At 59.7% G+C, this 56,247-nt stretch carries 56 protein-coding genes (2 of these 56 running past the window's edge); 22 read left to right on the forward strand and 34 right to left on the reverse strand.

Features of this window, described 5'->3' with window-relative positions; all coding sequences use genetic code 11:
* The 3 genes from AACY18_RS06995 to AACY18_RS07005 all read left to right on the forward strand — a co-directional run.
* Positions 1–618, forward strand: the 3' portion of a protein-coding gene (locus AACY18_RS06995; protein ID WP_339464590.1) for a transglutaminase family protein. The gene continues 2,658 nt to the left of window position 1, outside the view; only the last 618 of its 3,276 coding nucleotides appear in the window; the start codon falls outside the window, past its left edge; it ends in the stop codon at positions 616–618.
* A gap of 88 nt (positions 619–706) precedes the next feature.
* Positions 707–3,193: a circularly permuted type 2 ATP-grasp protein gene (locus AACY18_RS07000; RefSeq protein WP_339464591.1), complete on the forward strand. Its 2,487-nt coding sequence runs from the start codon at positions 707–709 to the stop codon at positions 3,191–3,193.
* Positions 3,193–4,086 (forward strand): transglutaminase family protein, encoded by an 894-nt coding sequence (locus tag AACY18_RS07005; RefSeq protein ID WP_339431779.1) that lies wholly within the window; start codon positions 3,193–3,195, stop codon positions 4,084–4,086. The genes AACY18_RS07000 and AACY18_RS07005 overlap by 1 nt, the downstream gene beginning before the upstream one ends.
* Before the next feature lie 128 nt (positions 4,087–4,214).
* On the opposite strand, the gene AACY18_RS07010 is transcribed toward AACY18_RS07005, so the two are convergent.
* Together AACY18_RS07010 and AACY18_RS07015 are read right to left on the reverse strand one after the other, a co-directional pair.
* Positions 4,215–4,394 carry a hypothetical protein gene (locus tag AACY18_RS07010; RefSeq protein WP_339431780.1) on the reverse strand — a complete coding sequence of 60 codons (180 nt, stop codon included), beginning with the start codon at positions 4,392–4,394 and terminating at the stop codon, positions 4,215–4,217.
* Between the two features lie 68 nt (positions 4,395–4,462).
* Complete coding sequence (locus AACY18_RS07015) at positions 4,463–5,050, reverse strand: LOG family protein (protein WP_339431781.1); 588 nt, start codon at positions 5,048–5,050, stop codon at positions 4,463–4,465.
* A 343-nt stretch (positions 5,051–5,393) separates the two neighbouring features.
* On the opposite strand from AACY18_RS07015, the gene azu reads away from it, so the two are divergent.
* A complete protein-coding gene (gene azu, locus AACY18_RS07020) occupies positions 5,394–5,840 on the forward strand; it encodes an azurin (protein ID WP_339431782.1) in 447 nt (148 codons plus the stop codon).
* A 183-nt stretch (positions 5,841–6,023) separates the two neighbouring features.
* Positions 6,024–6,317, forward strand: a complete 294-nt coding sequence (locus AACY18_RS07025) for a hypothetical protein (RefSeq protein ID WP_339431783.1) — start codon at positions 6,024–6,026, stop codon at positions 6,315–6,317.
* 110 nt (positions 6,318–6,427) lie between these two features.
* On the opposite strand, the gene nadE is transcribed toward AACY18_RS07025, so the two are convergent.
* From nadE to AACY18_RS07050, 5 genes are all read right to left on the reverse strand, one after another.
* On the reverse strand, positions 6,428–7,255 hold the full coding sequence (nadE, locus tag AACY18_RS07030) for an ammonia-dependent NAD(+) synthetase (protein ID WP_339464592.1): 828 nt from the start codon (positions 7,253–7,255) through the stop codon (positions 6,428–6,430).
* Between the two features lie 4 nt (positions 7,256–7,259).
* Positions 7,260–8,483, reverse strand: a complete 1,224-nt coding sequence (gene pncB / locus AACY18_RS07035) for a nicotinate phosphoribosyltransferase (RefSeq protein WP_221733073.1) — start codon at positions 8,481–8,483, stop codon at positions 7,260–7,262.
* A gap of 49 nt (positions 8,484–8,532) precedes the next feature.
* On the reverse strand, positions 8,533–8,787 hold the full coding sequence (locus AACY18_RS07040) for a hypothetical protein (protein WP_339464593.1): 255 nt from the start codon (positions 8,785–8,787) through the stop codon (positions 8,533–8,535).
* Complete coding sequence (locus AACY18_RS07045) at positions 8,780–9,049, reverse strand: hypothetical protein (protein ID WP_339431786.1); 270 nt, start codon at positions 9,047–9,049, stop codon at positions 8,780–8,782. Before AACY18_RS07045 ends, AACY18_RS07040 begins: the two co-directional genes overlap by 8 nt.
* Before the next feature lie 135 nt (positions 9,050–9,184).
* Positions 9,185–10,651 carry an alanine/glycine:cation symporter family protein gene (locus AACY18_RS07050; protein ID WP_339464594.1) on the reverse strand — a complete coding sequence of 489 codons (1,467 nt, stop codon included), beginning with the start codon at positions 10,649–10,651 and terminating at the stop codon, positions 9,185–9,187.
* A 174-nt stretch (positions 10,652–10,825) separates the two neighbouring features.
* On the opposite strand from AACY18_RS07050, the gene AACY18_RS07055 reads away from it, so the two are divergent.
* A complete protein-coding gene (locus tag AACY18_RS07055; protein ID WP_339431788.1) occupies positions 10,826–11,635 on the forward strand; it encodes a helix-turn-helix domain-containing protein in 810 nt (269 codons plus the stop codon).
* A 35-nt stretch (positions 11,636–11,670) separates the two neighbouring features.
* Here the strand turns inward: AACY18_RS07055 and AACY18_RS07060 are convergent, their stop codons facing one another.
* The gene (locus tag AACY18_RS07060; protein WP_339431789.1) at positions 11,671–12,567 is read right to left on the reverse strand and encodes a LysR family transcriptional regulator; all 897 of its coding nucleotides are present in this window, start codon (positions 12,565–12,567) and stop codon (positions 11,671–11,673) included.
* Positions 12,568–12,730: 163 nt separating this feature from the next.
* Here AACY18_RS07060 and amaB point away from each other — a divergent pair, with 163 nt between their 5' ends.
* The 8 genes from amaB to AACY18_RS07100 all read left to right on the forward strand — a co-directional run bounded on the left by amaB (position 12,731) and on the right by AACY18_RS07100 (position 22,683).
* Complete coding sequence (gene amaB / locus AACY18_RS07065; RefSeq protein WP_339431790.1) at positions 12,731–14,221, forward strand: L-piperidine-6-carboxylate dehydrogenase; 1,491 nt, start codon at positions 12,731–12,733, stop codon at positions 14,219–14,221.
* 159 nt (positions 14,222–14,380) lie between these two features.
* Complete coding sequence (gene amaA / locus AACY18_RS07070) at positions 14,381–15,664, forward strand: L-pipecolate oxidase (RefSeq protein WP_339431791.1); 1,284 nt, start codon at positions 14,381–14,383, stop codon at positions 15,662–15,664.
* Positions 15,665–16,032: 368 nt separating this feature from the next.
* Positions 16,033–17,166, forward strand: coding sequence for an ABC transporter substrate-binding protein (locus tag AACY18_RS07075; protein WP_221733066.1), 1,134 nt, complete (start codon positions 16,033–16,035; stop codon positions 17,164–17,166).
* Between the two features lie 178 nt (positions 17,167–17,344).
* Complete coding sequence (locus AACY18_RS07080; RefSeq protein ID WP_221733065.1) at positions 17,345–18,259, forward strand: ABC transporter permease subunit; 915 nt, start codon at positions 17,345–17,347, stop codon at positions 18,257–18,259.
* A 3-nt stretch (positions 18,260–18,262) separates the two neighbouring features.
* Complete coding sequence (gene livM, locus AACY18_RS07085; protein WP_339431792.1) at positions 18,263–19,564, forward strand: high-affinity branched-chain amino acid ABC transporter permease LivM; 1,302 nt, start codon at positions 18,263–18,265, stop codon at positions 19,562–19,564.
* The gene (locus tag AACY18_RS07090; protein WP_339431793.1) at positions 19,561–20,433 is read left to right on the forward strand and encodes an ABC transporter ATP-binding protein; all 873 of its coding nucleotides are present in this window, start codon (positions 19,561–19,563) and stop codon (positions 20,431–20,433) included. The genes livM and AACY18_RS07090 overlap by 4 nt, the downstream gene beginning before the upstream one ends.
* Entirely contained in the window at positions 20,430–21,146 is a 717-nt protein-coding gene (locus AACY18_RS07095) for an ABC transporter ATP-binding protein (RefSeq protein ID WP_339431794.1), read from the forward strand. Before AACY18_RS07090 ends, AACY18_RS07095 begins: the two co-directional genes overlap by 4 nt.
* Positions 21,147–21,918: 772 nt before the next feature.
* Entirely contained in the window at positions 21,919–22,683 is a 765-nt protein-coding gene (locus tag AACY18_RS07100) for an SDR family oxidoreductase (protein WP_339431795.1), read from the forward strand.
* A gap of 53 nt (positions 22,684–22,736) precedes the next feature.
* Here the strand turns inward: AACY18_RS07100 and AACY18_RS07105 are convergent, their stop codons facing one another.
* The 7 genes from AACY18_RS07105 to AACY18_RS07135 form a co-directional block, all read right to left on the reverse strand.
* Positions 22,737–23,870, reverse strand: coding sequence for an AGE family epimerase/isomerase (locus tag AACY18_RS07105; protein WP_339464595.1), 1,134 nt, complete (start codon positions 23,868–23,870; stop codon positions 22,737–22,739).
* A 175-nt stretch (positions 23,871–24,045) separates the two neighbouring features.
* Complete coding sequence (locus AACY18_RS07110; protein ID WP_339431797.1) at positions 24,046–24,618, reverse strand: HupE/UreJ family protein; 573 nt, start codon at positions 24,616–24,618, stop codon at positions 24,046–24,048.
* A 27-nt stretch (positions 24,619–24,645) separates the two neighbouring features.
* Positions 24,646–25,260: an urease accessory protein UreG gene (gene ureG, locus AACY18_RS07115; protein WP_339431798.1), complete on the reverse strand. Its 615-nt coding sequence runs from the start codon at positions 25,258–25,260 to the stop codon at positions 24,646–24,648.
* Positions 25,261–25,283: 23 nt separating this feature from the next.
* Positions 25,284–25,958 (reverse strand): urease accessory protein UreF, encoded by a 675-nt coding sequence (locus tag AACY18_RS07120; protein WP_339431799.1) that lies wholly within the window; start codon positions 25,956–25,958, stop codon positions 25,284–25,286.
* Positions 25,955–26,455, reverse strand: coding sequence for an urease accessory protein UreE (ureE, locus tag AACY18_RS07125; protein ID WP_339464596.1), 501 nt, complete (start codon positions 26,453–26,455; stop codon positions 25,955–25,957). The genes AACY18_RS07120 and ureE overlap by 4 nt, the downstream gene beginning before the upstream one ends.
* A 300-nt stretch (positions 26,456–26,755) precedes the next feature.
* The gene (locus AACY18_RS07130; protein WP_339431801.1) at positions 26,756–27,388 is read right to left on the reverse strand and encodes a TetR family transcriptional regulator; all 633 of its coding nucleotides are present in this window, start codon (positions 27,386–27,388) and stop codon (positions 26,756–26,758) included.
* Positions 27,389–27,560: 172 nt separating this feature from the next.
* Complete coding sequence (locus AACY18_RS07135) at positions 27,561–27,902, reverse strand: hypothetical protein (RefSeq protein ID WP_339431802.1); 342 nt, start codon at positions 27,900–27,902, stop codon at positions 27,561–27,563.
* A 383-nt stretch (positions 27,903–28,285) separates the two neighbouring features.
* Between AACY18_RS07135 and AACY18_RS07140 the strand changes: the two genes are divergently transcribed.
* Complete coding sequence (locus AACY18_RS07140; protein WP_339464597.1) at positions 28,286–30,361, forward strand: AsmA family protein; 2,076 nt, start codon at positions 28,286–28,288, stop codon at positions 30,359–30,361.
* Between the two features lie 59 nt (positions 30,362–30,420).
* On the opposite strand, the gene AACY18_RS07145 is transcribed toward AACY18_RS07140, so the two are convergent.
* Entirely contained in the window at positions 30,421–30,951 is a 531-nt protein-coding gene (locus tag AACY18_RS07145) for a ferritin-like domain-containing protein (RefSeq protein ID WP_221732851.1), read from the reverse strand.
* 258 nt (positions 30,952–31,209) lie between these two features.
* Between AACY18_RS07145 and AACY18_RS07150 the strand changes: the two genes are divergently transcribed.
* Entirely contained in the window at positions 31,210–32,088 is an 879-nt protein-coding gene (locus tag AACY18_RS07150; RefSeq protein WP_339431804.1) for a triacylglycerol lipase, read from the forward strand.
* A 96-nt stretch (positions 32,089–32,184) separates the two neighbouring features.
* Here the strand turns inward: AACY18_RS07150 and AACY18_RS07155 are convergent, their stop codons facing one another.
* Positions 32,185–33,072, reverse strand: a complete 888-nt coding sequence (locus AACY18_RS07155) for a DMT family transporter (protein ID WP_339431805.1) — start codon at positions 33,070–33,072, stop codon at positions 32,185–32,187.
* 96 nt (positions 33,073–33,168) lie between these two features.
* Between AACY18_RS07155 and AACY18_RS07160 the strand changes: the two genes are divergently transcribed.
* From AACY18_RS07160 to AACY18_RS07170, 3 genes are all read left to right on the forward strand, one after another.
* A complete protein-coding gene (locus AACY18_RS07160; RefSeq protein WP_339431806.1) occupies positions 33,169–33,963 on the forward strand; it encodes an AraC family transcriptional regulator in 795 nt (264 codons plus the stop codon).
* 63 nt (positions 33,964–34,026) lie between these two features.
* Positions 34,027–34,332, forward strand: a complete 306-nt coding sequence (locus tag AACY18_RS07165) for a PsiF family protein (RefSeq protein ID WP_339464598.1) — start codon at positions 34,027–34,029, stop codon at positions 34,330–34,332.
* A gap of 203 nt (positions 34,333–34,535) precedes the next feature.
* Positions 34,536–35,549: an AI-2E family transporter gene (locus AACY18_RS07170; protein ID WP_221732846.1), complete on the forward strand. Its 1,014-nt coding sequence runs from the start codon at positions 34,536–34,538 to the stop codon at positions 35,547–35,549.
* Positions 35,550–35,683: 134 nt separating this feature from the next.
* On the opposite strand, the gene AACY18_RS07175 is transcribed toward AACY18_RS07170, so the two are convergent.
* The gene (locus tag AACY18_RS07175; RefSeq protein ID WP_339431809.1) at positions 35,684–36,958 is read right to left on the reverse strand and encodes an Hsp70 family protein; all 1,275 of its coding nucleotides are present in this window, start codon (positions 36,956–36,958) and stop codon (positions 35,684–35,686) included.
* Positions 36,959–37,250: 292 nt separating this feature from the next.
* Between AACY18_RS07175 and AACY18_RS07180 the strand changes: the two genes are divergently transcribed.
* Together AACY18_RS07180 and AACY18_RS07185 are read left to right on the forward strand one after the other, a co-directional pair.
* Positions 37,251–38,198, forward strand: coding sequence for a DnaJ C-terminal domain-containing protein (locus AACY18_RS07180; protein WP_339431810.1), 948 nt, complete (start codon positions 37,251–37,253; stop codon positions 38,196–38,198).
* A 23-nt stretch (positions 38,199–38,221) separates the two neighbouring features.
* Positions 38,222–38,527: a chaperone modulator CbpM gene (locus AACY18_RS07185; protein ID WP_339431811.1), complete on the forward strand. Its 306-nt coding sequence runs from the start codon at positions 38,222–38,224 to the stop codon at positions 38,525–38,527.
* A gap of 148 nt (positions 38,528–38,675) precedes the next feature.
* Here the strand turns inward: AACY18_RS07185 and AACY18_RS07190 are convergent, their stop codons facing one another.
* A complete protein-coding gene (locus tag AACY18_RS07190; protein ID WP_339431812.1) occupies positions 38,676–39,803 on the reverse strand; it encodes a sensor histidine kinase in 1,128 nt (375 codons plus the stop codon).
* A gap of 430 nt (positions 39,804–40,233) precedes the next feature.
* On the opposite strand from AACY18_RS07190, the gene AACY18_RS07195 reads away from it, so the two are divergent.
* Complete coding sequence (locus tag AACY18_RS07195; RefSeq protein WP_339464599.1) at positions 40,234–41,862, forward strand: hypothetical protein; 1,629 nt, start codon at positions 40,234–40,236, stop codon at positions 41,860–41,862.
* A gap of 163 nt (positions 41,863–42,025) precedes the next feature.
* Here AACY18_RS07195 and ureC read toward each other — a convergent pair whose 3' ends face one another.
* The 15 genes from ureC to AACY18_RS07270 form a co-directional block, all read right to left on the reverse strand.
* On the reverse strand, positions 42,026–43,726 hold the full coding sequence (gene ureC, locus AACY18_RS07200; protein WP_339431814.1) for an urease subunit alpha: 1,701 nt from the start codon (positions 43,724–43,726) through the stop codon (positions 42,026–42,028).
* 142 nt (positions 43,727–43,868) lie between these two features.
* Positions 43,869–44,174 carry an urease subunit beta gene (locus AACY18_RS07205; RefSeq protein ID WP_007915947.1) on the reverse strand — a complete coding sequence of 102 codons (306 nt, stop codon included), beginning with the start codon at positions 44,172–44,174 and terminating at the stop codon, positions 43,869–43,871.
* Positions 44,174–44,707: a GNAT family N-acetyltransferase gene (locus AACY18_RS07210; protein WP_339431815.1), complete on the reverse strand. Its 534-nt coding sequence runs from the start codon at positions 44,705–44,707 to the stop codon at positions 44,174–44,176. Before AACY18_RS07210 ends, AACY18_RS07205 begins: the two co-directional genes overlap by 1 nt.
* Positions 44,708–44,712: 5 nt before the next feature.
* Positions 44,713–45,246, reverse strand: coding sequence for a GNAT family N-acetyltransferase (locus AACY18_RS07215; protein ID WP_339431816.1), 534 nt, complete (start codon positions 45,244–45,246; stop codon positions 44,713–44,715).
* A 9-nt stretch (positions 45,247–45,255) separates the two neighbouring features.
* Positions 45,256–45,558, reverse strand: coding sequence for an urease subunit gamma (ureA, locus tag AACY18_RS07220; protein ID WP_339431817.1), 303 nt, complete (start codon positions 45,556–45,558; stop codon positions 45,256–45,258).
* Positions 45,559–45,600: 42 nt separating this feature from the next.
* Positions 45,601–46,440, reverse strand: a complete 840-nt coding sequence (locus tag AACY18_RS07225) for an urease accessory protein UreD (protein ID WP_339431818.1) — start codon at positions 46,438–46,440, stop codon at positions 45,601–45,603.
* A gap of 30 nt (positions 46,441–46,470) precedes the next feature.
* The gene (gene urtE / locus AACY18_RS07230; protein WP_103306101.1) at positions 46,471–47,169 is read right to left on the reverse strand and encodes an urea ABC transporter ATP-binding subunit UrtE; all 699 of its coding nucleotides are present in this window, start codon (positions 47,167–47,169) and stop codon (positions 46,471–46,473) included.
* A gap of 46 nt (positions 47,170–47,215) precedes the next feature.
* Positions 47,216–48,085, reverse strand: coding sequence for an urea ABC transporter ATP-binding protein UrtD (urtD, locus tag AACY18_RS07235; RefSeq protein WP_401159194.1), 870 nt, complete (start codon positions 48,083–48,085; stop codon positions 47,216–47,218).
* Positions 48,082–49,161 (reverse strand): urea ABC transporter permease subunit UrtC, encoded by a 1,080-nt coding sequence (gene urtC, locus AACY18_RS07240; protein ID WP_339431819.1) that lies wholly within the window; start codon positions 49,159–49,161, stop codon positions 48,082–48,084. Before urtC ends, urtD begins: the two co-directional genes overlap by 4 nt.
* A complete protein-coding gene (urtB, locus tag AACY18_RS07245; RefSeq protein WP_339431820.1) occupies positions 49,161–50,663 on the reverse strand; it encodes an urea ABC transporter permease subunit UrtB in 1,503 nt (500 codons plus the stop codon). Before urtB ends, urtC begins: the two co-directional genes overlap by 1 nt.
* 162 nt (positions 50,664–50,825) lie before the next feature.
* Positions 50,826–52,091 (reverse strand): urea ABC transporter substrate-binding protein, encoded by a 1,266-nt coding sequence (urtA, locus tag AACY18_RS07250; RefSeq protein WP_339431821.1) that lies wholly within the window; start codon positions 52,089–52,091, stop codon positions 50,826–50,828.
* A 326-nt stretch (positions 52,092–52,417) separates the two neighbouring features.
* Positions 52,418–53,428, reverse strand: a complete 1,011-nt coding sequence (locus tag AACY18_RS07255; RefSeq protein ID WP_339431822.1) for a FecCD family ABC transporter permease — start codon at positions 53,426–53,428, stop codon at positions 52,418–52,420.
* Positions 53,425–54,372 (reverse strand): ABC transporter substrate-binding protein, encoded by a 948-nt coding sequence (locus AACY18_RS07260; RefSeq protein ID WP_339464600.1) that lies wholly within the window; start codon positions 54,370–54,372, stop codon positions 53,425–53,427. Before AACY18_RS07260 ends, AACY18_RS07255 begins: the two co-directional genes overlap by 4 nt.
* Positions 54,369–55,157, reverse strand: a complete 789-nt coding sequence (locus AACY18_RS07265) for an ABC transporter ATP-binding protein (protein WP_339431824.1) — start codon at positions 55,155–55,157, stop codon at positions 54,369–54,371. Before AACY18_RS07265 ends, AACY18_RS07260 begins: the two co-directional genes overlap by 4 nt.
* Before the next feature lie 113 nt (positions 55,158–55,270).
* Positions 55,271–56,247, reverse strand: partial view of a TonB-dependent receptor gene (locus AACY18_RS07270; protein ID WP_339431825.1) — the final stretch only. 1,147 nt of this gene lie beyond the right edge of the window; 977 of the gene's 2,124 nt are visible here — the last part of the coding sequence; its start codon lies beyond the right edge, outside the window — the gene reads right to left on this strand; its stop codon occupies positions 55,271–55,273.

Here is a 56,247-nt window from a genome sequence, read left to right on the forward strand (position 1 = left end):
GCCGACGTCATCGTCGAACTCAACAACGCCGGTTATCCGTTGCGCGCCGAGTGGTTCGCGGCGCATCTGGCGTTTCGTTTTCCCAAGGTCGGTGACTACGCCGTCAATGGCATCGAGCTGGAACTGCATCAAGCGCTTGAACCGTGGCATGTGTTGGGCGAGGAGGGTACGGCGGGTGGCACGGTACGGTACGTCGATTCATCGCTTGAACGTTTGCAGGTCAAGCTCAAGGGCTTGCCGCCGCAGCGGTATCTGCTGACCTGCAACGGCATTGCCGTGCCGTTGCACCCGACCGGGCGTGTGGGCGAATTCGTCGCGGGTGTGCGCTATCGGGCCTGGCAGCCGGCCAACTGCCTGCAACCGACCATCCCGGTACACGCGCCGCTGGTGTTCGACCTGCTCGACACCTGGATGCAACGCTCGCTGGGTGGCTGCCAGTACCACGTCGCCCACCCCGGCGGGCGTAATTACGAGACGCTGCCGGTCAACGCCAACGAAGCGGAGAGTCGGCGCATGGCGCGTTTCTTCCGTATCGGACACACACCGGGGAAACTTCCCATACCTGATCTGACAATCTCCGACGAGCTACCGATGACGCTCGATTTACGACGTTTCTAGATCGTGCGCGACGCCCGGATTTTTCGTATATCCGGGCGTCATGTGCCTGCGTTAGTCTGACCGTTCCTTGCTGTCTGCCGAGCTTTCCATGCCTGACCTGCTAGACCGCTACCCGCTGACGGCGGGCACCTACCACGAACTGCTCGATGGCAGTGGTGCGGTGCGCCCGCACTGGCAACGCCTGTTCGACCAATTGCAGCGCAGCAGTCCGGCGCTACTGCTGCAGCGTCAGGCGTTGCTGGCCCGGCAGATTCAGGAAAACGGTGTGACTTACAACGTCTATGCCGACCCCAAAGGGGCCGATCGCCCGTGGGAGCTGGACCTGCTGCCGAACGTGATCGCTGCGGATGAGTGGCAGCAATTGTCGGCGGGGATCGCTCAGCGTGCGCGACTGCTCAATGCGGTGCTGGCGGATCTGTACGGCCCGCAACGGCTGATCAGGGAAGGCCTGCTGCCGGCGGAACTGGTGTTCGGGCACAACAATTTTCTCTGGCCGTGTCAGGGCATCGCGCTGCCGGAGCAAGCCTTTGTGCATCTGTACGCCGTGGATCTGGCGCGCACCCCGGACGGGCGCTGGTGGGTCACGGCGGATCGCACTCAGGCGCCGTCCGGCGCCGGTTATGCGCTGGAAAACCGCACCATCGTGTCGCGGGCGTTTCCCGAGTTGTACCGCGATCTCAAGGTGCGGCATCTGGCCGGTTTCTTCCGCACCCTGCAAGAAACCCTGGCTCGTCAGGCGCCTTGCGATGACGACGCACCGCTGGTGGTGTTGCTCACGCCGGGGCGCTTCAACGAAAGCTATTTCGAACATTTGTATCTGGCCCGCCAGCTTGGCTATCCCTTGGTCGAGGGCGGCGACCTGACGGTGCGCGATGCCACGGTGTACCTGAAAACCCTCAGTGGTTTGCGCCGGGTGCACGCGATCATGCGTCGGCTCGATGATGACTTCTGCGATCCATTGGAGCTGCGCACGGATTCTGCACTCGGTGTGCCGGGGCTGCTGGAGGCGGTGCGTCAGGGCCGGGTGCTGGTCGCCAATGCGCTTGGCAGCGGCGTGCTGGAGTCCCCGGGGTTGCTGGGGTTTTTGCCGAAGATCAACCAATACCTGTTTGGCGAAGAACTGATCCTGCCCTCCATCGCGACCTGGTGGTGCGGTGAAGCGCCGGTGTTGGCCCAGGCTTTGGAAAAACTGCCGGAATTGCTGATCAAACCGGCCTTTCCCTCGCAAAGTTTTGCACCGGTATTTGGCCGTGATCTGAGTGATAAGCAGCGCAAGAGCTTGTCCGAGCGCATGCAGGCACGGCCTTACGCCTATGTAGCGCAAGAATTGGCCCAGCTGTCCCAGGCACCGATCTGGCAAGCCGAAGACGGCCAGTTGCAGCCCCGCGCCATCGGGATGCGCATGTACGCCGTGGCCGGTAGTGACGGGTATCGGGTGCTGCCGGGTGGTCTGACCCGAGTGGCGGCCGACGCCGATGCCGAAGTGGTATCGATGCAGCGCGGCGGGGCGAGCAAGGACACCTGGGTGCTGGGTGATCGAGCGCCAAGCGGCGAGCAATGGAAGACTCAACGCAACGTCGGTGTACACGATCTGGTGCGACGCGACCCTTACCTGCCGTCGCGGGTGGTGGAAAACCTGTTCTGGTTTGGCCGTTACTGCGAGCGTTGCGACGACAGTGCGCGACTGCTGCGGATCATGCTGGCGCGTTACGTCGACGGCGATGACCCGCAAGCCTTGCTGGCCGCGGTCGATCTTGGTGAACGGCTGGCGCTGTTGCCGGACGAAGGTGAGCTGCCAGAGCGCTTGCTGGCTGCGTTGCTCGGCGAGGACTGGTCGTTCAGCCTGCGTTCCAACTTGCAACGCCTGCAGTGGGCCGCTTCGCAGGTGCGCGGCAAGCTCTCGCGGGAAAACTGGCAGGCGCTGGTGGAATTGCAGCGTGAAGCCACGCAACTGGATACCGACGAGCCGGACTTCGGCGAGTTGCTGGATTTCCTCAATCGTCTGGTGATGTCGCTCGCTGCGCTGTCCGGGTTCGCGCTGGACGACATGACCCGCGATGAAGGCTGGCGCTTTCTGATGATCGGCCGGCGCATCGAGCGTCTGCAATTTCTGAGCAGCAGCCTGGCGGCGTTTCTGCGTGGCGCAGGGGCGTTCGATCAGGCGGGGCTTGAATGGTTGCTGGAGTTGGGTAACAGCAGCATCACTTACCGCTCGCGCTACCTGGCGGTGGCGCAGTTGATTCCTGTGCTCGACCTGTTACTGCTTGATGAGCAGAACCCGCACGCGGTGTTGTTCCAGTTGAAACTGGTGACCCGCACGTTGAAGCGTTTGAACGATGATTTCGGTGTGCCAAGGGAGGCCGGGCTGGCGCAACTGGTCGAGCGACTGGGGCGTTTTGATCTGGGGTGTCTGGAGAATCCGTTGTTTGGTGAATCCAGCGTGCGGTCGGCGCTTGAGGGGCTGGCGGATCTGCTGCAGGAGGTCGCCGACGCCAGCGGGCAAGTATCGGATCGTCTGGCCCTGCGCCATTTCGCCCATGTCGATGATGTCAGCCAGCGCACGGTGTCCGTCTGATGAACGCGCATTACCAGATCTTCCACGACACCTGTTATCACTACGACAGCCCGGTGTCCCTTGCGCAACAACTGGCGCACCTGTGGCCGCGTGAGTGCGCCTGGCAACGCTGCACCGAACAGCAATTGCTGATCAGTCCAGAGCCGACCGCGCGTCGTGATGAACAGGATGTGTTCGGCAATCCATTGACCCGACTGGCGTTCGAGCGGCCCCACGATGAATTGCAGGTCAATGCCCGGCTCACGGTTGAAGTGCTGGCGCGGCCAGTACTGGATTTCAATCAATCCCCGGCGTGGGAACTGACGCGCAATGCGCTGACCTACAGCAGCCAGCCGCTGCCCGCCGACCTGCTTGAGGCGTGCCGTTACCGATTCCAGTCACCGTATGTGCATCTCAAGCGCAGCTTCGTCGAGTTCTCGCAAAGTTGTTTCCCCCCAGGCAGGCCTTTGCTGCTGGGCGTGCAGGACCTGATGCAGAAGATTTTCAGCGAGTTCACCTTCGATGCCGAGGCGACGCAGGTAGCGACGCCGCTGGTGGAGGTTCTGGAGCGTCGACGTGGGGTTTGTCAGGACTTCGCTCATCTGATGCTGGCGTGCGTGCGATCACGCGGATTGGCGGCGCGTTACGTCAGCGGGTACCTGTTGACCCAGCCGCCTCCAGGGCAGCCACGGTTGATCGGCGCCGATGCGTCGCATGCCTGGGTTTCGGTGTTTTGTCCGGTGCTGGGGTGGGTGGATTTCGATCCGACCAACAACGTGCAGCCTGCGCTGGAGCACATCACGTTGGCGTGGGGCCGGGATTTTTCCGATGTGTCGCCGTTGCGGGGAGTGATTCTGGGCGGCGGGAGTCATGATCCGGATGTACGGGTCACGGTCATGCCACTGGAGTCATAACCATCAAATGTACGAGCGGGCTTGCTCGCGAAGGCCATTTCCCAGTGACATTCAGGGGTGAATGTCACGACGCTTTCGCGAGCAAGCCCGCTCCCACAGGAACTCTGTTCAACAATTGCGCAAACGGCTCAGGCGTCTGGCGCCAGATCTTTCGGTGCATCAACATCATCATCTGTCGCCACTTCACCGTCAGGGTTCAGTGCTGCTTCTTCAGCCATTTGTTTCTTGCGCAGAAGCTTTTCCTCTTTCTTCTTTTCCTTTTCCAGGTCTCGTTGACGTTTGGCGAAGGAGTAATTGGGTTTGGCCATGGGCGATCCTCTGGGGTCGAAGGTGAGGTTGAGCGGCGCGTATTCTGCCCTGTATCGATGCCTGACGGTTAGCCGGGTTTTTGGTCGACCCACTTTGGCGTGACGGTCGGCCTCCATTGATCGAGGGCATCGAGCAGCGTTTGTGGCGATTCGCTCACTTGCAGCATGTCACGGTGTGGCCCGCGAACGAAGCCTTCGCCGACGATGTGGTCGAGAAATGCAGTGAGTTTGCTGTAAAAGCCGTTCACTTCCAGCAGGCCCAGCGGTTTGCCGTGGTAGCCGAGTTGGCCCCAAGTCCAGACTTCAAACAGCTCTTCCAGCGTGCCGAGGCCGCCGGGCAGGGCGATAAACGCGTCGCTCAGTTCAGCCATGCGTGCCTTGCGGGCGTGCATGCCATCGACGACTTCAAGGCGAGTCAGGCTTTTGTGGCCGATCTCCTTGTCCATCAGGCTTTGCGGAATGATCCCGATGACTTCGCCGCCGGCGGCCAGCGCGGCGTCCGCCACCAGGCCCATCAGGCCCACGGCGCCACCGCCATAAACCAGCGTCAACTTGCGCTCGGCGAGGGCTCTGCCAAGGGCCTGGGCGGCTTCGGTGTAAGCCGGATCAGTGCCAGCATTGGCACCGCAAAACACACAAACGGATTTCAGGGACATGCCTTTCTCCTGGGGCGATCAGTCGCACAGGGTAATGGCTGGCACGCCGCGCTCCAAGGTCTAAACTTCGCGCTGGGGTGTTTCGCAGGTGCCGCTGGCACCACAGGCATACGCGGCAAGCAGGCTGCACAACAGGCTGTTAAAGATCATGACTGGCACTCCGTATCAATGAGATGCGCCGATCATAGGTTCTGCCGGCTGATCTGGCCGTTAGATTGTCTCGATGAGTCTCATAGCCTGAAAGTTGTATACAATTTTTGACTCAAGTCATAGGAACTTGCGAAGATTTCAGGCAGTCTTCCAACCATTAGTGTTTTTGTTAACCCTGCCTTGGAGATTCACCATGTTTTCCAAAGTTGTTGCGGTATCCCTGCTGGCGCTGGCCAGCAGCCAATTGATGGCTGCCGAGTGCAAAACCACCGTTGACTCCACCGATCAAATGTCCTTCAACACCAAGGAAATCGTGATCGACAAGAGCTGCAAGACGTTCACCGTCGAACTGACTCACTCCGGCAACCTGCCGAAGAACGTGATGGGCCATAACCTGGTCATCAGCAAAGTGGCCGACATGCAGCCGATCGCTACCGACGGCCTGGCGGCTGGCATCGACAAAAACTACCTGAAAGAAGGTGATGATCGCGTGATTGCGCACACCAAGATCATTGGCGCTGGCGAGAAAGACTCGCTGACCTTCGATGTATCGAAACTGGCTGCCGGCACCGATTACGGCTTCTTCTGCTCGTTCCCGGGCCACATCTCGATGATGAAAGGCACCCTGACCCTGAAGTAAATTGCAGAGATACCTGTCAGCAAAGAGCCGCTGTAGTTCGCTACAGCGGCTTTTTTATGTCTGAACCGTTTGTCGGGTTCTGCACTGAACCTGTAAGTTCTGACAGTAGACGCAGTTTTACTTCGAGGTTCAAATCTCCAGGCGTCGCGCTTGTCGTGCGACATGAGAAAGAAGGAGAAGGCCATGACCGATAACGTTGAAGTCAATCAGCTGGAAATTACCAAAGTCACGGATTCGAAGGGCAATCTGATTGAGCGGGGGGGTAAAACCTCTGATCGGACATTGATTGTCTATGGGAAAGCCTATCGTCAAGCGGAGGTAACCATTGAAGATGATTTTCTCTTCCGTGAGAAAGTGACCACGGATCCTACAGGGGGATGGGGGGCTACGCTTAAAAAACTGCCGGTGGGCGAGCGTTACCTTGAAGCGGTGGTTGACGGAAAGCGTTCGCAGAGCTGGATTTTATATATCGTGTGACAGCGTTCAGTGATGGCTTTTGTCATCGAAGCGAGCTTTCTATCCTTTACTAGGTGAGGCGCTCTTAAAAAGCGCCTCACTGATACTCAAGACATCAAGACATCAAGACATCACGGCGCAAACGGCATCACGCGCTTGTGATGGGTCTTGTTGTAGGTCGCGACGATGATGTCGAAGGCTTCTTCACGCACCGCCTCGCCATGCAGGAAGGCATCGATCTCGGCATACGTCACGCCGTGGGACGCTTCGTCCGGCTTGCCCGGCGACAGGTCCTCCAGATCCGCAGTTGGAACCTTCTCAACCAGCGACTCCGGTGCACCAAAGTGGCGGGCAATCGCGCGCACCTGGTTTTTTACCAAACCGCTGAGCGGTGCCAGGTCGCAGGCACCGTCGCCGAACTTGGTGAAGAAACCCAAAACCGCTTCCGCCGCATGGTCAGTGCCGATCACCAGCCCCTGCGCCGCGCCAGCGATGGTGTACTGAGCCACCATCCTCATCCGCGCTTTGGTGTTGCCGAGGACGAAATCCACCGACACCGCGTGTTTGCCTTCAAACGCCGCGACTTCACTGGCCAGCGACTTTACTGCCGGACCGATATTGACCGTGTGGCGCTCGTCCGGGGCGATGAAATCCACCGAGGCCTGGGCATCGTGTTCGTCGAACTGGGTTTCGTACGGCAGGCGCACGGCGATGAACTTGTAGCGGTTGTCGCCACTGCGCTCACGCAGCTCGCGCATGGCGCGCTGTGCCATCAAACCGGCGGTCAACGAGTCGACACCGCCGCTGATGCCCAGCACCAGGGTCTTGAGTCCGGAATGGGTCAGACAATCCTGGATAAAGGTGATGCGCCGGGCAACTTCGGCCTCAAGGGCCTGGTGGTTGGCGAACGGCGGCTGGACCTTGAGCTGTTCAGCAATCTCACGCTGTACGGCTTGCATGAATTCACTCCTTGCTAGATGGACTGGAATCGGCAGGAACCTGGAAAACATGTCGCAAATAGGCGACGAAATTCGGGTCTTTGCATTGCGACTTGCCTGGCTCGTCGGAGATCTTCGCCACCGGTTGGCCGTTGCAGGCGGTCATTTTAAGCACGATGCTCATCGGTTCGACACCCGGAATGTCACAGGTCAGGTTGGTACCGATGCCGAAGCTCACGTTGATCCGACCGTGCAGCGCCCGGAATATCTCCAGCGACTTGGGCAGTGTCAGGCTGTCGGAGAACACCAGCGTCTTGCTCATCGGGTCGATACCGAGCTTGTGGTAATGGGCGATGCACTTTTCGCCCCACACCACGGGATCTCCGGAATCGTGGCGCAAACCGTCGAAAAGCTTGGCGAAGAACAGGTCGAAGTCACCGAGGAAGGCATCGGTGGTGATGCAGTCGGTGAGGGCGATCCCCAGCAGACCACGGTACTCGCGCACCCAACAGTCGAGCGCGGCAATCTGGCTGTCGATCAGCCGCGGGCCGAGTTGCTGGTGCGCCATGATCCATTCGTGGGCCATGGTGCCTAGCGGCTTCATGTCCAGTTCGCGGGACAGGTGCACGTTGCTGGTGCCGACGAAACGCCCGGGGAAATCGTGCTTGAGCACGTTCACCACTTCTTCCTGCACGCGGTAGGAGAACCGGCGACGGGTGCCGAAATCCGCCACCTGCAATTGCGCCAGTTCGTCTGCCGAGGCGTTGGCGGTCAGCCAGTCGAACTTGCGGTAGAGCTGCTCACGCGCTTGTTCGAGCACGGTTTCGCGGTAGCGATAGCGGTTGCGCACTTCGCTGACGATGGCCAGCAGGGGCACTTCGTAAAGGATCACATGCAGCCACGGCCCACGCAGGCGGATGAACAGCTCGCCGTTCTCGATGCCGGTGTGCACATAACGCAGGTTGAAGCGGAACAGCCCGAGAAAACGCAGGAAATCCGGTTTAAGGAAGGAGATGCGCTCAAGAAAACTCAGTTGATCGGCGCTCAGGCTCAGCTCGGCCAAACGCTCGATCTGATAGCGAATCTCCGCCAGATACGGGCGCAAATCTTCGCTGTTACGGCAACGAAACTCCCATTCGACTTCGACGTTGGGGTAGTTGTGCAGCACCGCCTGCATCATGGTCAGTTTGTAGAAGTCGGTGTCGAGCAGGTTCTGCACGATGCGATCGGCAAACACACTCTCGCTCATAACGGGTCTCCAGGTACGCCGCGCCGTTGCGCGGGCTCAATCAGTGGCGCTAGTGGCGCATATCAGCGGTGGGGATTGCCAGCGCTTTTTTGCTTTCAGGGGAAAGATCCTCTGATGGTATACATCTCAGCCCACAGAACTTATACGTTTTCGGTTGCACCTCCAGCGCGGCTTGAATGACCTCTTCAAGTCGGTCACCGCTTTTTAAGTAGTCAGCCAATAGAGAGTGTTTTGGTATTAAATTGATTTCAACTGCTTTAATCAAAGCGGCTCTGAGCATTTCGTGGGTGACGATTTTATACATGAATGACACCGCCTTTGAAGGTGATCTGTTCCAGCGTGTCGACGCCGTCCTGAAGTAATACGTAAGCCGGAAGTATCAGTCTATAAAAGTCAGAATCATTGGTGCCTTTAATGGTAACTAAAGTGAATGACTCCAAGAGTCCGGTGGCGGCGCGAATTCTGAAACAGGCATCTTCAAATAATTGGTTGGGCGTGGCGTGTGAATCTATGAAGTATGTAGGGTTATTGGTTGCATTTGCTTTTAGGGGGCAAAAACGATTCATGGGGTAAAGTCCTTCCGTTTGTTTTAGGCGTGACAGATCGAAGGGTTTATAGTTCTTTAGATATGATGTTTGCAGTGTGTTGGTGTAGTTGCTGCAAAGCCATTAATTGTTTTAATGGCTTTGCACCTGCCCGGTCTAAGCCTGTATGGGCTGTTTGCTTACGCTTGAGGAAAGAGCGGGTTCGCTACGAATCATTGTGCCTGAGCCGTCGTGCTGCGGCGGCCACGCTAAAGGATCAAGATCCAGATCAAGGAATTTGCTTGGGTCGAACACAGGCGTCTTGATGCCAGCACGGCGTTGTTCGTCGTAGTCGCGCAGAACACGCATGCTGATGTTGAAGAGCAGAAACATGGCTACCAGGTTGACAAGCGCCAGCAGCGTCATGGTGATGTCTGCAAAAGCCAGAACAGTCGACAGATCTTCGACGGAGCCCCAGAACACCAATATCAACACAAGCACACGATAGAAAATCAGCATTTTTCGAGGTTCATCCAACATGAACCGCAGGCTGTTTTCTCCCAAGTAATAGTTGTAAAGCATTGCCGTGAATACGAATAAGGCAAGCACCACGCTGATAAACATCCGTCCCCATTCCCCGACGATGGCTGCCAGCGAGTTTTGTGCCAGAGCAATCCCGTCACCTTCAAATCCCGGTGTGTAGAACCCTGATAGCAAAATCAGGAGCGCAGTACAGGTGCAGATTACGAATGTATCGATGAACACACTCAGTGCTTGTACCGCGCCTTGTGCAACCGGGTGGTCGATCTTCGCGACTGAGGCGACATTGGGAGCACTGCCCAGTCCTGCCTCGTTGGAAAAAACACCGCGTCTGACACCCATGATGATTGCGCTGCCCACCAATCCACCAAACGCCTGATCCAGACCGAATGCGCTTTTGATGATGGTCATCAGCATTGCCGGAACCTGATCGAACTGCAGAACGATCACATAGGCTGTTACGCCGACGTAGGCGAGAACCTTTATAGGAACCAGAAGGTCGGCTACTGCCGCGATACGTTTTATCCCGCCTACGAAGACAGCTCCCAGCATGAAAGAAATTGCGAGCCCCGACCACATAGGCGGCAGGCCAAACGCATTTTTTAGCGAGTGTGATACGGCATGGGACTCGAGACCATTGATTGCAAAACCAAAGGTCACCAGCAATAACACGGCCGCGACCAACCCGAGCCAGCGCTTGTCCAGACCGTGCTGGATGTACCAGGACGGCCCACCTCGATACAGGCCTTTGCCATCGCTACGTTTATAGAGTTGTCCCAACGTGCATTCGAAGAAGCTGCTCGACATGCCCAGAAGAGCGGTCATCCACATCCAGAACACTGCACCGGGTCCACCCATGCTCACTGCAATCCCCACCCCGACGATATTGCCGGTACCGACACGTCCGGCAAGGCTGAGTGTCAGCGCCTGAAATGAACTCAATTGATGGCTGTCGGTATGCCAACTGCCCCGCAAAATACCGAACATATGGGGGAAGTATCTGAGCTGGACAAATCCTGAGCGGACAGTGAAATAGACTCCCAGTCCAAGAACCAAAGGTATCAATACCTTGCTCGACAGAAAGTCGTTGATGACGTCTAGCATTCGAAGCTCCTTGCTATTTAGAGTGCTGGCGAATTAATGGTGTTGTCAGTCCTGAAGCCTTTCAGGACTCGTAATATCCAGCCGTATTTCAATTGATGCAATTTCGCAAGTTGCTTAAATGTGATGCGAGTTGCTGCTATGGTTGCTGTCTCTTGATTTTTGTTGAGTCGGTCTATGTGCGAGTTTTTTTCTGCTAACTTGAGGCTGCTGTGTAGTCACTACAGATCTGTCGCGGAAGTTTGTAGGAAACTTCGAATTAATCGTGGGCAATTCAATAAGTATCTGTGTGGGAAAAGCATCCCCACACCTTTCAACCTCAAGCGAATCTGCGACTTTTTTGGCGTGGAAGCGTTTGAAATAGCGCTGCCATCGGAGCAATTCGTTGCCTTGATTGACGTTAGGGCCAATAAAAATCAGGCCTCGGGGGAGGTGAGAGCATCACGGATCATGCATGAACACCTGCGCGAACAGTCCTCACCTGAGCTGAAAGCCCACAGCGGTTATTACTACGAGTATTACAACGCAATGACTGAGCCCGGCTCTATTCTGTGTTCGCTTGTGCATGTACGGGAGGAGGGTGACGACGTTGTCTATGAGCGAAACGAGCGCTTACAGATCGCCGGGGTTGGCGATGATTTCGAGACGTATCGATATTTGGGTGTTGCCTATTACCTGCGCGATCGCTTGTTTTTCGTCGATTATGAATCGCTGACGTCAAACGAGATCAGCCAAACCATCCTCATCCCAAGTTTCAAAAGCTGTATCACTCGGCTCAATGGTTTGAAGCTTGGGGTTTCTGCAGCCGATCATCGTGCTCCTTCATGTTCAAGGGTTGTCTGGGAGTATCTCGGGCAGGAAATCAATCGGGCCGATGCCTATCGGCGCGTAAGGTTGTACAAGGCCAATGATTGCGCTATCGACGCCGATCTGCGCGCACGCCTTGCTCAAGCTCAGGTTGTGGACGGTCTGTTTGTTATTGCCTGACCCCGTCCGTGTAGGAGCTGGCGCAGGGAATGGGATCAGGGGCTATCGATCTGTTCCAGCATCCACTTCACAAAATCGCGCACCTTGGGCACTTCCGCCGAGTGTTCCGGGTAGGCCAGGTAATAGGCGTCGGTGCTGGGCATTGCATGCTGCCAGGGAATGACCAGTTTGCCGTCGGCCAATTCCTCTTCCACCAGAAACCTCGGCAATAGCGCTACACCGCAGCCGACTTGTGCGGCGCGGATGCACATATAAAAGGTTTCGAAACGCGGCCCGTGGTAGCTGTGCTCGGTCTGGTAACCCTGATTGTCGAACCAGTCGTGCCAGGCCTGTGGGCGCGACGCATTTTGCAGCAGCACCAGATCGGTGAGTTGCGTCGGGTCAGTGAACGGTGTTTGCGGCAGGCTGCCCGGCGCGCAGACCGGCACAAGCTCTTCGCCGAACAGCTTCAGGGATTCAGTGCCGGGCCGCGAACTCTGGCCGAAATAGAACGCCAGATCACTGCGCCCTTGCAGCAAATCATCGGCTTCCTGCTCGTTGCACAGATCCAGATGAATCGACGGATGGCGCAAACGCCAGCCCTTCAGGCGCGGCACCAGCCAGCGAGCGCCGAAGGTCGATGGCGTCGAGACGCGCAGGACTTCGGTCTCACCGCCGTAGGAGCGCAGGTAATGGGTCGACATCTCTACCTGTGTGAGGATTTTTCTGACTTCGACCAAGTACAAATCCCCGGCGGGCGTCATCTGCAAACGGCGACGCACGCGACGAAACAACAAGTGCTGCAACAATTCCTCAAGCTGCGCGACCTGTTTGCTGACAGCGCTCTGCGTCAGGTTCAGCTCCTCGGCGGCGCGGGTGAAACTCAAGTGCCGGGTCACGGCCTCGAAGCACTGCAACGCGGTGATCGATGGCAAGTGGCGTTTGTTCAGCATGGCGGATCCTTTTCTTGTCTTTCTATGCTCAGCATGAATAAACGGAATGATATCTCGCGTAAAGGTCGTTTGTTGCCTTGCCGTTGGGACGCTACAACTAAAGGCCTGCCCGGTCGTGAAAAAGCGGCCGCACACATTCAGTTTTTTGCTTGAGGAGTGACCCATGGTTGCCGCATTGCTTGATCGTCTTGGTGTAAACCCGGCCCTTTATCAGAACGGCAAAGTGCCGGTGCATTCGCCGATCGACGGCAGCCGGATTGCCGCCGTGAACTGGGAAGGCGCGGCTGAAGTCGAGCAGCACATCAGTCGCGCAGATCATGCGTTCGAGGCGTGGCGCAAGGTGCCGGCGCCGCGTCGCGGGGAACTGGTGCGTCAATTCGGCGAAGTGCTGCGTGAATACAAAACCGATCTCGGCGAACTGGTGTCGTGGGAAGCCGGCAAGATTACTCAGGAAGGCCTGGGTGAAGTGCAGGAGATGATCGACATCTGCGACTTCGCCGTCGGTCTGTCGCGCCAGTTATACGGTTTGACCATTGCTTCCGAGCGCCCGGGCCACCACATGCGTGAAACCTGGCATCCGCTGGGCGTGGTCGGGGTGATCAGTGCGTTCAACTTCCCGGTCGCGGTGTGGGCGTGGAACACCACGCTGGCGCTGGTTTGCGGTAACCCGGTGGTGTGGAAACCGTCGGAGAAAACCCCGCTGACGGCACTGGCGTGCCAGGCCCTGTTTGATCGCGTGGTGAAGAATTTCACTGACGCCCCGGCGAACCTCTGCCAGGTGATCATCGGTGGCCGTGACGCCGGTGAAGCCCTTGTCGACGACCCGCGTGTGGCGCTGATCAGCGCCACCGGTAGCACGCGCATGGGCCGCGAAGTGGCGCCGAAAGTCGCTGCACGATTCGCCCGCAGCATCCTTGAGCTGGGCGGCAACAACGCGATGATCCTCGGCCCAAGCGCTGATCTGGACATGGCGGTGCGCGCGATTCTGTTCAGCGCGGTCGGCACTGCCGGTCAGCGTTGCACCACGCTGCGTCGCTTGATCGCCCACGAATCGGTCAAAGAAGAAATCGTCACCCGCCTCAAGGCGGCTTACGCCAAAGTGCGCATCGGTCATCCGCTGGAAGGCAATCTGGTGGGCCCGCTGATCGACAAGCACAGTTTCGAGAACATGCAGGATGCGCTGGAGCAGGCATTGAGCGAGGGCGGTCGCGTGTTTGGCGGCAAGCGTCAACTGGAGGATCAATTCCCCAACGCCTACTACGTTTCGCCGGCCATCGTTGAAATGCCGGAGCAGAGTGATGTGGTGTGCAGCGAAACCTTCGCGCCGATCTTGTATGTGGTTGGCTACAGCGATTTCCAGGAAGCGCTGCGTTTGAACAACGCGGTGCCACAAGGTCTGTCGTCGTGCATTTTCACCACGGACGTGCGTGAGGCCGAGCAGTTCATGTCGGCAGTCGGCAGTGACTGCGGCATCGCCAACGTCAACATCGGCCCCAGCGGCGCGGAAATCGGCGGCGCGTTTGGTGGCGAGAAAGAGACCGGCGGTGGTCGTGAGTCGGGCTCGGATGCGTGGCGCGCCTACATGCGTCGTCAGACTAATACCGTGAACTACTCGCTGGAATTGCCGTTGGCGCAGGGCATCACCTTCGACTGATACCTTCAGTCAGATGGATAACCCCTTGTGGGAGCGGGCTTGCTCGCGAAGGTGTCGGGTCAGTCGACTTAGACGTTGTCTGATATACCGCTTTCGCGAGCAAGCCCGCTCCCACATTGTTGAACAGTGTGTTTGTTAGGTTTCTGTTGGAGTCTGGCAATGCCGTTACGCGAAGAATGTCTGTGGGAAAAACTCACGCCGCAAAGGCCCGATAACACCGCGCTCAAGGGTGAGGTCAACGTCGATGTCTGCGTGATCGGTGCCGGGTTTACCGGGTTGTCGGCGGCGCTGCATCTGTTGGAGAAAGGCAAGAGCGTTTGCGTGCTGGAAGCCCATCGCGCCGGTCACGGCGGTTCCGGTCGCAACGTCGGATTGGTCAACGCCGGTATGTGGATCCCGCCGGACGAGATCGAAGCCGGGTTCGGCGAAGCCGTTGGCAGCCAGCTAAACCGCATGCTCGGTGCGGCGCCGGCGCTGGTGTTCAGCCTTGTGGATAAGTACAACATCGATTGCCAGTTGCGCCGCGAAGGCACCCTGCACATGGCCCACAACGCCAAGGGGGAGGCGGATCTGCGCAGTCGTGAGCAACAGTGGAAGCGCCGGGGTGCCCCCGTCGAACTGTTGACCGGCAAGGCTTGCGAGCAAGCCACCGGCACACAGAAAATTGCTGCTGCGTTGCTCGACCGTCGCGCGGGGACGCTTAATCCGATGGCCTATGTCACCGGGCTGGCGAATGCGGTGATGGGGCTCGGCGGGCAGATGTTCGATCACTCCCCGGTCACTCGTCTCGAGCGTGTAGGCCCGAAATGGTCGGTACAGACCGAACAGGGTTCGGTGCTGGCCGAGCAGGTTGTCATCGCCTCCAACGCCTACACCGAAGGCGACTGGACCGAGCTCAAGCGCAATTTCTTTCCCGGTTTTTACTATCAGGTTGCCTCGGTGCCTTTGAGCGAAGACGCCGCACAGCAGATCCTTCCGGGCGGGCAGGGCTCGTGGGATACCCGGCAAGTGCTCAGCAGCATCCGCCGCGACAAAGACGGGCGGTTATTGCTTGGCAGTCTCGGTAATGGCAATCAGAAACCGACCTGGTTCCTCAAGGCCTGGGCCGACCGGGTGCAGCAGCATTACTTCCCCAATCTGAAGCCGGTCGAGTGGGAGTGCACCTGGACCGGGCGCATCGCTTTTACGCCCGATCACTTGATGCGTCTGTTCGAGCCGGCACCGGGACTGGTGGCAGTCACCGGTTACAACGGCCGGGGTGTGACCACGGGCACGGTGGTCGGCAAAGCCTTCGCCGACTATCTGTGTAACGGTAATCCTCAAGCCCTGCCGATTCCCTTTGCACCGATGCAGCCCCTGTCTGGCGCGGGGTTGCGTAGTTGCCTGTACGAGGCCGGATTCTCGCTGTATCACGCGGGCCAGTGCCTGCGCATTGTCATTTGAATGTTGAAAGATGTTGCGTAACGCGGCGCTTTTGCGCGTAGCGACTAGCCTGTAATGGTGCGGGTTGTAGCAGTCCCGCACCAGCAGTGTGCAGTTCGGTGACGCGAGCGGTTACAGGCTGGTTGCACGTCGTTTGGTGCCGCGGTTGCAATGATGGCGCACGCGGGTTGCGCCTGAAATTTTAAAAGGTTTCACCTTCCGCGGTTTAGACGGTTGCACGCCCAATGAAAATGGGAACGAAACAGTCGAAATAACAAGAAAGCAGCGACTTTTTGAAGAATAAAAAACCGATGGCACGGCCCTTGCTCTGAGCATTCAGTGAAATGAAGTCGCAGTGCCAACTAAAAAAAACCTTGGAGCACCACCTCATGTCCCAGACGTTTTACAAGAAAGGCTTTCTGGCCCTCGCAGTGGCTACTGCGTTGGGTGTTTCTGCGTTTGCTCAGGCTGACATCAAAATCGGCGTAGCGGGTCCAATGACGGGCGCCAACGCGGCATTTGGCGAGCAGTACATGAAGGGCGCCCAGGCGGCAGCCGATGCGGTCAACGCGGCCGGTGGCGTCAACGGGGAGAAAATCGTTCTGGTCAAGGGCGATGACGCCTGCGAACCGAAGCAGGCTGTGACGGTCGCCAAGGACCTCACCAACCAGAAAGTCGCCGGCGTGGTCGGTCACTTCTGCTCCTCTTCGACCATTCCAGCGTCGGAAATCTACGACGAAGCCGGCATTATTGCGATCACCCCGGGCTCCACCAACCCGCAAGTGACCGAGCGCGGCCTGAGCGCCATGTTCCGTATGTGCGGACGTGACGACCAGCAGGGCATCGTCGCCGGCGACTACATTGTCGACGTGCTCAAGGGCAAAAAAGTTGTTGTTCTGCACGACAAGGACACCTACGGCCAAGGTCTGGCTGACGCCACCAAGGCTCAGCTGATCAAGCGCGGCGTGACTCCGGTTCTTTACGAGGGCCTGACCCGGGGCGAAAAAGACTTCAGCACCATCGTGACCAAAATCCGTGGCGCTGGCGCCGACGTCGTCTATTTCGGTGGTCTGCACCCGGAAGCCGGTCCTCTGGTTCGCCAACTGCGTGAACAGGGCTTGAAAGACGTCAAGTTCATGTCCGACGACGGCATTGTGACCGACGAACTGGTGACCACCGCCGGTGGCCCGCAATTCGTCGATGGCGTCCTGATGACTTTCGGCGCCGACCCGCGTCTGCTGCCAGACAGCAAGGCGGTCGTCGATGCGTTCCGCAAGGCCGGCACCGAGCCTGAAGGCTACACCCTCTACGCTTACGCCTCTGTACAAGCCCTGGCTGCAGCCTTCAACGGCGCCAAGTCCAACGACGGCGAAAAAGCGGCTGTATGGCTGAAGAAAAACCCGGTCAAGACCGTCATGGGCGAGAAATCCTGGGACGCCAAGGGCGACCTGAAAGTCTCCGACTACGTGGTTTACGAATGGGACAAGGACGGCAAATACCACCAGCTGGAAAAACAGAAGTAAGGGCTGACGCGATCACCTGAACGCCATAAACCCCTGTGGGAGCGGGCAAGCCCGCTCCCACAGGAGGCGGTGGCGATAGGTAAATCGCGCTCTGACATTGCTCCGACGTAAATCTGTATTTTCCCTAGAAGAGCCGCACGCCTCAGGTGTGCAGGTTCTCACTGCGTGAGATTGCGTTATGGATGGTATTTTCCTGCAGCAACTGGTCAACGGCCTGACCCTCGGGTCGGTCTATGGCCTGATCGCCATCGGCTACACAATGGTCTACGGCATCATTGGCATGATCAACTTCGCCCACGGCGAGGTTTACATGATTTCCGCTTACCTGGCGGCAATCAGTCTGGCTCTGCTGGCTTACTTCGGTATCGAATCCTTCCCACTGCTGATGCTCGGCACGCTGATCTTCACCATCGTCGTCACGGCGGTCTATGGCTGGGTCATCGAGCGTGTAGCCTACAAACCCCTGCGTAACTCCACCCGACTGGCACCGCTGATCAGCGCCATCGGTATTTCCCTGATCCTGCAAAACTATGCACAGATCGCCCAAGGCGCGAAGCAACAAGGCGTGCCGACCCTGCTGACCGGTGCCTTGCGTGTCGACATCGGCACCGGCTTCGTGCAACTGACTTACACCAAGATCTTCATTCTGGTCGCGGCGTTCGTGGGCATGGGCCTGCTGACCTACGTGATCAAGTACACCAAACTCGGTCGTATGTGCCGCGCGACCCAACAAGACCGCAAGATGGCTTCGATCCTGGGGATCAACACCGACCGGGTGATTTCCTACGTGTTCATCATCGGTGCGGCCATGGCGGCGCTGGCGGGCGTACTGATCACCATGAACTACGGCACGTTCGACTTCTATGCCGGTTTCATCATCGGCATCAAGGCGTTCACCGCCGCGGTGCTTGGCGGGATCGGTTCATTGCCCGGTGCGATGCTCGGCGGGATCATCCTCGGGATCTCCGAGTCGCTGTTCTCCGGCCTGGTCAACTCCGACTACAAAGACGTGTTCAGCTTCTCGCTGCTCGTACTTGTTCTGGTCTTCCGGCCGCAGGGCCTGTTGGGCCGTCCTCTTGTGTCGAAGGTGTAAGCGATGTCTTCAACCACTCAAAAAAACATCGATATCAAAAAAAGCCTGGTTGAGTCGATTCTTGCCGGCCTCATTGCCTTGGTCGTGTTTGGCCCGATTGTCGGCGTCGTACTCGACGGCTACAGTTTCAACCTCGAATCGACCCGTGTGGCGTGGATTATCGCCATCGTCATGGTTGGCCGATTTGCCCTCAGCCTGTTCCTGCAAACGCCCAAGGGGCTGAAGATTCTCGACGGATTCGAGAGCACCAGTTCCGGCGTGCATGTGCTGCCAGCCGATCACAAATCAAGCCTGCGCTGGATCATCCCGTTACTGATTCTGCTGGCCGTGGCCGTGCCGTTCTTCTCTAACTCCTACCTGCTTGGCGTGGTCATCCTCGGGTTGATTTACGTGTTGCTGGGCTTGGGCCTGAACATCGTGGTGGGCCTGGCCGGTTTGCTCGATCTGGGTTACGTGGCGTTCTACGCCATCGGTGCCTACGGGCTGGCGCTGGGTTACCAGTATCTCGGTCTGGGCTTCTGGACCGTGCTGCCGCTGGCGGCGATCACGGCTGGCCTTGCCGGCTGTATCCTCGGTTTCCCGGTCTTGCGCCTGCATGGCGACTATCTGGCAATCGTGACCCTGGGCTTCGGTGAAATCATTCGTCTGATCCTCAACAACTGGTTGTCCCTGACGGGCGGCCCGAATGGCATGTCGGCACCGCTGCCGACCTTTTTCGGTCTGGAGTTCGGCAAACGGGCGAAGGAGGGTGGGATACCGTTTCACGAGTTCTTCGGCATCGCCTACAACTCTGACGTGAAGTATTACTTCATTTACGCGGTGTTGTTCCTGGTGGTGCTGGCCGTGCTGTACATCAAGCATCGTCTGGTGAAGATGCCGGTCGGCCGCGCCTGGGAAGCTTTGCGTGAAGATGAAATCGCTTGCCGTGCGATGGGCCTGAACCACGTACTGGTCAAACTGTCGGCGTTCACCATCGGTGCGTCGACGGCCGGTCTGGCCGGTGTGTTTTTCGCGACCTACCAAGGTTTCGTCAACCCGACCTCGTTTACCTTCTTCGAGTCGGCGCTGATCCTGGCCATTGTCGTGCTCGGCGGCATGGGCTCGACCATCGGTGTGGTGATTGCGGCGTTCGTGCTCACGGTGGCCCCGGAACTGCTGCGCGGCTTCGCCGAATATCGCGTGCTGCTGTTCGGCATCCTGATGGTGTTGATGATGATCTGGCGACCACGAGGGCTGATCCGCATCAGCCGTTCCGGGGTCACTCCACGCAAAGGTGCCATTCACTACGAGAGGACTGCGCCATGAGTGAAGTCGTACTCTCTGTTGAAAAACTGATGATGCATTTTGGTGGCATCAAGGCGTTGAGCGATGTCAGCCTGAAGGTCAAACGCAATTCGATCTTCGCGCTGATCGGCCCCAATGGCGCCGGCAAGACCACGGTGTTCAACTGCCTGACCGGGTTCTACAAAGCCTCCGGTGGCAAGATCGAACTCAATGTGCGCGGCCAGAAGACCAACGTCATTCAATTGCTGGGCGAGTCGTTCAAACCGACCGATTTCGTTTCGCCGAAAAGCTTCCTCAGCCGTCTGTACTACAAGATGTTCGGTGGCACCCATCTGGTGAACCGCGCAGGCCTGGCCCGCACGTTCCAGAACATTCGCCTGTTCAAGGAAATGTCGGTACTGGAAAACCTGCTGGTGGCCCAGCACATGTGGGTCAACCGCAACATGCTGGCCGGCATCCTCAACACCAAGGGCTATCGCAAATCCGAAAGCGACGCGCTCGATTGTGCGTTCTATTGGCTGGAAGTGGTCGATCTGGTGGACTGCGCCAACCGTCTGGCCGGTGAGCTCTCCTACGGCCAGCAACGCCGACTGGAGATCGCCCGGGCCATGTGCACACGGCCGCAGATCATCTGTCTCGACGAACCTGCCGCCGGCCTCAACCCTCAGGAAACCGAAGCGCTGAGCGCGATGATCCGGCTGCTGCGCGACGAGCACGATCTGACCGTGGTGCTGATCGAACACGACATGGGCATGGTCATGAGCATTTCCGACCACATTGTGGTGCTGGACCACGGTATCGTTATCGCCGAGGGCGGGCCCGAAGCCATCCGTAACGATCCAAAAGTGATTGCCGCCTATCTGGGCGCCGACGAAGAGGAGCTGGTATGACTCAACCGATCCTCGAACTCAAAGACCTCGACGTGTTCTACGGTCCGATCCAGGCACTCAAGGGTGTTTCGCTGCAGATCAATGAAGGCGAAACCGTCAGCCTGATTGGCTCCAACGGCGCGGGCAAGTCGACGTTGCTGATGTCGATCTTCGGCCAGCCGCGAGCGGCGAGCGGGCAGATCCTCTATCAAGGCGTCGACATTACCCACAAGTCTTCGCACTACATCGCCTCCAACGGCATCGCGCAGTCGCCAGAAGGACGACGGGTGTTCCCCGACATGACCGTCGAGGAAAACCTGTTGATGGGCACCATCCCGATTGGCGACAAACACGCCAAAGAGGATATGCAGCGCATGTTCACGCTGTTTCCACGGCTTGAAGAACGGCGCAATCAGCGAGCGATGACCATGTCTGGCGGCGAACAGCAGATGCTCGCCATCGCCCGCGCGTTGATGAGCCGGCCGAAGTTGTTGCTGCTCGATGAGCCGAGCCTGGGCCTGGCGCCGATTGTGGTGAAGCAGATTTTCGCCACTCTGCGCGAGCTGGCGAAAACCGGCATGACCATTTTCCTCGTCGAGCAGAACGCCAACCATGCGCTGAAGCTGTCGGATCGGGCGTATGTGATGGTCAACGGCGAGATTCGCCTCACGGGTACGGGGAAAGAGTTGCTGGTGAACGAGGAGGTGCGTAACGCCTATCTGGGCGGGCACTGAGTTATCCCCAGATACACACAGCCCCGGCGACGCAAGTCCCGGGGCTTTTTCATTCCTCGAACCACCACAGCCCCTTGTGGGCGCAAGCTCGCTCCCGCAGTTGATATGCGCAAGTTCCAGAATTGTGGAAAACAAATTCCCCAACCTGCCAAAGCGCGACATATAGACGCTGCAATTGGCTGTTTTTCCACAGTTTTGACTTGTCCCCGTTTGCTGTGGAGCCGGCTGTGAATAACGTGGTAGTAGCTGGCTGCGAGCCTTTGAAACCGTGGCTTTCAGGCGTGTGATTGTTTTTTGATCAGGCTTTTTTGCGTGAGTGACAGACGCCGTTGTCAACCTTTTTATGGGGCGTGTATTGCCGTCGACCCGAGGTTGGTCAGGCTGTGGATAAGTCTGTGATTAAACTCTGGAAAGACTCCGCTAAGCGGCGTAATGACTGGCTTCGCGCAATCATCGCGGTGACTGCTCGGTCGTGCAAAATGCCATGTCCCGCACATCTGCCGCTTCAGGGTCAAGCAAAAAACTTTCTATTCGTCCCGCAAAGCCTTGTGTGGCGAGGCTTTACGCGTTTCCACTTGCCCCCGGAAACTGTGGAAGGGCCTGTGGATAAGGTGCGTGCACATGGCTACAAGCCACGTTCGCTATAGCGTTGGCGCTGCTGGTTGTTTTTTGCACAGTTCGCGAGTGTTGCTCGTGATTGCGAGGCCGGGCATGCTGCCACCTGATTTTCTATTTCAAGGGCTGCCTTGGCGGCCGAAGCAAGGAGAACACGATGTCCAACACCCTGTTTATCACTGGCGCGACGTCCGGTTTTGGTGAAGCCTGTGCCCGCCGTTTTGCCGAGGCTGGCTGGAAACTGGTGCTGACCGGCCGTCGTGAAGAACGCCTCAATGCCCTGTGCGCCGAACTGTCCAGGCAAACCGAAGTGCATGGCCTGGTGCTCGATGTGCGTGATCGCAAGGCGATGGAGGCGGCGATTGCCAACCTGCCGCCATCGTTCGCCAAGCTGCGTGGCCTGATCAACAACGCCGGTCTGGCGCTGGGCGTCGACCCTGCGCCGAAATGCGATCTGGATGACTGGGACACGATGGTCGACACCAACGTCAAAGGCCTGATGTACGCCACGCGTTTGCTGCTGCCGCGCCTGATCGCCCACGGTCGTGGCGCTGGCATCGTCAATCTTGGTTCTATCGCCGGCAACTATCCGTATCCGGGCAGCCATGTGTACGGCGCGACCAAGGCGTTCGTTAAGCAGTTCTCGCTGAACCTGCGTTGCGACTTGCAGGGCACGGGTGTGCGGGTCAGCAACATTGAGCCGGGGCTGTGTGAAAGCGAGTTTTCGCTGGTGCGTTTTGCCGGCGATCAGGAGCGTTACAACGCGACCTACGCCGGTGCCGAGCCGATCCAGCCGCAGGACATCGCCGAGACGATTTTCTGGGTCATGAATGCGCCGGCGCACATCAACATCAACAGCCTTGAGCTGATGCCGGTGAGCCAGACCTGGGCGGGTTTTGCCATCGAGCGCAACAAGGTTTAGAGCCAGCAGCCTGTGCCGAGCGAGCACGCTTGGCACAGGTCACAGGCAGCCCATCAACGAAGATAGGCCGCCAGTCCGCTGTAGCAGGTCGCAAGGTGATAGGGCGTCGTCGAAGGCATGTCCTTGCGGCTGACGTCACCTTGTTCATCGCGGCACTCATGCCAGCCACCGGCATGCAGGAAGCGCTGTTGCAATGCCTGCAATTGATGCAGCACCACAACCTCGCTGTCGGGGCGTAAGGTCAGCGCCCGCAGATACTCGGCCTGCGCCCAGATCCGTTGAGTCGAATCTTTCGGGCGTCCGTCCAGTTCCAGATCAAGCATCGCCCGCACGGCGCCGCAGGGCTGCTGCACACCGAATTGCTCGGTAAACGCGAACGCCTTGTCCAGTGCTGAATGCAGTTTCGAGCCACGCAACAGCGCTGAGGACTGCAGCAGGAAGTACCACTCGAACTGGTGCCCCGGCTCGTACCAGTTATCCACAGCCCCGAGCGGTTTCTCCATCAACACGCCATGTTGTGGATCGATGAACCGCTTGTGCATGGCTGTGCATAACTCAACGAGCGCTTGTTGCGTTGCCGCGTCTTCACGCACTGACAAGGTCGCGAGAAAGGCTTCGGCCAAGTGCATCAGCGGGTTCTGCAACGGGCCGGTTTGCAGGGTGATCCAGTCGCGCTCAAGGCACGCTTCGTACAAGCCGTCACCGGTCGCAAAACGGCGGCCGATGATTTCCAGTGCGGCATTGAGCGTCGACTCCACCAGCGGCTCACGGGACTTGTCCCAGTAATGTGCGCAGGCGAACAGGATAAAGGCGTGGGTATAGAGATCCTTGCGCTGATCCAGCGGTTTGCCCTGTGGATCAATGCTGTAGAACCAGCCGCCATGTTCGCCATCGTGGAAGTGTCGTTGCAGCGAGCGAAACAGCGCGGCCGCGCGATCTTCGGCGTTATCCACAACCCCGATCAGGCTGGAAAACAGATACAACTGCCGCGCGCAGGCCATCGCCCGATAGCGTTGCGGTGGCAGCGGCTGATGTGCGGCGTCCAGCGCCTCGTAAGGCAGCGCCATGTCGGCGTTCCAGCCCGGGCCTTGCCAGAGGGGCACGATCACGTTGACGAAATGCTGTTGCACGTCGCTGAACAGGGCGGTCAATTCAGGCAGGGACTTGGAGCGGGAAGCGAGGGGCATGGGCGGACGTCGTCACGGCTGGGGCGATTGCGCGACATGGTAGCAGACAGCATGGGGGGAGCGATGCGGTGTCTGATCGGCCGTCTTCGCGAGCAAGCCCGCTCCCACCATGGATTTAGGGTAAACACAAAACCTGTGGGCTTGCTCGCGAAGGGGCCTGCTCAGGCGATAGAAATCAACCGGCCAGCAACCACGCACCCGTCACCGCCGAAGCAGCACCCGCCAGGCGCACCAGCGGCGCAGCAGCCTGAGGCAGAAAACGAACCACCGCATAACCAGCGGCATGCAGCGCAGCGGTCGCCGCCACAAATCCCGTCGCATACGCCCAGGGACTCGACATGTCCGGCAACTCCAGGCCATGCGCGACACCATGGAACAGCGCAAACAACGCCGTCGCCGCCACCGCCATCACCAATGGCGGACGCACCGCCAGCGCAACCGCCAGGCCCAGCGCCAGCACCGACGCCGCAATCCCGCTTTCCAGTGCCGGCAACTCCAGCCCTTCAAAACCGAGCATGCCGCCGATCAACATGGTGCCGACGAAGGTGCACGGCAGCGCCCAACGCGCCGCGCCTTGCTGCTGAGCCGCCCACAAACCGACGGCAATCATCGCCAGCAAATGATCGAGGCCGCCCATCGGATGGCTGATACCCGCGATCAAGCCACTGTCGCCATGCCCTGGGTGAGCAAAGGCCAGCGCCGGGGTCAGCAGCAGCGCCAGGGCGCCCAGAATACGTTTGAATGTCATGGATAAGCTTCCTTGTTGATAAGTGAATCAGGCTGCGGTCAGCAGGCCCTGGCGTTCAATGAAGGCGATGATCGCTTCCAGGCCCTGACCGGTTTTCTGGTTGCTGAACACAAACGGCTTGCCGTTGCGCATGCGTTTTGTGTCGCTGTCCATCATGTCCAGCGAGGCGCCGACCAGCGGGGCGAGATCGATCTTGTTGATCACCAGCAGGTCGGACTTGCAAATACCCGGCCCGCCCTTGCGTGGCAGCTTGTCGCCGGCCGAAACATCGATCACGTAGATCGTCAGGTCGGACAGTTCCGGGCTGAACGTCGCCGAGAGGTTGTCGCCGCCGGACTCCACCAGAATCAGATCCAGCCCCGGGAAGCGTCGGTTCAGTTGATCGACCGCTTCGAGGTTGATCGAGGCGTCCTCGCGGATCGCCGTGTGCGGGCAGCCACCGGTTTCCACGCCGATGATCCGCTCCGGTGCCAGGGCTTCATTGCGCACCAGAAAATCGGCGTCTTCGCGGGTATAGATGTCATTGGTGACCACGGCGAGGTTGTAGCGCTCGCGCAGTGCCAGACACAGGGCCAGGGTCAATGCGGTTTTGCCGGAACCGACCGGGCCGCCGATGCCGACGCGCAGAGGTTGTGTGTTCATATGCTTCTCCAAAATAACGGGCCCTAGGAACGGAACAGGCGGCTGTACTGGCGCTCATGGGCCATGCACGCCAGGGACAGACCGAACGCGGCGCTGCCGATGTGTTCGGGGTTGATTCGGGTGGCGTCCTGCTGTGCCTGTTGCAGCAGCGGCAGCAGTTCGCTGGTCAGGCGCTGGGCGGCTTGCTGGCCCAGCGGCAGGGTTTTCATCAGAACGGCCAGCTGGTTTTCCAGCCAGCTCCACAGCCACGCGGCGAGGGCGTCCTGCGGGCTGATGCCCCAGGCACGGGCGGCCAGCGCCCAGCCGAGGGCCAGATGCGGTTCGGTGCACTGCTCAAGAAAATCGCGTGCGGGTGCGTCCAGTTCCGGCAAGCCGTTGAGCAGTTGCTGCAACGAGTAACCCATCTGCCGGCTCTCCAGATGCAACTCGCGGGTCTCACGGCTGGCGCGGTGGGTTTCGCAGATCTGCAGCAGTTCGCCCCAGTTTTCATCCGCCGCGGCCTGACAATGGGCGAGCAGCAGCGGCGCTTCGAATCGGGCGAGGTTGAGCAGCAACTGATCACTGATCCAGCGGCGAGCGCTGTCCGGGTTGTTGACCCGGCCGTTATCCACCGCCATTTCCAGGCCTTGCGAATAGCTGTAGCCGCCAATCGGCAATTGCGGACTGGCCAGGCGCAACAGCGCCCAGGCCGGATTCACAGACGCACGCCGAACTGGTGGAGTTTGGGCGCGTAGTTGAAGTCTTCGTCGCCGTGCCGCGAATGGTGATGGCCGCCGCCGTAGGCACCGTGCTCCGGCTGGAACGGCGCTTCAATGGCTTCGACCTGCGCGCCGAGTTGCTCGAGCATCGCCTTGAGCACGTAATCGTCGAGCAAACGCAGCCAGCCATCGCCGACTTGCAGGGCAACGTGGCGATTGCCCAAGTGGTAAGCGGCGCGGGTCAGTTCAAAGGCATTGGCGCAGGTGACGTGCAGCAGTTGTTCGGGGCGGGCGCAAACTCGAACGATGCGTCCGTCTTCAGCCTGTAGGCATTCGCCGTCATACAGCGGTGCCTGACCGCGCTCCAAAAACAACCCGACGTCTTCACCTTCGGCACTGAAACAGCGCAAACGGCTTTTGCTCCGTGCTTCGAAGGTCAGGTGCAACTCGGCGGCCCAGAGGGGTTGAGGGTCGATTCTGCGATGAATCACCAGCATCGGAAAGCTTCCAGCAGTGGACAATACTCAGGTTAGAGCAAGGGGCTTGCCAATCGGACGAGATGTAGGAAATCCCTGTCGGAGCGTAGTGGATGTTTCAAGATGTTGCGGGAATTTGAGAGGTTTTGGTGCATGAAGATTTTTACATGCACCAAATGGAGGCCGAGACGCTGATCCAATTGTGGGAGGGGGCTTGCTCCCGAAAGCGGTGTGTCAGGCAGGCATGTTTCGACGGGCACACTGCATTCGGGAGCAAGCCCCCTCCCACAGGAGATGTATGACTATTTGGAGGGAGGAGGGTTATTCGGTACTGCCCAGCCCTTGCCAGTGCTTGAGACCGATAAAGATGAAGCGCAATTGCTGGGTGATCTTCGCCTGAGGCGTCAGATGCTCCGGCAAGGCTTCGGCGGGCGGGTCGATGATGTCCGGCAGGGTGGCGAAAACGGATTTGACGATCAGGTCGGCCATCACGCTCAGGCCGGCTGCGTCCAGGTGCTGAAGCTTGGGCATCAGCCCAAGGTCAGCCGCCAGGTCTGCGCTGATGTTTTCGCGCAAGCGGCCAATCGCCTGTCGCACCGGTTGCGAGCCGCCGTACTGCTCACGGGCCAGAAACAGAAATTGCGAACGGTTGGCGCTGACCACATCAAGAAAGATGCGCACCGACGCATCGATAATGCCGCCCATGACGAATTCGTTGTGGCGCACCAAGCGGATGGTCTCGCGGAAGGTCTGGCCGACTTCACTCACCAGCACCAAGCCCAATTCGTCCATATCGGCAAAATGCCGATAGAAACCGGTGGGCACGATTCCGGCGGTTTTCGTCACTTCGCGCAGGCTCAGGCTGCCGAATCCTCGGCCGCTTTCCATCAAGTGGCGGGCAGCGTCCATCAGGGCGTTGCGGGTCTGTTGTTTCTGTTCGGCGCGGGGCAGCATCGCAGGACGTGTTCTTTGGCAGGACAAGCGCCGCACTCTAGCAAATCGGCTTTATCGGCGTCGAACGGCAGCGGGGATGCAACGGAGGGAAATCGCGACTTCTTTAACGCTGTGGCTGAAAAGTCAAAAGCCCAATCGGGGAATTGGGCTTTTTTTCCAGGCCACCACGGGCTTAGCTTAAAGCGGCGTTGCGTTCGATCACACGGTCACCACCACCTTCGGCGAGCGCCTGGCCTTGTGGGGTTTTGTCGTAACCGTCTTCAACCAGGCCTTTTTGTTCGAGGCGGTTGCGACCGTTTTCGGCGAGCGCCTGGCCTTGTGGAGTTTTGTCGTAGCCATCTTCAGCCAGGGTCTGGCCTTGTGGCGTGCGGTCGGAACCGTCAGCAGCAACGGTCTGGCTGAACACGGAGTAGCTGGTTTTGACTTGTGGAGTCGCCTGTTCGGCAGCGGGCAGGGCGAAAGCAGTGCTGGCTAGCATCGACAGGGTAAGGCTGAGCAGTAATTGGCGTTTCATGATGGGTTGCTCCTTGGGAGGGCGATAAAGTGGGTACGAGGGCAATGCTACTCTCGATAAGTCGATATAAAAGTTCATAAACGCAATGGTAATAATCAACAGAATTGATTGTTCTGACGGGAGGCTCTAGAACGGGCCTTTCAGGGTGACGGTTTTGCACCTTGGTGGGTATTTTCGACCCACTTGCGCCTCACAAAAGTGCGGGGGCGGTAACGCTGTTCGACCAATCGGTCAGATTTGCGTGGCTTTTTCCGCCCAGATCCGGCTTTCGATTAAACCTGCGGGCCTTTTGCCAGTCACAGAATTCATGAGGGCCGCTTTGGCCCGCCGTTTCAGCCGTTCGCCGTGATGTGGGCGTGCGGTCGTCATCAGGAGCTTTGTGCATGACGCGCACCGGAAAAATCTTCAGTTGGACCTTCGCCACCCTTGTACTGCTCTTGGCCGTGCTGGTCCTGATCATCGTGTTCTTCGACTGGAACCGGATCAAACCGCCGCTCAATGCCAAAGTCTCGCAAGAACTGCATCGACCATTTGCCATTAACGGCAACCTGGCGGTGATCTGGCAGCGTGAACCGGATGAAGGGGGCTGGCGTGCCTGGATACCCTGGCCGCATGTAGTCGCCGAGGACTTGAGCCTGGGCAATCCGGGCTGGTCGAAGACGCCGCAGATGGTCACGCTCAAGCGCGTTGAGCTGCGCATCTCGCCTCTGGCGCTGTTGGCGCAACGTGTGGTCATCCCGCGCATCGACCTGACCGAGCCCAACGCTGAGCTGCAACGCCTGGCCGATGGCCGGGCCAACTGGACGTTCACGTTTGATCCCAAGGACCCGAATGCCGAACCGTCGAACTGGGTGGTCGATATCGGCGCCATCGGTTTCGACAAGGGCCATGTGACGCTTGATGATCAAACCCTCAAGACCAAGCTGGATGTGCTGATCGATCCGCTGGGCAAGCCGATTCCGTTCAGCGAAATCGTCGGTGATAAAGCCGCCAAAACCGCACAGGACAAGGGCGGCGCGCCACAAGACTACGCGTTCGCGTTGAAGGTCAACGGCCAATATCACGGCCAGAACCTCACCGGCCAAGGCAAGATCGGCGGGTTGTTGGCGTTGCAGGACGCGAGCAAACCGTTCCCGCTGCAAGCCCAGGCGAAAATCGGCGACACCCGCATTGAATTGGCCGGCACCCTGACCGACCCGCTCAACCTCGGCGCCCTCGACCTGCGCCTGAAACTGGCCGGTGCCAGCCTCGGCAACCTCTACCCGCTGACCGGCGTGACCCTGCCGGATACGCCCCCGTATGCAACCGACGGCCATCTGATCGCCAAGCTGCATGACGCGGCGGGCGCGACATTCACCTATGAGCAATTCAACGGCAAGATCGGCGGCAGCGACATCCATGGCGACCTGACCTACATCGCCAGCCAGCCACGGCCAAAACTCAGCGGCGCGCTGGTATCCAATCAATTGCTGTTCGCTGACCTCGCGCCGTTGATCGGTGCTGACGCCAATGACAAGCAAAAGGCCCGGGGCGGCGAGAGCAAGCAACCGGCCGATAAAGTGCTGCCGGTCGGGGCATTCAAGACCGACCGCTGGCGGGCGATGGACGCGGATGTTGAATTCACCGGCAAGCGCATCGTCCACAGTGAAAAACTGCCGCTCACCGACCTCTATACCCATCTGAAACTCGATGACGGTGAGCTCAGCCTGGAACCGCTGCGCTTCGGCGTCGCGGGCGGCAATCTCGACGCACAGATCCGCCTCAACGGGCGCACCGAACCTTTGGAAGGCCGGGCCAGATTGACTGCGCGCAAGTTCAAACTCAAGGAACTGTTCCCGACGTTTGAGCCCATGAAGACCAGTTTTGGTGAGCTCAATGGCGATGCCGATATCAGTGGTCGCGGCAACTCGGTTGCCAAGTTGCTGGGCGGCGCCAACGGCAGCCTGAAGATGCTGATCAACGACGGCGCGATCAGTCGTGAGTTGATGGAGCTGGCCGGTCTCAACGTCGGCAACTACGTGGTCGGCAAGATCTTTGGCGACAAGGAAGTGAAGATCAACTGCGCGGCGGCGGACTTCGACATCAAGACCGGTTTGGCGACCACGCGACTGTTTGTCTTTGATACCGAGAACGCGATCATTTACGTCGACGGCACAGCGAACATGGCCACCGAGCAACTGGACCTGACGGTGACCCCCGAATCCAAGGGCTGGCGTCTGATCTCGCTGCGCTCGCCGCTGTATGTGCGTGGCAAGTTCATCAAGCCCGATGCCGGGGTCAAAGCGGTGCCGCTGTTGCTGCGCGGGGCGGGGATGGTGGCGTTGGGGGTGATTGCTGCACCGGCGGCAGGGCTGCTGGCGTTGGTGGCGCCCAGTGGCGCAGAGCCGAATCAGTGTGCGCCGCTGCTTGAGCAGATGAAGGCGGGCAAGGCGCCGGTGACCGTCAAGCCAAGCAAGTAAATCTACAGCGCCTGTCAGGACGCCATCGCGGGTTTGCCCGCGATGGCAATTTCGAAGGTTTAGAGGTCGTTCAGAATGTCCGCCATGTCATCGGCATGTTCTTCTTCCTGAGCCAGAATATCTTCGAAGATACGCCGGGTGGTCGGGTCTTTATCACCGATGTACTGAATGATCTCGCGGTAGCTGTCGATAGCGATCCGTTCGGCCACGAGGTCTTCGTAGACCATTTCCTTCAAGGTGTTGCCGGCCACGTACTGGGCGTGGGACATCTTGGACAACAGGTCGGGGTTGAACTCAGGCTCGCCGCCCAATTGCACAATGCGTTCAGCCAGGCGGTCAGCGTGCTGCGCTTCCTGAATGGCGTGTTCGAGGAATTCGTCGGCGGCCACGCTGGCTTTCAAACCGTTGGCCATGAAGTAGTGGCGCTTGTAGCGCAAGACGCAGACCAGTTCGGTGGCCAGCGATTCGTTGAGCAAGCGCAGCACCTCTTCACGGTTGGCGCTGTAGCTTTCGGTGACGGCACCGTTTTCAACGTGTTGCCGTGCGCGCTCGCGCAGGGTTTGAACATCAGACAAATGCAGGTCGCTCATTTCAGTCTCCTGGAGGCTAATCCGATTGGCGCCACGTTCTACAGTCGTGATCGCCTACCCAGGTTGTGAGTCTTGAGCGACGCAAAAAGTTTTATGGGATTTTTTGCGGTCTTGACGCCCGTCATCCAAATGCTTACCGGTGGGGCTGATGGTGGCGGGGGGGGCAGGCTGCTCATCGAGTTGTCATGTTCAGGGCGGATGCTTGGCGGGCGTTTTGCACGCCTTGCATCCACTCACCGACCACAAGGATGTTTGCCCATGTCGACGCGTTATCCACTGGTGCTGGTGCCGGGCATGCTCGGGTTTATCCGGCTGGTGTTTTATCCGTATTGGTTCGGGATCATCAAGGCGTTGCGCCGTGGTGGTGCGACGGTGATTGCCGTGCAGGTGTCGCCGCTCAACTCGACCGAGGTGCGCGGTGAGCAGTTGCTGCGGCGCATCGAGGAGATTTTGCGCGAGACCGGCGCGGCCAAGGTCAACCTGTTCGGTCACAGCCAAGGCTCGCTGACGGCGCGTTATGCGGCGGCCAAACGTCCGGATCTGGTGGCTTCGGTGACCTCGGTCGCCGGGCCCAATCACGGTTCGGAGCTGGCCGATTACCTGCTCAAGCACTACCCCGCGGACAGTGCCAAAGGGCGCGTTCTTGATGCGTTGCTACGCGCTATCGGCTGGATGATGGCGTTACTCGACACCGGTTATCACGGGCCGAAACTGCCGGTGGATATCCATGCCTCGCATCACTCGCTGACGACAGCAGGCGTGGCGCTGTTCAATCAGCGTTATCCACAGGGGCTGCCCGACACCTGGGGCGGGCACGGGCCGGAAGTGGTCAATGGCGTGCGTTATTACTCGTGGTCGGGGACGTTACAGCCGGGCAAGACCGATCGCGGCGGTAATCTGTTTGACGGCACCCATCGCAGCTGTCGGCTGTTTGCCACGACGTTCGAACGTGAAGCGGGGCAGTGTGACGGCATGGTCGGGCGTTACAGCTCGCATCTGGGCACGGTGATTGGCGATGACTTTCCTCTGGATCATTTCGACATCGTCAACCAGTCGCTGGGGCTGGTCGGGAAGGGGGCTGATCCGGTGCGGCTGTTTGTCGAGCATGCGGCGCGGCTCAAGGCTGCCGGGGTCTAGCGGTCAGCCCAAGTGAGCGTTCTTCGCGAGCAAGCCCGCCCCCACAGGAAAATGCAGGCCAAATGGGGCAGTGGGCTTGCTCGCGAAGAGGCCGGATCAGGCAACGCGGCGTTTATGGCCCAGCACGGTGGTCCAGCGCTCGGAAAGAATCACCCCTCCCAAGGTCAACAACCCGCCGACCAAGTGATACATCGCCAATTGCTCCTTTAGCACCAGCGCCGCAATCAGCGCCGTGATCAACGGCAGCAGGTTAAAGAACAGTGTGGTGCGGCTCGGCCCCAGGCGCTGCACCGCCTGCATCCACGCCAATGGCGCCAGCATCGAAGCCAACAGACACGCGTACAACACCAACGGAATGTTCTGCAGGGTCAGGCCGGTTTTCGGCGAAACAGCAAACAGCGGAAACAACACCACAATCGCCACCAGCACCTGCAAATACAGCAACACCAGCGGCGGCAAACGCAGCTGCCATTTCTTCAGCAACGTGCTGTAAACCGCGTACGCCAGGGTGGCGATCAGCATCATCGCGTCCCCCAGATTCACCCCGTGTTGCAGCAGCGCGCCGAGGCTGCCGGACGACACCACCACCAGCACACCGGCAAACGACAGCACGGCACCGACCAATGCACCGGCGGTCAGGCGCTGGCCCAGGCTGATGATCGCCATGGCCAGCGACATCAAGGGCATCAGCGACAGGATGATGCCCATGTTGGTCGCTGTGGTCAGGGTCGCTGCGAAATAGGCGAGGCTTTGGTACACCGCCATGCCGAGCACCCCGAGCACAAAGATTTTGCCCAGGTTCGGGCGGATCTTCGACCAGTGGGCAATCACCGGTTTGAGCATGAACGGGGTGAACAGCAAGCCGGCGAGCAGCCAGCGGTAGAAACCGATTTCGGCCGGGAAGATCGCGCCGACGGCGAGCTTGTTGATCACGGTGTTGCCGGCCCAGATAAAAATCGCCAGCAGGGGAAAAGCGTATTGCATGCGTTGAAACCAGAACGTTAATGAAGCGTGATTATCCTCTGTCTGGATACAGCCCTATACTTCGAACCGGACAACCTGCCTCTGAAACCGGACAGCATGAACAGCAAACACATCGATCTGCTGGATTTCAGCGAACTGCCGTCGACGGTGTACTTCCGTTACGCCGACTTCAACGCCCACGAATTCGCCGCGCCGCACCGCCATCCGTGGGGCACGCTGGAGTATGCGGCTCATGGCGTGCTGCACATGGACGTCGACGGCAGCCGTTTCATGTCGCCGCCGCAATACGCGGTATGGGTGCCGCCGCAGGTCGAGCACAGTTTCTACAGCCATCAACCGGTCAATTATCGGGCGGTGTGTCTCGCGCCCAAGGTCTGTGCCGAGTTGCCGGCGCGGGCTTGCACGCTGGCGATCAGCGACATTCTCAAGGCGATCCTCAAGGACTTCGCCGCCCGCGACGTGAAGATCCCCGAACACGATGCCGATCAGCGTCTGGCCCAGGTGCTGGTCGATCAACTGCAACAGGCGCCGGTGCATGAGTGTTACCTGCCGTATGCCAGTAGTCCCGGTTTGCTATCGATCCTCGACGCGTTGCAGGCCTATCCGGGCAACAACCAGCCGTTGGCACAGTGGGCGGCGCAAGTGCATGTCAGCGAACGCACGCTGGCTCGGCAGTTCGTGCGCGAACTGGGGATGAGTTTCGGTGAGTGGCGCCAGCGCCTGCGCTATCTCGCCGCGATCGATGCACTGGAAACGTCGCGCAGCGTGCAGGAAATCGCCTTCGACCTGGGTTACAGCAGTGGCTCGGCGTTTATCGCCATGTTCGCCCGTCAGGCCGGATGTACGCCGGAGCAGTACCGGCGCAGCCACCTGGAAGGCAGGAAGGTGTAACAAGATTTGGCTACACTTCTGCGTAGGCCGCATCCATCGGTGCGGCGACAAGGAGAAAACTCCATGAAGATGTTGCGTGTCCCTTTGTTGATGATCGGTCTGCTGCTGTGCTTCCAGGGTTTTGCCGCCACCGCGCAACAGAACAAAATGACCACCTGCAATGCCGATGCGACCGCCAAGAGCCTGAAAGGCGATGCGCGCAAAACGTTCATGAGCACCTGCCTCAAAGCCGCGCCAGCAGCCAACGATGGCAAGGCGATGACGCCCCAGCAGCAGAAAATGAAAACCTGCAACGCTGATGCGAAAACCAAGGCGTTGACCGGCGATGCACGCAAGACTTTCATGAGTGATTGCCTGAAGAAAAAGTAATCAGCAGGGATATGCGGCGAACGGGCCGGCCTCTTCGCGAGCAGGCTCGCTCCCCCATTGAAATGCGTACCCCAGTGGGAGCTAGCCTGCTCGCGATGGGGCCATTGAGCGCACCCACACCCTTCGCCCCTGCATATTCCTAGTGCTCCCCCCGGATCGCTGGCAGACTGCCCATCCTTTTACGCCGTTCGTTTTGAGGCTGTATGCCAACGTTTTCTCAGCGTCATGTTGTGTTCTGGGTCAGTTGCATCATCATTTTCGGCGGTTTGCTGCTGGTGTTGCCGCTGCGCTTGCTGCCCAGTCTGTTGGCCGGATTGTTGGTGTTCGAATTGGTCAACATGCTCACCCCGCAACTGCAACGGCTGATTGAAGGCCGCCGCGCACGTTGGCTGGCGGTGGCGTTGCTCGGTACGCTGGTGGTCAGTGTGCTGGCGCTGCTCTTCGCCGGCGCCATCAGTTTCCTGCTGCACGAAGCGGAAAATCCCGGGGCGTCGCTCGACAAATTCATGGGCGTGATTGATCGCGCGCGCGGTCAGTTGCCGCCGTTCATCGACGCCTACCTGCCGGCCAGTGCGGCGGAATTTCGCGTGGCGATCGGCGAATGGGCCGGCAAACACCTGGCCGATCTGCAACTGGTGGGCAAGGACGCAGCGCACATGTTCGTCACGCTGCTGATCGGCATGGTGCTTGGCGCAATCATCGCGCTGCAGCGCATACCGGACGTGACCAAGCGCAAGCCGCTGGCCGCCGCACTGTTCGACCGCTTGCACCTGCTGGTGCAGGCGTTTCGCAACATCGTCTTCGCGCAGATCAAGATTTCCCTGCTCAACACCTTCTTCACCGGCATCTTCCTGGCGGTGATCCTGCCGATGTTCGGCATCAAACTGCCGCTGACCAAAACCCTGATCGTGCTGACCTTCCTGCTCGGCCTGCTGCCGGTGATCGGCAACCTGATGTCGAACACCCTGATCACCATTGTCGGTCTGTCGCTGTCGATCTGGGTGGCGCTGGCGGCGCTGGGCTACCTGATTTTTATCCACAAGCTCGAATACTTTCTCAACGCGCGCATTGTCGGCGGGCAGATCAGTGCCAAGTCGTGGGAGTTGCTGCTGGCGATGCTGGTGTTCGAGGCCGCGTTCGGCCTGCCGGGGGTGGTGGCGGGGCCGATTTACTACGCGTATCTCAAGAGTGAGTTGAAGCTGGGCGGGATGGTTTGATTCAGATTTTGTAGTGTTTGAGCGGGCCTCTTCGCGAGCAGGCCCGCTCCCACATTTGACCGCATTCCTTCAGCTAGAATGCAATCCAGTGTGGGAGCGGGCTTGCTCGCGAAGGGCGCACCGCCGATTTCGGATCAGGCCATGGCGCCATAACGCTTCATGGCTTCAATCGCCAGACCGCTGCCGATGCTGCCAAAGATATTGCCTTCGACATGTCGCGCATTCGGCAGCATCGCCGAGACGCTGTTGCGCAGCGCCGGAATGCCGCTGGAACCACCGGTGAAGAACACCGTATCCACCTGACCTACCGATACATTGGCGTCGTTCAACAGTTGCGTGACGCTGCCGCGAACCCGTTCCAGTTGCGCGTCGATGGCTGATTCGAACAGGGCACGGGTCAGTTCCACGCTCAGCCCGGCTTCGATGCGATCCAGCGGCACATGCCGGCTGTCGGTATGAGTGAGCTGAATCTTGGTCTCTTCCACTTCCATCGCCAGCCAGTGCCCGGCGCGTTGTTCGATCAGTTTGAACAGGCGATCGATGCCGCCGGTGTCTTCGATGTCGTAGCGCATGCTGCCCAGCGCCAGGCTGGATTTTTGCGAGTACACCGAGTTGATCGTGTGCCAGGTCGCCAGGTTCATGTGGTGGCTGGTCGGCATGTAGGCGCCGCTCTTCATACGGCTGCCGTAGCCGAACAGCGGCATCAGGCCTTGCAGGCTCAGTTGTTTGTCGAAGTCGGTACCGCCGATGTGCACGCCGCCCGTGGCGAGGATGTCGTCGTGACGGTTATCCACACCGCGACGCTCGGGCGACAGACGCACCAGCGAGAAGTCGGACGTACCACCGCCGATGTCGACGATCAGTACCAGCTCTTCTTTCTCGATGGTCGACTCGTAGTCGAAGGCCGCGGCAATGGGTTCGTACTGGAATGACACGTCCTTGAAGCCGATCTTGCGCGCGACTTCTACCAACGTGTCTTCGGCTTCCTGGTCGGCCAGCGGATCGTCATCGACGAAAAACACCGGACGGCCCAGCACCACTTGCTCGAATTCCCGACCGGCGGCGGTTTCGGCACGGCTCTTGAGCTGACCGATGAACAGACCGAGCAAGTCCTTGAACGGCATCGCGGTGCCCAGGACGCTGGTGTCGTGCTTGATCAACTTGGAGCCGAGCAGGCTCTTGAGCGAGCGCATCAGCCGGCCTTCGTAGCCTTCCAGGTACTCGTGCAGCGCCAGGCGACCGTACACCGGACGGCGCTCCTCAATGTTGAAGAAGACCACTGACGGCAGGGTGATCTTGTCGTCTTCCAGCGCGATCATCGTTTCCATGCCGGGGCGCAGCCAGCCGACGGTGGAGTTGGACGTGCCGAAGTCGATGCCGCAGGCACGGGCTGGAGAGGCGTTGTTCATGTCTTTCGGGTTCCGGTCAAAAAACGGCCGCGCAGTGTATGTCAGTGCGCGGCAGATTCGAAGGCCGGTCATCAGCTATTTCACGAGCACGCTGGGTTGAAAGTCTCAGCTTTGCCCCAAACTTGCTGGCATGGGCAGGCAGACATACCGGCGGTCGCAAGAACCGCCGCCCACTGCCGATAAACTTCTGTTGCGCCACCCGGTCACAAGTTTGAGATCGGTCAACCCGGCACGCGCAAATAGGCGCATGCTGGCATCGGCGCGAAATCGATAACGGATGGTGACTCCTTCAATGGACTTCAAAGACTATTACAAGATACTCGGCGTGGAGCCGACAGCAGACGACAAGGCCATCAAGGCGGCCTATCGCAAGCTGGCGCGCAAATACCACCCCGATGTCAGCAAGGAAAAAGACGCCGAGGCCAAGTTCAAGGATGCCTCGGAAGCCTATGAAGCGCTGAAAAGCGCGGACAAACGCGCCGAATACGACGAACTGCGCCGCTATGGCCAGCACGGACAACCGTTCCAGGGGCCACCGGGCTGGCAGAGCCGTGGCGGCTTTGGCGGCGGTCAGGACACCGGCGACTTCTCGGACTTCTTCAGTTCGATCTTCGGCAATCGCGGCCCCGGTTTCGGTGGCGGCGAAGGTCGGCAACAACGCAGTACGGGACGCCGAGGGCAAGACGTGGAAATGGAACTGCCGGTTTTCCTTGAAGAGACGCTTTCGAACGAATCCAAGAAAGTCACCTTCCAGGTGCCGCAATACAACGCTAACGGCCAGCACGTCAGCAACACCACCAAGAGCCTGAACGTGAAGATCCCGGCAGGCGTGGCCGACGGCGAGCGCATCCGCCTCAAAGGCCAGGGCGCGCCGGGCATCGGTGGCGGGGCGAATGGCGATCTGTACCTGACGATTCGTTTTGCGCCGCACCCCAAGTTCGATGTCGAAGGCGACAACCTGATCATCACGCTGCCACTGGCGCCGTGGGAGCTGGTGCTGGGGGCTGAAGTGGCCGTGCCGACCCTGACCGGCAAGATCAACCTCAAAGTGCCGGCCGGCAGCCAGAACGGTCAGCGCATGCGGGCCAAGGGTCATGGTCTGAAAAACAAGGCGGGCGAGCGCGGTTACCTGTTCGTGCAGCTCAAGGCCGTCATGCCGAAAACCGCAGACGACGAGGTCATCGCGTTGTGGCAGGAACTGGCGAAGAAAGCCGCCTTCAATCCGCGAGAGAACTTCTGAACCCAGCGACGGAGTAGCCCAACATGAGCAGCCCCCTGATCGTTCAACTGGACATGGCAGAATTCTGTGAGGCAGCCGATTTATCGGACGTCTACGTGATCGAAATCGTCGAACACGGCATCCTCGAACCTCAGGGCGCGCAGCCCCGGGACTGGCGTTTCACCGACTACGAACTGGCCCTGGCCAAACGCGCCGCCAAGTTGCGGCGCGATCTGGAGCTGGAGTGGGAAGGGGTGGCGCTGGCGCTCGATCTGCTTGAGGAGGTTCGCCAACTGCGGGCCGAGAACCGCATGCTCAAGCAGCGGTTGGGACGCTTGGTGGTCGAATAGCTTGTCTGATGTCGAACGGTTGTTTGGGCATGGCCCTTCGCGAGCAAGCCCGCTCCCACAATTGGCATGCGGACTTCGGTGCGCAGTGAAATGCGGACTTCTGTGGGAGCGGGCTTGCTCGCGAAGAACGATAACGCGCTAATCCTGACTAAACGTTTCTGGGCAACACCACGCTGAAGCGCGTCCCGTCAGCCTCGTTCGAGCTGACTTCAATCGTCCCGCCATGGGCGCTGACCACTTCCTTGACGATGAACAAACCCAACCCCAGGCTGGTTGACGGCTGACCGAGTTGCTCGTCGGCGCTGCGCACCAACGGGTCGAAAATCGTGCCAATCGCCTCTTCGGGAATCGGCGTACCGTGGTTATGCACTGACACAAGCACGCTGTCGCCTTCGCCCCTGAGGTCGATCGCTACGTCGCGTTGATTCGAACCATGCTGCAAGGCATTGCCGATCAGATTTTGCAGCAACTGATCGATCCGCCCCGCGTCCCACGTTCCGTGAGTGTCGCCGCTGATTTTCAACGTTGGATGGCACTGCGGATTGCCGGCGCGGGCCTCGGCAATCGCTGCCCTTGCAGCGTCGGCCATGTCCATTGGCACTGACTCGATCGGCAGGCTCTTTCCCAGACGACAGCGCACCAGTTCGAGTAAGTCGCTGACCATCGACGCCATGTGCCGGGCGCCACGCTTGATGTTCAGGGCACAGGTCAGCGCATCTCCCTCCAGACTGGTTTTGCGCAAGAGCAATTCGCTGGACATGCTCACCGCTTGCAGCGGCACGCGCAAATCGTGCCCCAGGATGGCGAGAAAAATGTCCCGCGAACGCTCGACCTGCTCGGCGTAGGCCGCAGTCGACTCGGCCAACGCTTGGTCGATGGCCTCGTTGAAACGGATCATGTCCTGGAAGTACACCATCTCCGGCGTCCCCAGACTTTCGACCCAGCGGCGGATCACGCAGGCGCGCAAGTGGCGAAACTCCGAGGTCATCTGCACCAGATCAAAACCGACGGTGTGGCGCAGTTCGCCATGGCTGGAGCCGGCCTGATTGAGGCTGGGGGTTACTTCCAGGCCTTCACCCTTGGCTTTGGCCGCTTGCTCGTCGGGGCTCTGCGGTTTGTTCATGTCCCGTGCGGCGGCCAGCAGGATGGCCTTGGCGTGATCACGCAGCGCGGTCGAGTCCAGATAATCGGCGGCGGGCGTAATGGTGCCTGCGAACTCCTCCCATTCATCGACGATACGATCAACGTGTTGCCTGATGAATTCGGATAGGCGCATGGCAGGTTCCCTTCTGGATTGTTTCGGGATATTAACCTCTTTGTAGCTCCTGCCACAGTACCGTTGATACGTATCGGAAAGTTTCTATTGTACTGATAGTACTGTTTGGTATTGATTCATAAATTTAAACTTCGAAATTGTGAATGATTGGCTGCTCTTTGTGAGCGGTTTCTTGATGATTTTTAGTTGTTTTTATCTGCGAGGTATCTGGTATTTTTATCGTGCATGAAAGAGTTGCAGATGATCTTAAGTGCATGCTTTCCGTTTTATAAGATGTTTTGGTTGTGTTGTTTATATAGCGTCGTACATAAGGATATGTACTTGTCTGATACCGGGCGCTGCAGTTACACAGTCAACAAGCAATCATGCAGCACGCTACTCGGTTACCGATGTCGGTCACTGATAAAACCTATTCAAGGACGAATAATTCATGGTACGAAAACCGCCTTCCAAAGGCCCTGCCTCTGTCGATGGGCACACAGGGCCCACGCCACCGTCGGGCGCTGTCTCGCCGCCTCGCGATACGCTACACCGCTTCGATTTCCTTTCTCCTGACATCGCGCCAGCGCGAAATCTGCGCGGTGACGGCACCGCCGCCGGCGTGACGCCTGATACATCTTTGCCAGCATCCACGGTCACGATCAGCGCGGTCACCCCCCCTCCCGACTTCGCCCGGGCGGTGACTCGAAACACTTTGCCAGATTACGCGTTCAGGGCGTCGGTCCAACTGCCGGAGGCCGACGCGCACGGTTTACGGTCAGTCAAGGGACGTGGTTATGCCGAAGTGTCGGGCGGAGATATCGTGCCTGTCGCAACGGATCCGCAAACCGGTCTGTACCGGGCACGACTGGAAAGCGAACGGTTTGCGTCGGGGCCTGCGCTGGAGCGTGATCCTGTCAGTGGGCAATGGGCCGAGCTGAGTGAATTCGGATCGGGTGCCAGCCGATCCGCCAGCCCTCGGATATTCGCATCTGACAAAACCGTGCAACTGAAACTGTCGGCCGCGCACGAAGTGGAATTCAACGGCGCCAAATACTTCGCCGCCCGGTCACCTGACGCGGGAGACGGGCAGCATTACCTGCTGCGGGTACGCGACCCCCAAAAACCGTCCGAGCTGCTCAGCAGCGGGATCATTGCCACTCCCGATGCGGCGGGTACCTGGCATCGTCGAGGTCGCAAGGGCGGAATGAAGGCCGGGCATTCCGATGAAGAGTTCGAATTGGCGCTGGAATCATTGCCGACGCGATCGGATTCTCCCGATGATGTTTTTGAACTGGCGTCGGAGTCGATGCCGATCAAGCCTTATACCCCTGAAGAACTCAGCAGCATGCGCCACTACGTGCGTTATTCGGGCGAGAACAACAAGCTGGGCTCATACAACCGTGCCAACAATGGTAAATATCCGATCAGGGGAATTGATGGCAAACCGATGTATGTCAGAAGCATTGAGCCAGAAGCGTCCATGGCCAGTGGAAACAGATACACCTCGGAGCAGGTTCTGCCCTACCTGAAGGCGGGTGGTTTTGAACAGGTTGCCAGGTTGTATGAGGAAAAACTGCAGTTACGGACCTTTACTGAAGCAGACATTATCGTTCCCGGCGAAAAGGCTCTGATCGGACAATCGATGGTGGTGGCGAACCGGCGCATCAGCAAAGGGGAAATCATTGGGGTATATGGTGGAGATCTTGTACCTGCCGCTCGCCTGTCACTGGCCGAACAAACATTTGCCATGTACGCAACTACCGGCACTTTTATAGAGGATGGCAGGCCACGGGAATTTTCAATCGTTGTGGTGGGCGACAATATTGTTTCCAGAATCAACACCAACTTCGTATTTAACGCGGCCGGCCGGCCACTGCGACAATCGCCGGGAGGGTATAACGTTGAAACCGTTGCTTTTCGCGTTGACGCCGAAGACCGATCCGGGGGAGAGGTGGTTCGCAGAGGATTAGAGCTGAGTACTGTTTTTGCAACCACGGATATTCCGGCGGGTAAGGAACTAAGGTTGAATTATCACTACTCTCGCGAGATGGTCGCTTTGTTGTTTCCGGCTCCATGATGGAATGTTTGTAATCTCATTGCCGATACAACACTGAGCGGGGCGGATTCAAGAGCGTGGCTGATCTGTGGGTGAGTCATCAGTCCCGCCGTAAATCGGGACACCGTCACCTATGCAGGGATCTCGAGTACGGACACGAGTGTCCGTACTCGGGACGCGGGCTCTAAAACAGAAAGTAGCGTTGAGCCATCGGCAGCGTTTCCGCCGGTTCACACCACAGCAGCACACCGTCAGCCTTGACTTGATACGTCTGCGGATCGACATCGATGTTCGGCAGGTAATCGTTGTGGATCAGGTCGGTTTTCTGCACCTCGCGGCAACCTTTGACCACGGCGATCTTCTTCTTCAAACCCAATGCTTGGGGCAAACCGGCCTCCTGCGCGGCCTGGCTGATGAAGGTCAGGCTGGTGGCGTGCAGCGAGCCACCATAACTGGCAAACATCGGGCGGTAGTGCACCGGTTGCGGGGTCGGGATCGAGGCGTTGGCATCGCCCATCAGGCTGGCGGCAATCGCGCCGCCCTTGAGAATCAGCGTCGGTTTGACACCAAAAAACGCCGGACGCCAAAGCACCAGATCGGCCCACTTGCCGACTTCGATCGAACCGACTTCATGGCTGATGCCATGGGTGATCGCCGGGTTGATGGTGTATTTGGCGATGTAGCGTTTGGCGCGGAAGTTGTCGTTGCCTTCGCCATCCTGCGGCAACGGGCCGCGCTGCTTTTTCATCTTGTCGGCGGTTTGCCAGGTGCGGGTGATGACTTCGCCAACACGGCCCATGGCCTGGCTGTCGGAGCTGATCATCGAGAAGGCGCCGAGGTCGTGGAGGATGTCTTCGGCGGCAATCGTCTCGCGGCGGATGCGGCTTTCAGCGAACGCGACGTCTTCGGCGATGCTCGGGTCGAGGTGGTGGCAGACCATCAGCATGTCCAGGTGTTCGTCGATGGTGTTGCGGGTGAACGGCCGGGTCGGGTTGGTCGAACTCGGCAGCACGTTGGCAAACCCGCAGGCCTTGATGATGTCCGGCGCGTGGCCGCCACCGGCACCCTCGGTGTGATAGGTGTGGATGGTGCGGCCCTTGAACGCGCCGAGGGTGGTTTCGACGAAGCCGGATTCGTTGAGGGTGTCGGTGTGGATCGCCACCTGCACATCGTATTGATCGGCAACGCTCAGGCAGTTGTCGATGCTCGCCGGGGTGGTGCCCCAGTCTTCGTGCAGCTTGAGGCCAATGGCGCCGGCCTTGACCTGTTCGATCAACGGCTCCGGCAGGCTGGCGTTGCCCTTGCCGGTGAGGCCGATGTTCATCGCGAAGGCGTCGGCGGCCTGGAGCATGCGCGCCAGATGCCACGGGCCGGAAGTGCAGGTCGTCGCGTTGGTGCCGGTGGCCGGTCCCGTGCCGCCGCCGATCATGGTGGTGACGCCGCTCATCAGCGCCTCTTCGATCTGCTGCGGGCAGATGAAGTGGATGTGCGTGTCAATGCCGCCGGCGGTGAGGATCATGCCTTCGCCAGCGATCACTTCGGTGCCGGCGCCAATGGCCATGGTCACGTTGGGTTGCACGTCCTGGTTGCCGGCCTTGCCGATGGCGGCGATGCGGCCGTCCTTGAGGCCGACGTCGGCTTTGACGATGCCCCAGTGATCAACGATCAGTGCGTTGGTGATCACGGTGTCGACCACCTCGGCGGCCAGCAACTGGCTCTGTCCCTGGCCGTCGCGGATGACTTTGCCGCCGCCGAATTTCACTTCTTCGCCGTAGGTGGTGAAGTCTTTTTCGACCTCGATCCACAGCTCGGTGTCGGCCAGGCGCACCTTGTCGCCGACGGTGGGGCCGAACATGTCGGCGTAGGCTTGACGGGAGATCTTCATTCGTTCGCCTTGAAATTCAGTTGAGTTTGAGACTGTTCGCTGCGCTCACAGATTCGCGAGCGAGCCCGCTCCCACAAGGGAACGCGGTCCAAATGTGGGAGCGGGCTTGCTCGCGAAGGGGCCAGAGCAGACACCGCATTACTTAGAGATCACCCATCACCCGTCCGGCAAAACCGAACACCCGGCGATGCCCGGCGTAATCCACCAGCTCAACCTCGCGACTCTGTCCCGGCTCGAAGCGCACCGCCGTGCCGGCCGGAATATTCAGGCGCATGCCACGGCTGGCCGCTCGATCAAAGGTCAGGGCGTCATTGGTTTCGAAAAAGTGATAGTGCGAGCCGACCTGAATCGGCCGGTCGCCGCTGTTGGCGACTTTCAGGCTGACCGTGCGGCGGCCGACGTTGAGTTCGATGTCGCCGGGCTGGATCTGGTATTCACCGGGAATCATCACTGGGCTCCTTGCAGAATCTTGTAGTAGAGGGCGGTTGGCCGGTAGGTGCCGTGCGGGTCACAGGCGTAGTCGGGGATTTCACCTGCGCGGATGTAGCCAAGCGCCCTGTAGAAGTCTTCGGCTGGAGAGCCGGCTTCGGTGTCGAGGTAGAGCATGCCGCGTTTGTGTCTTGGGGCTTCAAGCTCCAGGGCGCTCATCAATTGCTGGCCAAGGCCACGCCGACGGGCGTGTTCGCGCACGAGCAGCTTCTGCACTTCGGCGCGATTGAGGCCGTTGGCCTTCTGGCACAGTCCCAGTTGCACGCTGGCCTGCACTTGCTCGTCCTTGACCACCACCCAGAGCAACACGCTGCCTTTGTTGATGTTGTCCTGAACCTCATCGAAATAGGCGCGAGCCTGAGCCGCATCGAGGTCGGCCATGAATCCGACACTGGCGCCATAACCCACTGCATCGAGCAGCAGATCGATCAGGCCCTGACGATAGTGGGCAAAGCTTTCAGCATTGACGCGGCGCAGTTGGGCGGCGTTCATCGATGTCACTCCTTGTTGGCGTCAGGCGGCTGCGCGCCAGGGTTGAGGGTGAGCTGCATGAAAGTCAGGTCGAGCCAGCGACCGAACTTGGTGCCGACTTGCGGCATCTGGCCTGTGGTGATGAAACCGGCGCGTTCATGCAGAGCAATCGAGGCAGCGTTGCCAGTTTCGATGGCGGCGACCATGACGTGTTTGCCACAGGCCCGGGCCCGCTCGATCAGCACGCTCATCAGTTGCGGGCCGAGGCCGTTGCCGCGTTGGTCGCTGCGCACATAAACCGAGTGCTCGACGGTATGACGAAAACCGTCGAATGGCCGCCAGTCACCAAAAGAAGCGTAGCCGAGCACCGCGTTGTCGGCGTCGACGATCACCAGAATCGGATAAGCCTGGGCCTGACGGGCGCTGAACCATGCCTGACGGTTGCCGAGGTCGACGGGCGCGTCGTTCCAGATCGCCGCGGTGTTGAGCACCGCGTCGTTGTAAATGTCGCGGATCGCCGGCAGGTCGGCATGCAGCGCATCGCGAATGCTGTAAGTCATGGCCCGGCCTCAGACGATCGGTTGGTGAACAGTGACCAGTTTGGTGCCGTCGGGGAACGTCGCTTCGACCTGGATCTCGGGGATCATCTCCGGGATGCCTTCCATCACTTGTTCGCGGGTCAGCAGGGTGGTGCCGTAGTGCATCAGCTCGGCCACGGTCTGGCCGTCACGGGCGCCTTCGAGCAGCGCGGCGCAGATGTAGGCCATGGCTTCGGGGTAGTTGAGCTTCACACCGCGCGCCAAACGCCGCTCGGCGACGAGGCCGGCGGTGAAGATCAACAGCTTGTCTTTTTCGCGTGGGGTCAGGTCCATTGTGGATATCCATCAGGGCAGATTGAAAAGTTGTCATGCATTTCAGGTGTTCCAGATTCTTGGGGGCAGGGCGTCGCGGCCTAGCAGGGCGGGGCGCAGCAAGCGCCACAAGTCGATCAGCCAGGCGCGGGCCAGCAGTGCCTCGCTCGCCAGGCAACGGGCAACCAGCAATCCCGGCAACTGCGTCAGATCCCCGCGCACGTCATGGCCCAGCGAGCGGCAGTGTTCCAGCCGTTCGGCATCAATCTCACCGGTCACCAGCAACGTGGCAAACACCGGTTGGCCGTCCAGCCCTATCGGCGAATCGAGCAAACCGTCATCGCCGACAATGCGCTGGCGCTCATGCCAGAGCAATCGACCGTCGCGACGAATATCCAGGTGCGATTGAAAATGCCCGAGGTCGAAACGCTCGCCGCTGGCCGGACGACCCAGCGCCACCACGTCCCAGTAGAACAGCCGCGCATCCCCCTCAAGCTCAATCGAGGTGGTCAGCTCGGCCTGTGCTGCGCTGTAGACGATGGTTTCCTGTGGCAGCCATTCCAGCGTTGCTCCGGCAGCGACTTTCAAGTCGAGCTTTTGAAAGGCCGGGCCCGCGGCGCGATACCACTTGGCCGCGCCGGGGCTGGTGATCTGCGCCCAGGCGTGTGGTTCGACGCGGGCGCTGATGTCCAGCCGATCACCGCCGGCAATGCCACCCGGCGGATGGACGATGATGTGCTGGCAGACCTCGGGGCCTTCGGCATACAGATGCTTCTGCACCCGCAGCGGGCCGAGGTGTCGGCGCTGCACCGGGCGCGTGCAGTCGCCGAAGCGGGCGTACGCCAACTCCAGCTCGGCATGCCAGCTCGGGGTAAACAGGGCAGTCGTTAAAGGTAAATTCATGTTTTCTGATTATCGTCAGGACGCTACAGGTTAGATCGTAACCAGTCCGCGCACACCCTCGGCTTCCATGTTTTCTCCGCGTCCCTGCTGGACAATTTCGCCCCGGGACATCACCAGGTACTGATCGGCCAGTTCAGCGGCGAAATCGTAGAACTGCTCCACCAGCAGAATCGCCATGTCGCCTCGGGCGGCGAGCTTTTTGATCACCGCGCCAATCTCCTTGATCACCGACGGCTGAATACCTTCGGTGGGCTCGTCGAGGATCAGCAAACGCGGGCGGCTGGCCAGGGCTCGACCAATGGCCAACTGTTGTTGCTGACCACCGGACAAGTCGCCGCCGCGCCGCTGCTTCATTTGTAGCAGCACCGGGAACAATTCGTAGATGAAACCTGGCACCTCTTTGGCTTCGCTGCCGGGAAATCGCGACAGCCCCATCAGCAGGTTTTCTTCCACCGTCAGGCGGCCGAAGATTTCCCGGCCCTGCGGCACATAAGCGATCCCGGCGTGCACCCGCTGATGCGGCTTGAACGTGGTGATCGGTTTGCCTTCCCAATTCACTGCGCCTTCCTTGGCCGGCAACAGACCCATCAGGCATTTGAGCAGGGTGGTCTTGCCCACGCCGTTGCGCCCGAGCAGGCAGGTGACTTCCCCGACCTTCACGTCAAAGCTCAGGCCGCGCAGGATGTGGCTACCGCCGTAGTACTGGTGCAGCTTGTCGACTTGCAGCATGTTCAGAGTCTCCTCAAATCCCCTTGTGGGAGCGGGTGTTTGCAGTTCAGCGGCCCAGGTAGACCTCGATCACCCGCTCGTTTTCCTGCACCTGCTCAAGCGACCCTTCGGCCAGCACGCTGCCCTGGTGCAACACCGTGACGTGATCGGCAATCGAGCCGACAAAGCCCATGTCGTGTTCCACCACCATCAGCGAATGCTTGCCTGCCAGCGACTTGAACAGCTCGGCGGTGAATTCGGTTTCAGCGTCGGTCATGCCCGCGACCGGTTCGTCGAGCAGCAGCAGTTGCGGGTCTTGCATCAGCAACATGCCGATTTCCAGAAACTGCTTCTGGCCATGAGAGAGCAAGCCCGCCGGGCGATTGACCGAGGCGGTCAGGCGAATGGTCTCCAGCACTTCGCTGATGCGATCCTTCTGCTCGCCACTGAGGCGCGCACGCAAACTGGCCCACACCGACTTGTCGGTTTTTTGCGCCAGTTCGAGGTTTTCGAACACGCTCAGCGCTTCGAACACCGTCGGCTTCTGGAACTTGCGGCCGATGCCGGCCTGGGCGATCTGCACTTCGCTCATCTGCGTCAGGTCCAGGGTTTCGCCGAACCAGGCCTTGCCGTGGCTGGGGCGCGTCTTGCCGGTGATCACGTCCATCAGCGTGGTCTTGCCCGCGCCGTTGGGGCCGATGATGCAGCGTAATTCGCCGACGCCGATGTACAGGTTGAGGTTGTTCAGCGCCCGGAAGCCATCGAAGCTGACGCTGATCTCTTCCAGGGTCAGGATCGTCCCGTGACGCGTGTCGAGCCCCGGGCCAACGCGCTGGCCAAGGCCGATCGAGTCGCGGCTGGTGCCCTCATCCTTGTTGGGCTCCACGGGAAAAAAGGCCGGTTCGAGCATGAATTCAGCACTTGCCGTGACTCTCATTGTTCACCTCGTTTCTTCAGCAGACCAATCACGCCTTTGGGCAAATACAGGGTCACGATGATGAACAGCGCACCGAGGAAGAACAGCCAGTACTCGGGGAACGCCACGGTGAACCAGCTCTTCATGCCGTTGACCACGCCGGCGCCAAGCAACGGCCCGATCAACGTGCCGCGCCCGCCGAGGGCGACCCAGACCGCCGCTTCGATGGAGTTGGTCGGCGACATTTCGCTCGGGTTGATGATCCCCACCTGCGGCACGTACAGCGCACCGGCCAAGCCACACAACACTGCGCTCAACACCCAGACAAACAGCTTGAAGCCACGCGGGTCGTAACCGCAGAACATCAGGCGGTTTTCCGCATCGCGCAGCGCCGTCAGCACTCGGCCGAACTTGCTTTGCGCCAGACGCCAGCCGATAAACAGACTCGCCACCAGCAGCAACACCGTGGCCAGGAACAGCACCGCACGGGTGCCCGGTTCCGTGATGCCGAAACCGAGAATCGTGCGGAAATTGGTGAAGCCGTTGTTGCCGCCAAACCCGGTCTCGTTACGGAAAAACAGGAGCATGCCGGCGAAGGTCAGGGCCTGGGTCATGATCGAGAAATACACGCCCTTGATCCGCGAACGGAAGGCGAAGAAGCCGAACACCAGCGCCAGCAAACCCGGCGCCAGCACCACCAGGCACAGGGCCCAGACAAAGCTGCTGGTGCCGGCCCAGTACCACGGCAATTCGGTCCACGACAGGAAGGTCATGAACGCTGGCAAATCATCACCGGCGGCCTGACGCATCAGGTACATGCCCATCGCATAACCGCCGAGGGCAAAGAACAAGCCGTGGCCGAGGGACAGCAGACCGGCGTAACCCCAGACCAGATCCAGCGCCAGCGCGACGATGGCGTAGCAGAGGATTTTGCCGACCAGCGTCAGGGTGTACGCCGAGACATGCAGCGCGTTTTCCGGCGACAACAGCGACAGCAAAGGCATTGCGATCAGTAGCGCGAGGATCACCGCGCCAACGGCAATCGTGATTTTCGGGCCAGCCTTTTGCGTGGCCGTGACTAATAGAGGCTGGTTCATCAGTCGATCACCCGTCCTTTGAGTGCGAAGAGGCCTTGCGGACGTTTCTGAATGAACAGAATGATCAGCGCGAGGATCAGGATCTTGCCGAGCACCGCACCGATCTGCGGTTCGAGAATCTTGTTGGTGATACCGAGGCCGAACGCCGCCAGCACGCTACCGGCCAATTGGCCGACGCCGCCGAGCACCACCACCAGAAATGAGTCGATGATGTAGCTTTGGCCGAGGTCCGGGCCGACGTTGCCAATCTGGCTCAGCGCCACACCGCCGAGGCCGGCGATACCGGAACCGAGACCGAAAGCGAGCATGTCGACGCGTCCGGTCGGCACGCCGCAGCAGGCGGCCATGTTGCGGTTCTGGGTGACCGCGCGCACGTTGAGGCCCAGGCGCGTCTTGTTCAGCAGCAGCCAGGTCAGCACCACCACAAACAGCGCGAAGGCGATGATGACGATGCGGTTGTACGGCAGCACCAGATTCGGCAGCACCTGAATGCCACCGGACAGCCATGCCGGGTTGGCCACTTCAACGTTTTGTGCGCCGAACAGTAAACGCACAAGCTGAATCAGCATCAGGCTGATGCCCCAGGTGGCGAGCAGGGTTTCCAGCGGTCGGCCATACAAGTGGCGAATCACCGTGCGCTCCAGCGCCATGCCGATGGCGGCGGTGACGAAGAACGCCACCGGCAGGGCGATCAGCGGATAGAACTCGATGGCCTGTGGGGCGTAGCGCTGGAACATCAGTTGCACCACGTAGGTCGAGTAGGCGCCCAGCATCAGCATTTCGCCGTGGGCCATGTTGATCACGCCCAGCAGACCGAAGGTAATCGCCAGGCCCAGTGCCGCGAGCAGCAGGATCGAGCCGAGTGACATGCCGCTGAACGCCTGGCCGAGTATTTCGCCGATCAACAGTTTGCGTTTCACCTGAGCGAGGCTGGTTTGGGCGGCAGTGCGCACGCCGGCATCGGTTTCGACACCGGGTTCAAGCAAGCCTTCAAGACGAGTGCGAGCCAGCGGATCGCCGGTTTTACCGAGCAAGCGCACGGCGGCCAGCCGCACGGCCGGGTCAGTGTCGACCAGTTGCAGATTGGCCAGGGCCAGACTCAGGGCGGCGTGGACGCTTTCATCTGTTTCGCCAGCCAGTTGCTGGTCAAGGAATTTCAGCTGCGCGGGTTTAGCGCTTTTCTGCAATTGCTGCGCGCCAGCCAGACGGATTTTGGCGTCGGCGGCGAGCAATTGGTGGCTGGCCAGAGCGGTGTCGATCAGCCCCCGCAGGCGGTTGTTCAGGCGCAGGGTTTTGGCTTGGCCGTCGACGGTCAGTTCGCCTTGTTGCAGGGCGTTGATCAGCTCGATACGGGCCGGTTCGGGCTGCGCGGCCCATTCTTGCAGCAGTTTGGCCTGTTGCATGGGGTTGGCGGCGACGAAGTCTTCGGCGTCGCCGGCATGGGCGGCCATCGGCAGCAGGAGCGCGATGGCGAGCAATAGACGGTAAAGGGCAGTCAGCATGTCATTGGCCTTACGCGGACAATGTGGGAGCGGGCTTGCTCGCGAATACGATGGGTCAGTCACATTGATGTTGGATGTGCCGCCGTCTTCGCGAGCAAGCCCGCTCCCACAGGGAATTGCATCAGGTCCGGGTTTTGTACTCGGGCCCTGACACCCAGTGGCTCAGTTGCTCTTCACCGCATAATCCGGCTTCTTGTCGTTGCCCTCGATAAACGGGCTCCACGGCTGCGCACGGATCGGGCCTTCGGTCTGCCAGACCACGTTGAACTGACCGTCGCTCTGGATCTCGCCGATCATCACCGGTTTGTGCAGGTGGTGATTGGTCTTGTCCATGGTCAGGGTGTAGCCCGACGGTGCGGCAAAGGTCTGGCCGGCGAGGGCTTCGCGGACTTTGTCGACGTCGGTGGACTTGGCTTTCTCCACGGCCTGAGCCCACATGTGGATGCCGACGTAGGTGGCTTCCATCGGGTCATTGGTCACCGCTTTGTCGGCGCCCGGCAGGTTGTGTTTCTTCGCGTAGGCTTTCCAGTCCGCGACGAACTTCTTGTTCACCGGGTTCTCCACCGACTCGAAGTAGTTCCATGCCGCGAGGTTGCCCACCAACGGTTTGGTGTCGATGCCGCGCAACTCTTCTTCGCCCACCGAGAAAGCCACCACCGGTACGTCGGTGGCTTTCAGGCCCTGGTTGGCCAGCTCTTTATAGAACGGCACGTTGGAGTCGCCGTTGACCGTGGAAATCACCGCCGTCTTGCCACCGGCCGAGAACTTTTTGATGTTGGCAACGATGGTTTGATAGTCGCTATGACCGAACGGTGTGTAGACCTCTTCGATGTCCTTGTCGGCCACGCCTTTGGAATGCAGGAACGAACGCAGGATCTTGTTGGTGGTGCGCGGGTAGACGTAGTCGGTGCCGAGCAGGAAGAAACGCTTGGCGCTGCCACCTTCTTCGCTCATCAGGTATTCAACCGCCGGGATCGCTTGCTGATTGGGCGCAGCGCCGGTGTAGAACACGTTCGGCGACATCTCTTCGCCTTCGTATTGCACCGGGTAGAACAGCAGACCGTTGAGTTCTTCGAACACCGGCAGCACCGATTTACGCGACACCGAGGTCCAGCAGCCGAACACCACGGCAACCTTGTCCTGGGTCAGCAACTGCCGGCCCTTTTCGGCGAACAACGGCCAGTTCGACGCCGGGTCGACGACAACGGGCTCGAGCATCTTGCCATTGACGCCGCCCTTGGCGTTGATCTCGTCGATGGTCATCAGCGCCATGTCTTTGAGCGATGTTTCGGAGATCGCCATGGTGCCGGACAACGAATGCAGAATCCCGACCTTGATGGTCTCGGCGGCCTGGACAGTCCAGGTCATGCCCATCGCGGCAATGGATGCCGTGAGTGTGAAAGCCTTGATCAAACTGCGACGCTTCATTGTGCGATCTCCATGAACGTTAAAGTTTTTTATGGTTGGCAGATGCGGACGACTGAAGGGTGTTTTGCAAGGGCTGTGCCCGGTCGGGGATGGGCAGGAAAATGTCGGTTTAGAGCGCTTGCGCGTGGGTTGGGTGCACCATGAAGGAACGCTCGTGGAGCGTTGGTGCAGGCGGCCGCGCCAGATTGGGGCGCGATCTGGTGGTAAACAAAAATCAAATGTGGGAGCGGCTTGCTCGCGAAAGCGGTCTGTCAGTCAATGCATAAGGTGACTGGCACGACGCCTTCGCGAGCAAGTCCGCTCCCACAGTTTTGAAAGGTGGAGAGTCAGCGACGGCGCATCAGACCGATGAAGAACAGCCCGCCAATGGCAGCGGTCGCGACGCCGATGGGCAGGTCTTCGGGGGCGATCATTGTGCGCGCGGCCACATCGACCCAGATCAGAAACACACTGCCGAGCAACATGCACACCGGCAGCAAGCGCCGATGTTCGGCGCCGACCAGACGCCGCGCAATGTGCGGCACCATCAGCCCGACAAACCCGATGGAGCCGCTGATCGACACCAGCACCCCGGTCATCAACGAGGCGATGACAAACACCCGCAAGCGTACCGAGCGAGCATTCAGGCCGAGGGTCACGGCGGTCTGCTCGCCCGCCATCAACGCGTTCAATGGCCGCGCCATGCCCAGCAGCAAAAACAATCCGAGCAATACGCTGGCCGCGGGCACCGCGAGCAACTCCCAGCGCGCCAGCCCGAGTCCGCCGAGCATCCAGAACATCACCGCTGAACTGGCGCGGTGATCGCCCATGAACAGCAGCAGATTGGCGATCGCCATCATCACGAACGACACCGCCACACCGCACAGCAGCAAGCGATCGCTGTCGAGCCGGCCATGGCGACTGGCAATCGCCACCACCACGAGCATGCTCAGCAACGCGCCAATGAACGCCGCAATCGGCAAGGTCAGCAGGCCGATGATTTCACCGACGTGCAGCACCACAATCACTGCGCCCAACGTCGCTCCGGATGTCACACCGAGCAGATGCGGATCGGCCAGAGGGTTGCGCGTCACCGCTTGCAGCACCGCGCCGATCAGTGCGAGGCCGGCACCGACCAGCGCCCCGAGCAACATGCGCGGCACGCGGATCAGCCAGACGATATGTTCCTGCCCGGCGCTCCAGTTCAGCTCGCCGAAACCGAGCGTCTTGTGCAGGATAATCCGCCACACCACGTCCACCGGCACCCGCGCCGGGCCGAAGCCGAGCGACACCACACACGACACCAGCAACAGGGCGCCGAAGGCCATCAGCAACAGGGCGTAGCGACGGTTGATCATTCGCCGTGGAAACCTTTGGCCAGTGTTTCAACAGCCAGCACGTTGTCGATTCCCGGTGTGGCCTGCACATACGGAATGACGATAAAGCGCTGGTTCTTGATCGCGTCCACCGATTGCAGGGCCTTGTTCTTCAGCAGGAATGCGATCTTTTGATCGGCGGTGATTTCGCTGTAGTCGACGATCACGATGACCTGCGGATTGTGCTCGACCACGGTCTCCCAGTTGACCCGCGTCCAGCTCGCTTCGACGTCATCGAGAATGTTGCGCCCGCCGGCGGCATCAATCAGCGCTTGCGGCATGCCGAGACGGCCGGACGTCATGGCGCGGTCTTCGCCGCTGTCGTAGAGGAACACTCGCGGCTTGTCGGCGGGCAGGTCTTTGCGGATCTCGGCGACCTGATTCTGCATCCCGGCGATCAGTGCATTGGCGCGATCCTGCACGTCGAAAATCTTCCCGAGGTTGCGCAGGTCGTTATAGGTGTCGTCCAGCGTCGCCGCCGGGCGCTTCATCACGAACGCGCAGGACTCGGTCAGCTCATACACATTGATGCCCAGCGGTTGCAGGGTTTGCGGCGTGAGATCGCCGCCCACGCGCATGCCGTAATCCCAGCCAGCGAAGAAGAAATCGACGTTGGCGTTGAGCAGGGTTTCCACCGACGGATATTTCGCGGCCAGCTCCGGCAAACCGTCGAGCAGTGACTGCATCTGGGGCGTCACTGACTTCCAGCCACTGACGCCGCTGTAACCGGCCATCCTCGGTTTGAGGCCAAGGGCGAGCATCATCTGGGTCATGTTGATGTCGTGGCTGACCGCGTGTTTTGGCGCTTCCTTGAACGTCACTTCGCGGTTGCAGCTTTGAACGGTCAGCGGGTATTTCGTGGCCTCGGCCAAGGCTTGGGCACTGCACAGCACAAGAGCGACGCAAAGCAGGGAACGCACAGTCATGGTCGGGTTATCCAGGTGATTCGCGGGTAGTCGTGAAGGGGGTGAGAGTCGATCAATGCCTCGACGCCGAAGACGTCACGCAGCAGTTGGGTGGTGAGGACTTCTTGCGGTGTGCCACTGGCGACGATGCGGCCGTGGTTGATCACGTACAGTCGATCGCAGAACGCGGCGGCCAGGTTCAGGTCGTGGATGCTGGCGAGGGTGCCGATCTGCAGGCGCTTGACCCGTTGCAGCAGCTCAAGCTGATAACGCGGGTCGAGGTGGTTGGTCGGCTCGTCGAGGATCAGCAGTTGCGGTTGCTGGGTCAGGGCGCGGGCAAGGATTACCCGCTGTTTTTCACCGCCCGATAGCGTGGCGAAAGCGTGGTCTTCGAAGCCGTCGAGACCGACGGATTTGAGCGCTTGAGTCGCCAGGTTGCGATCTTCCTGCGTGTCGCCATCGAACAGGCCTTTGTGCGGCGTGCGGCCCATGGCGACCACTTCTTCGACGGTCAGGCCAAAGGCATCGGGGAATTCCTGCAAGACCACGGCGATGCGTTTTGCGCACCAGCGCGAGGATTGCTTCCACACATTGTGGTGATCGAGTCTGACCTCACCGCTTTCCGGCTGACTGAATCGATAGGCGCACCGCAGCAGGCTGGTTTTGCCACTGCCGTTGGGGCCGATCAGCCCGACGAACTCACCGGCGGCCACTCGCAAGGAGGCGTCACGCAGCTGGAACTGGTGATGGCAGTGGCCGTGGCCCAGGGGTGTCCAGGCGAGGTTGGCGATTGTCAGTGAGGTCATCGTCTACTCTGAAATATCGGGTGCTGCTGATGACGCCTTCGCGAGCAAACCCGCTCCCACAGTGGAACGTATTTCAATGTGGGAGCGGGCTTGCTCGCGAAGGGGCCGGTGAATCAAAAGGTGTAATCAGCAGTGACAAAGAACGACCTCGGCTCGCCGAGTATCCACTGCTGGCCCTCATTGTATTGGCTTTGTGCGTACTGGCGGTCAAACAGATTGTTCACCTGCAAGCCCAGCGTGGTGTTGCGCAAGGCTTTCCACGACAGGGTCGCATCCACCACGGTGTAACTCGGCAGCTTATTGCGGTTGGCCATATCGGCGTAGCGCGCATCGACATAACGCACGCCCGCACCGGCCTGCAGGTCATCGCTGATGCTTTTGTTCAGCCACAGATTGGCGGTACGACGTGGTACATCCAGCGGACGGTTGCCGTTGTACGACAGGGTCTGCCCGTTCACCGCTTCGGAAAAATCGTCGTACTTGGCCTTCACAATCGCCGCGTTGGCTTGCAGTTGCCAGGCGTGCGGCAATTGCAGGTCAAGGCTGGCTTCCAGGCCATTGGACGATTGCTGGCCGACTTGCTGCTTGAGCGTCGGGTTGCCCGGATCGTCGGTCAGCAGCTTCTTCTTGACGATGCGATAAGCCGCCAGCGTGAACTCGCCGCGCTGATCCCAGAACAATTGCTTCAGGCCGATTTCCGTCTGCCGGGCAGTCGATAGATCGTATTGCTGCTGGCTCGGGCTCAGGGAAATCAGCCCGCCGACGCCATCGGTGCTGGTCGCGACCTGGCCATAGAACGAAGTCTGCGGCGTCAGCGCAAACACCAGCCCGGCCTTCCAGTTGTTGCCGGTCAGGGTCTTGTCGCTCTGGCTAATGTCGACCAGATTGTTGCGATCCACGTGCACGTAGTCGCGGCGCACGCCGGTCACCAGCGACCAGCGCTCGCTCAGTTGCGTAAGGTTCTCGGCAAACACCGACATCTGTTTGGTGGTGCTGTCGAACTGATCCCGGTACGGGTTGGCGCTTTCGAAGTAGCCCGGTTGCGGGTGATACAGATCCAGCGCCTGGCCTTTGGGCAGCACGTCGTTGA

The sequence above is a fragment of the Pseudomonas sp. EA_65y_Pfl2_P74 genome (assembly GCF_963970575.1).
Classification (GTDB): Bacteria; Pseudomonadota; Gammaproteobacteria; order Pseudomonadales; family Pseudomonadaceae; genus Aquipseudomonas; species Aquipseudomonas baetica_A.

Coding starts and splice junctions, on each gene's coding strand:
- AACY18_RS07000 (WP_339464591.1), top strand. CDS start 707: ATGCCTGACCTGCTAGACCGCTACCCGCTGACGGCGGGCACCTACCAC.
- AACY18_RS07005 (WP_339431779.1), top strand. CDS start 3,193: ATGAACGCGCATTACCAGATCTTCCACGACACCTGTTATCACTACGAC.
- AACY18_RS07010 (WP_339431780.1), bottom strand. CDS start 4,394: ATGGCCAAACCCAATTACTCCTTCGCCAAACGTCAACGAGACCTGGAA.
- AACY18_RS07015 (WP_339431781.1), bottom strand. CDS start 5,050: ATGTCCCTGAAATCCGTTTGTGTGTTTTGCGGTGCCAATGCTGGCACT.
- azu (WP_339431782.1), top strand. CDS start 5,394: ATGTTTTCCAAAGTTGTTGCGGTATCCCTGCTGGCGCTGGCCAGCAGC.
- AACY18_RS07025 (WP_339431783.1), top strand. CDS start 6,024: ATGACCGATAACGTTGAAGTCAATCAGCTGGAAATTACCAAAGTCACG.
- nadE (WP_339464592.1), bottom strand. CDS start 7,255: ATGCAAGCCGTACAGCGTGAGATTGCTGAACAGCTCAAGGTCCAGCCG.
- pncB (WP_221733073.1), bottom strand. CDS start 8,483: ATGAGCGAGAGTGTGTTTGCCGATCGCATCGTGCAGAACCTGCTCGAC.
- AACY18_RS07040 (WP_339464593.1), bottom strand. CDS start 8,787: ATGTATAAAATCGTCACCCACGAAATGCTCAGAGCCGCTTTGATTAAA.
- AACY18_RS07045 (WP_339431786.1), bottom strand. CDS start 9,049: ATGAATCGTTTTTGCCCCCTAAAAGCAAATGCAACCAATAACCCTACA.
- AACY18_RS07050 (WP_339464594.1), bottom strand. CDS start 10,651: ATGCTAGACGTCATCAACGACTTTCTGTCGAGCAAGGTATTGATACCT.
- AACY18_RS07055 (WP_339431788.1), top strand. CDS start 10,826: ATGTGCGAGTTTTTTTCTGCTAACTTGAGGCTGCTGTGTAGTCACTAC.
- AACY18_RS07060 (WP_339431789.1), bottom strand. CDS start 12,567: ATGCTGAACAAACGCCACTTGCCATCGATCACCGCGTTGCAGTGCTTC.
- amaB (WP_339431790.1), top strand. CDS start 12,731: ATGGTTGCCGCATTGCTTGATCGTCTTGGTGTAAACCCGGCCCTTTAT.
- amaA (WP_339431791.1), top strand. CDS start 14,381: ATGCCGTTACGCGAAGAATGTCTGTGGGAAAAACTCACGCCGCAAAGG.
- AACY18_RS07075 (WP_221733066.1), top strand. CDS start 16,033: ATGTCCCAGACGTTTTACAAGAAAGGCTTTCTGGCCCTCGCAGTGGCT.
- AACY18_RS07080 (WP_221733065.1), top strand. CDS start 17,345: ATGGATGGTATTTTCCTGCAGCAACTGGTCAACGGCCTGACCCTCGGG.
- livM (WP_339431792.1), top strand. CDS start 18,263: ATGTCTTCAACCACTCAAAAAAACATCGATATCAAAAAAAGCCTGGTT.
- AACY18_RS07090 (WP_339431793.1), top strand. CDS start 19,561: ATGAGTGAAGTCGTACTCTCTGTTGAAAAACTGATGATGCATTTTGGT.
- AACY18_RS07095 (WP_339431794.1), top strand. CDS start 20,430: ATGACTCAACCGATCCTCGAACTCAAAGACCTCGACGTGTTCTACGGT.
- AACY18_RS07100 (WP_339431795.1), top strand. CDS start 21,919: ATGTCCAACACCCTGTTTATCACTGGCGCGACGTCCGGTTTTGGTGAA.
- AACY18_RS07105 (WP_339464595.1), bottom strand. CDS start 23,870: ATGCCCCTCGCTTCCCGCTCCAAGTCCCTGCCTGAATTGACCGCCCTG.
- AACY18_RS07110 (WP_339431797.1), bottom strand. CDS start 24,618: ATGACATTCAAACGTATTCTGGGCGCCCTGGCGCTGCTGCTGACCCCG.
- ureG (WP_339431798.1), bottom strand. CDS start 25,260: ATGAACACACAACCTCTGCGCGTCGGCATCGGCGGCCCGGTCGGTTCC.
- ureE (WP_339464596.1), bottom strand. CDS start 26,455: ATGCTGGTGATTCATCGCAGAATCGACCCTCAACCCCTCTGGGCCGCC.
- AACY18_RS07130 (WP_339431801.1), bottom strand. CDS start 27,388: ATGCTGCCCCGCGCCGAACAGAAACAACAGACCCGCAACGCCCTGATG.
- AACY18_RS07135 (WP_339431802.1), bottom strand. CDS start 27,902: ATGAAACGCCAATTACTGCTCAGCCTTACCCTGTCGATGCTAGCCAGC.
- AACY18_RS07140 (WP_339464597.1), top strand. CDS start 28,286: ATGACGCGCACCGGAAAAATCTTCAGTTGGACCTTCGCCACCCTTGTA.
- AACY18_RS07145 (WP_221732851.1), bottom strand. CDS start 30,951: ATGAGCGACCTGCATTTGTCTGATGTTCAAACCCTGCGCGAGCGCGCA.
- AACY18_RS07150 (WP_339431804.1), top strand. CDS start 31,210: ATGTCGACGCGTTATCCACTGGTGCTGGTGCCGGGCATGCTCGGGTTT.
- AACY18_RS07155 (WP_339431805.1), bottom strand. CDS start 33,072: ATGCAATACGCTTTTCCCCTGCTGGCGATTTTTATCTGGGCCGGCAAC.
- AACY18_RS07160 (WP_339431806.1), top strand. CDS start 33,169: ATGAACAGCAAACACATCGATCTGCTGGATTTCAGCGAACTGCCGTCG.
- AACY18_RS07165 (WP_339464598.1), top strand. CDS start 34,027: ATGAAGATGTTGCGTGTCCCTTTGTTGATGATCGGTCTGCTGCTGTGC.
- AACY18_RS07170 (WP_221732846.1), top strand. CDS start 34,536: ATGCCAACGTTTTCTCAGCGTCATGTTGTGTTCTGGGTCAGTTGCATC.
- AACY18_RS07175 (WP_339431809.1), bottom strand. CDS start 36,958: ATGAACAACGCCTCTCCAGCCCGTGCCTGCGGCATCGACTTCGGCACG.
- AACY18_RS07180 (WP_339431810.1), top strand. CDS start 37,251: ATGGACTTCAAAGACTATTACAAGATACTCGGCGTGGAGCCGACAGCA.
- AACY18_RS07185 (WP_339431811.1), top strand. CDS start 38,222: ATGAGCAGCCCCCTGATCGTTCAACTGGACATGGCAGAATTCTGTGAG.
- AACY18_RS07190 (WP_339431812.1), bottom strand. CDS start 39,803: ATGCGCCTATCCGAATTCATCAGGCAACACGTTGATCGTATCGTCGAT.
- AACY18_RS07195 (WP_339464599.1), top strand. CDS start 40,234: ATGGTACGAAAACCGCCTTCCAAAGGCCCTGCCTCTGTCGATGGGCAC.
- ureC (WP_339431814.1), bottom strand. CDS start 43,726: ATGAAGATCTCCCGTCAAGCCTACGCCGACATGTTCGGCCCCACCGTC.
- AACY18_RS07205 (WP_007915947.1), bottom strand. CDS start 44,174: ATGATTCCCGGTGAATACCAGATCCAGCCCGGCGACATCGAACTCAAC.
- AACY18_RS07210 (WP_339431815.1), bottom strand. CDS start 44,707: ATGAACGCCGCCCAACTGCGCCGCGTCAATGCTGAAAGCTTTGCCCAC.
- AACY18_RS07215 (WP_339431816.1), bottom strand. CDS start 45,246: ATGACTTACAGCATTCGCGATGCGCTGCATGCCGACCTGCCGGCGATC.
- ureA (WP_339431817.1), bottom strand. CDS start 45,558: ATGGACCTGACCCCACGCGAAAAAGACAAGCTGTTGATCTTCACCGCC.
- AACY18_RS07225 (WP_339431818.1), bottom strand. CDS start 46,440: ATGAATTTACCTTTAACGACTGCCCTGTTTACCCCGAGCTGGCATGCC.
- urtE (WP_103306101.1), bottom strand. CDS start 47,169: ATGCTGCAAGTCGACAAGCTGCACCAGTACTACGGCGGTAGCCACATC.
- urtD (WP_401159194.1), bottom strand. CDS start 48,085: ATGAGAGTCACGGCAAGTGCTGAATTCATGCTCGAACCGGCCTTTTTT.
- urtC (WP_339431819.1), bottom strand. CDS start 49,161: ATGAACCAGCCTCTATTAGTCACGGCCACGCAAAAGGCTGGCCCGAAA.
- urtB (WP_339431820.1), bottom strand. CDS start 50,663: ATGCTGACTGCCCTTTACCGTCTATTGCTCGCCATCGCGCTCCTGCTG.
- urtA (WP_339431821.1), bottom strand. CDS start 52,091: ATGAAGCGTCGCAGTTTGATCAAGGCTTTCACACTCACGGCATCCATT.
- AACY18_RS07255 (WP_339431822.1), bottom strand. CDS start 53,428: ATGATCAACCGTCGCTACGCCCTGTTGCTGATGGCCTTCGGCGCCCTG.
- AACY18_RS07260 (WP_339464600.1), bottom strand. CDS start 54,372: ATGACTGTGCGTTCCCTGCTTTGCGTCGCTCTTGTGCTGTGCAGTGCC.
- AACY18_RS07265 (WP_339431824.1), bottom strand. CDS start 55,157: ATGACCTCACTGACAATCGCCAACCTCGCCTGGACACCCCTGGGCCAC.